Raw genomic sequence first — 40,552 nt, forward strand, 5'->3', positions numbered from 1 at the left:
CGGCGGGGCCTGTACTCAACACTCGCCACAGTTCTAAAGCGGAAAATTCACCAGTTTCTACGAGTCCGTGCCATAACAGAGGTAGCGCTAATTCCAAGCCGATCGCCCCTGGGGGACTATCCGCAAAAGCCACGGTTTTTTCTTCGTAAGTACGCGGATTGTGGTCGATCGCGATCGCATCAATCACCCCATCTTTCACAGCTTGAATTAAGGCTAATTGGTCGCTCAGATTGCCTAACGGCGGTTCGAGGTGTAAATTCGGATCGTAGGGAACCGAAGCAGTTAGAGCATTTTTGCCAGCGGAATCTTGAGAGTTTCCTGAGATTGCGCCGACATTTAACAGCAAGTGCATCCAAGTTACACTCGCAGTCACCGGTAAATCCCGCGCTTTGGCATCTCGAATCAATTCCACGCTTCGGGCGGTTGAAACGCGCATGATGTGCACTCTTGTTCCCCCAGATGCCACTAACTCCAGGATTGCCGCCAAAGCCGATGTTTCTGCACTTGCGGGAATTCCTGGTAAACCCAAGCGCACGGAGACTGCACCTTCCCGCGCGGCGCCATTTCCGGCTAAAGTGCGATCGCACGGCCACAAGGCGATCGACTTATGCAAGGGCTGGATATACTCAAGCAAACGCCTCACCAGAGCCGGATTAGACAGCGGGAAACCGTCCGCAAACCCTACTATTGGAGAGGAGGCCAGCTCCCCCAACTCGGCCATCTGCTGCCCTTTAACGCCCGCTGTCAGCGCGCCCCAAAAATACAAGCGGGGTAGGGAGGGCGATAAATTGCGGATGTGTTGTTGCAACAAGGCTAAACCGGCCAAGTTGTCCACAGGTGGGGATGTATCGGGCAAAATTGCTAGGCGGGTAAAACCGCCAGCCGCCGCCGCCTGCATTAAGGATTCTAGGGTTTCTCGTTCCTCAAAACCCGGTTCTCCGCTATGACTGTAGATATCGGCTAATCCTGGCCCTAAAATTAGGCCTCGGCAATCCCGGACTTCTGTGTCGGCGGGAATTTCGGTGATGTTTTCTTGGATTGCTGCGATCTGATTTTCGGTAATTAGAATGTCAGCGGTGCGATCGATCTTTGAAATTGGATCGATTACTCTTATGTTTTGTAGCAGTTCGCGATTCATATAGAAGGAAGAGGGAAGAAGGAAGAAGGAAGAAGGAAGAGGGAAGAGGGAAGAGGGAAGAGGGAAGAAGGAAGAGGGAAGAACGAACCGCGAAGACGCTAAGGACGCGAAGCAAGAGGGAAGAAAGGCAAGGGTTTCTGCAATTGATGTTTCGTGGTTGCTATTAAAATTCAGACTTTTGTCCGGCGAAGCGTGGGGGAGGGTATTGGTATTCGTGTTAACTTAAGCTTTAAACGTGCTATCAATCTACTGTTTGATAATTAGGCCTTCGATCCCCCCGCATTCTTGCCCCCTACTCCCTCTTAAGAAGCAGGGCGGTTTTATTGTCCGAAAAATAAATCTGAAACTACTGAAAGCATCGCTCAAACGTCGGGTGGCGTATTAGACGCAACTGTCATATTAATCAAGGTACGTAGTTGGGCTTGGGCCCTCTTTATAAATACGTCTAAAGAGGGCTGAAGCCCAACTACGTACCTATTTCTATGATGACTATAAAACCACCCTGCCTACTCCCCCTTAAGAAGGGGGGAACCGGAAGCACTCTTGCAGCCCCCGGATAGTCTGAGGACTTTGATAAGGCTCTTGTCCCCCCCCTTAAGAAGGGGGGTTAGGGGGGATCGAGACTACGCTAACAGCGAGATTTATCAAGGATTTTAGACTTAAGTTAACACCTCAAAAATTACAGTGCTCCGGCTGCTGTTTGATCGAAAACACCGCCACTTAAATGAGTTGTGATATTCATCGCCTGCAATACGGGCAAACCATCGGGGCCGTGGGGATAATCAATCACGCTAACCGCGCCGTTTCCTTGTTTGAATTTCCAGAAATGTTCGGGTTCTAAGTTGAATAGGTGGCAGAGAAGGGCTTTGTTGACGGCATCGTGGGCAACTACAATTCCTGTACCGCTAACTGATTTTACAATTTCTCGCCACGCTGCGATCGCCCTTGTCCAAACTTGCTCTAAATTTTCTCCTTCTGGCATTTGCACTTTTTCGGGAGATATTTTCCATTCTTCGAGCAAACCTGGATAGGATGCTTCTATTTCTGATTCAAATTTTCCTTCCCAAAGTCCGTGGCTAATTTCGCGCAATTCGTCGCGGAGTTCGAGTTGCAAATCGCCGTGATATTTGAGAATAATTTCGGCAGTTTCTTTCGGGCGCAGCATGGAACTGCTGATGGCAAAATCTAATTTTACATCCTTAAGAAATTCTGCGGCTTGTCGAGCTTGTTCGCGGCCGTTGTCGTTGAGTGGTACGTCTATTTGTCCTTGAAATTTACCTGCTCTATTCCAGTCTGTTTCGCCGTGACGCACTAGCAACAAGCGCGGGCCGCTGTGTCCGTCCCTCGGTTTGGGGAAGATTTCTCCGGTATGGGCGGTTAAATTCAGCGATTCTAATTGAACAGCAATTTTATTGTTGGACTCTGTTTGTTCATCGGCAGATCCCAAATTGATGACACTAATTCCGCAATTTGATTGTTGAATTGATTGATAGTAATCTGGGGCGATTTCTGAAGCTGTGGCGATTAGGGCGCGGTTGATTCCGTTGTGACCTACTACTAGAATTGTGCCAGAAGTGTGGCGTGATAAAAGTTCTTTCCAAAACTTGCGGGCGCTAGCAAAAACGGCTAGTACCGGAAAGTGTTCGATTTCTCCTTCGGGGGAGGGGATTTTCATGGAAAATTTGTCGGGATGTTGTTGCCATTGCTGATATGCTTCGGGGAATTGGTCGATCGCCTCTTGACGCAGCATTCCTTCCCACAATGGCAAATCGATTTCCATCAATTTATCAGTTGGCTGGAGTTGTGGCGGATTTGTCAAGCGCGACAGGATGATTTCGGCTGTTTCTTTGGCTCGTTGCAGGGGACTTGTATAGGCGGCATCAAAGGTGATACTGCTCAGGATGTCGCCTACTTGCTTTGCGCCGGCGCGGCCTGCTTCTGTCAAAATTGATTTATCAAGGCGGCCTTGGATGCGACGTTCTTGATTGTATGTGCTTTTGCCGTGACGGACTAAGATAATGCGGGTCATTCGATTTTAGATTTTAGATTTTAGATTTTAGATTTAGCCTGTTACTGAGTCCGTGGGTGCTGGTGCGTACCTTACCCAGTCTTCGGGTGCGAGGCGAGTCAAAAAGATTAACCAGTGAAATTTTACCAGGTGGCGGGATACTCTCGGCTGCAACGACCTATGATTAAAGATGGGAAAGAGTTAGACACAGATTTGCGCGGGACGGAAAACCAGGAATGACACTGAAGCGGATAATTTTAGGTATTTTAACGGCGATCGCGATCGCTCTGGTCGGTTTATCTTTACTTGCTAGTTGGAGTGAACCCCAAATCCAAAGCCGGCTGGAACTCTATCAGACAAATTTGCTGCTGCACGCCTCGGAGTGGCAAGGAGAAAATAATCAGGGTGCTAATTTAAGTTCGGCGCGCAACAATATTATCGGTTCCGATCCTCTAAATACGGCTTTAACGCAGTATAAAGACGCGCGAGATTCGACTCAAAAAACTCTCGAAACAACTCAAGCACAATTCAAACAAATTCCGCCGACTCTCGTCTCAAAGTCGGAAAATTCTGCTCTCAAATCGGCACAACAAAAGGCTGTGCAAGAGTTGACAAGCCAACAGTCAGCGCTGCTAAACGAACTTGACTTGCGATTGGGAGTTTTGCAGGCAAGCAGCGGCAAAACGAAGGAGGCGATCCAAACTTGGCAGGGTTTAGTTACGCGGTACAAAACTGAAATTGATGCCGATCCTTCCGTGGTAACTGCTCAGGTTTTAACGGGAATTTGGAGCAATCCGCCTCAACTTTTGCCGGATGCTGAGCCGCGCATTCAAAAGTCTTTGGATGGGTGGTTTCGCTATCGCGCTCTAGCACAACTTTACAAGCTGCAAGAACGTTCTAAAGAGCTGGTGGCGCTGCAAGCAGCAGAGCAAGTAACGGCTGAGCAAGCTATAGAAAAGTTGGCAATTGTTGTTGGCGTTCCGGCTATATCTCTTTGTATCGGCACGGTTTTGCTGGTTGGTTTGAGCGTGCAGTGGCTGTTGCAGCGCCAGCAGTTAGATAAGGCAGGTTCGGGGCCGCTGTTGGCGCGCAATGCCAGCTTGACTTGGGATGTGCCTTGGGATGGCGAGATTGTTTGGCAGGTGCTGGTGGTCGGCTTTTTCTTTGTCGGGCAAATCTTGATTCCCTATTTTTTGCTGCCAGTTTCTCTAGCTGTTCTTAAACTGAACCCTGCTACTTTTGACGGGCGCGAAAAGGCTTTTTATATCTTTGCTACTTATTTGTTGCTGTCGGCTGGCGGGCTTTCGGTACTGTATTTTTCGGTCAAGTCTTTTCTACCTTTACCTGATGGTTGGTTTCGGATAGATTGGCGGGGAAATTGGTTTTTGTGGGGGTTTGGCGGCTATTTTGTGGCTTTGCCTTTGGTGGTTGTGGTGTCGCTGATCAATCAACAATTATGGCAGGGACAAGGCGGCAGCAATCCGATTTTGCCGATCGTCCTTGAAGGTAGGGACAACGTGGCTCTGGCGGTGTTTTTCGGCACTGCTGCGATCGCCGCTCCGGTTTTTGAGGAAATCGTGTTTCGGGGCTTTCTACTGCCTTCTCTGACTCGCTATTTGCCTGTTTCTGGGGCGATCGCAGCTTCGGCTTTTTTGTTTGCGGTGGCTCACTTGAGTGTCTCTGAGATTCTGCCTTTGGCGACTTTGGGCGCGGTGTTGGGGTTTGTGTACACGCGATCGCGCAATCTCCTCGCCCCCATGCTTCTCCACAGTCTTTGGAATAGCGGAACTCTCTTGAGTCTGTTTCTTTTGGGCGGCAGCGCGGGTTAATTCGGGCGGTTGTTAATAATTGTGAATAAACCGGGCTTTTGTGACATCTATCGGCATTGTCTGCTGAGGTGGAATTTGGCGATCGCCCGGTCGCTGACTTTAACGGAAAAACTTGCTTTAACATTGAAGTAATATCTTGTAGGTCGATCGATGTCAGGTTAGCCCGGGCGATCGCACCCAACCGAGCGTGACCATTCTGCTAATTTTTATGTTAAATTTAAGTAAGGATGAGGTTTCAAACCAATGAGCAATTTCAACAGCCACAAGTTAGAGAGAACGCCAAGTTGGATGCGTTTCGCACCCTACGCAGCCCTAGGCATTTTAATATTTTCTGTCAATTCCGGTAGCGAACTCAATTATTTCTTGAGAGGCTACTCAGTCATTCTACAGGCTCAAGCCGGTATAGTTCTGCTGTATTTTGCGATGTCCAAGTTTCGCAAAAACCCAAATAAATGAGTAAAAATTAGAATTAGTAATATTGCTTGCCTCGATCGCATTCGTTGTCTATCGCGTTCGTTAAAATAAAAAACTGGGGAAAGGGAAAAATGGTAAAAGATAAAACCGTAGCAGTTGTGTTAGCTTTCTTTATCGGAGGTTTCGGAGGCCACAAATTTTATTTGGGCAACAATGTAGCAGGAGTATTCTATTTGCTCTTTTCGTGGACATTAATTCCCTCACTGATCGCATTTTTCGATTTCATTGGGCTGCTGCTGATGTCGGAACCAGCTTTTAATGCACAGTACAATGGCGGAATGTTGCCGTCTGGGTATGCCCTCAGAGGGGCAAAAGATGTCACAGGGGCGATCGCAGAATTGAAAGGACTTTACGATATGGGCGCAATTACCGCCGAAGAATATGAAGAAAAACGCCAAAAACTGCTGCGGGAATTGTAGTTAAGAAGGAAGAAGGAAGAAGGAAGAAGGAAGAAGGGAAGCCACTATCAAAAGGCTGGGATTTACACAAGAGTCAAATATAAACCAATACGCTTCAGTTAAGCCCGGAGATCCCCCCTAACCCCCCTTGCAAAGGGGGGGACAAGATATTCTCTTTCGTCCCCCTTCTTAAGGGGGATTTAGGGGGATCTCCGGGGAAGAAACATTTTTAAGTGAACCGTATTGAAATCTAAAGTCGAGCGAGGATAGAACTAAAGTGTCTCAAGATTTATACTGGCTGCGTCAAACTCCAAACTGGGTGTGGTATTCTTTTATTCCGTATTTTGGCGGATTGGCGATCGTCTATGCAGGGCAAAAAACAAATATTCGCAGTTGGATGGGATGGGGTGTTTGCTTTACTTTAGCAGCACTAGCGCTATCTTCTTCAGCTAATTTCGGCACCCTCGTTTGGATAGCTCAAATTGTCACAGCCTTTGCTTTGAAAAAGCGCTATCTGATCAAAACCGCACCCAGAGGCTTGCTGGTTCCTGCAACTGCGACAAATGCCGAAGAACTAGCCAACGTGCGCGGCAAAATAGATATTAACGAGTGTACCAAAGATGATATGGTCAGAATCTTGGGTTTGCCGATCGTCTACGCTAACGATATTGAATCTTTGCAAAACGAAGGCTACCTTTTTACCCACGCCGAAGAGTTATCGGAAATCGCCGGAGTACCCGAAAGTCACGTCAGACGCATCGCCCCGATGATTTGCTTTAGCTACAATTATCAAAAAGAATCGCAGTTTACTTGGAAGCGGTTAAACATTCTTTCGCCGTCAGAGTTGATCGAAAGCGGTTTAGATGGGGTTGTGGCTGAAAAAATAGTTAGAGAAAGGCAAAGCAAAGGCGCGTACAAATCAGTTGTTGATGTCAAGCGGCGGACGGGACTGCCTTTTGATTCCTACCGCCATATTTGTTGATTTGTTAATTGGTAGTTGTTAAGCTGTTGTGGATTTAATTTTTATTTTGAGGGCGGGCGAGAAGCCCACCCCACAAGAGTTTGATGCACGCAGACCTCAGAAACCCGGTTTCTGACTAGATTTCTTGTGACTCGACCCAAAACTCGTAGAAACCGGGTTTCTTGCTCCCCATGCGTCAGCAATGAAAGTGTCCAAATTGTTGAATTAGGAACAGCTTATGACAACAAAATTAGAAGTTGACCGACATAAATTGTATGATACCGATTACCTCAGATGGATTGAAACCACTGTGGAAAAGTTGCGGTCTCGCGACTACTCAAATATCGATTGGGAAAACTTGATTGAAGAAATAGAAGACATGGGCCGAAGTGAACGCAGGAGTTTGGAAAGTAATCTTGTGGTAATTATCCTGCACTTGCTGAAGTGGCAATTTCAACCCGATCGCAGAAGCGGTAGTTGGAAAGCTAGCATTGCTGAACACCGTAGACGTATTCGCAAAGCTGTGAAAGATTCCCCCAGTCTAAGACCATATCTGGAAGAGGTGTTAGCTGAATGTTATGCGGATGCAGTAGAACAAGCAAGTGCTGAAACTGGGTTGTCGATAGAGACGTTTCCGCAATTGTCCGTTTATACTTCTACTGAGGTTCTAGATTCCAACTTTTTGCCCGATGAAATAATCTCAAAGTAGCATCGTCTGAAAATCCGATCGCCAGATCGTAATTAATCCCATATCAAAAAATATAATACCCAGATTTCCGACAACTTCTCCCAAGTCAGGGATCTAAAAAATTGTGGACTAGACAATGCTTGGAATATTGGTGCTATTCTACAGAATTATTAAAATGCAAAACGACACAACAGCAGATTACCCCTAAAATCACACTTATGTCTGACTCTCCTCCATCCCAAACTCCCCCAGAAACCGCAGCAGACAGTCCTCAAGCAGACAGCCGCAGTGCCAAAACTCGGCAAATGTTGGGTATGAAAGGGGCTGCTAGCGGGGAAACTTCCATCTGGAAGATTCGCTTGCAACTGATGAAACCGATTACCTGGATTCCCCTGATGTGGGGCGTGGTGTGCGGGGCGGCTTCTTCGGGAAACTATGTTTGGAATTTAGAGAATTTTGCGATCGCCTCCGCTTGTATGTTGATGTCAGGGCCTTTGCTGGCTGGCTACACTCAAACTTTGAACGATTTTTACGATCGCGACATCGACGCCATTAACGAACCCTACCGCCCGATTCCCTCCGGTATCATCTCGATTCCCCAAGTAGTTACCCAAATTTTGGTATTATTAGCCGCAGGCATTGCGGTAGCCTATGCTCTAGACTTGTGGGCGGGTCATGAATTCCCCATCATGACTGTTTTGACTCTCGGCGGTGCATTTTTGGCTTACATCTACTCTGCACCACCGCTGAAACTCAAGCAGAATGGCTGGTTGGGAAATTATGCCCTAGGTGCTAGCTACATTGCTCTGCCTTGGTGGGCAGGTCAAGCTTTGTTTGGTACACTAGATCCCACCATTATGGTTTTGACGCTGTTTTACAGTTTGGCAGGACTGGGAATTGCGATCGTAAATGATTTCAAAAGTGTCGAGGGCGATCGCCAATTAGGGTTAAAATCTTTGCCAGTGATGTTTGGCATCGGCACCGCAGCCTGGATTTGCGTGTTGATGATCGACATATTTCAAGCAGGCATTGCAGGCTACCTGATCGGCATTCACCAAAACCTTTACGCTGTCATTCTCCTGCTGTTGATCGTTCCCCAAATCACTTTTCAGGATATGTACTTTTTGCGTAATCCCCTGGAAAATGATGTTAAATATCAGGCAAGTGCTCAGCCTTTCCTGGTACTGGGTATGCTGGTAGCGGGTTTGGCACTGGGCCATGCTGGTTGAGAAAAATTTTGAGTTGGCAATTTTGAGTTAAATATTTTTAACCAAAAATAAACAACTCAAGATTATGCACAGTTTTCTTGAAGAAAAAATGTCAAATTAAAAATTAAAAATTGAAGGGGGTTAGCCTTTTTAATTTTTAATTTTTAATTTAAATTGATGAGGTTTGAAGGTCTGAACGTGTCAGAATTTTTCTCAAATATCAAGGATAAATTGAGTAAAGTCACTAAGGGAGTAGGCGATAATTCCGATCTAGAATCGCCAAATGCTGCCAATAGCACCGGGCTAAACTCATCGCAATCCCCGCCTGAATTGTCGGGGCGGATAACTGGTGAGCGATCGGAGTATGTGATATCAGAAGATGCTGAACCTCCAGAAGAGTCAGAATTAGCATCAGAATATTCCTACTCAGAACAGGATGAATTTCCCATAGTCAAGCGCGATTGGGAAGGATTGAGGCGCTTAATCGTTTGGTTGGAAATTGAACCTCAAGTTAGCAGCTTGCAAGAAAAAGGCAAGAGATTGTTGGGGCCGGGCTTGAGTTTGCTGGGAAATAAATTACCAGAACAATCTCATAGTAGCGAGTTGCCGGAAAATAGCGCACCGCCAAATACCGAACTGCAAATAAATACCGAACTACAGGAAAATAGCGCACCGCCGAATACCGAACTGCAAATAAATACCGAACTACAGGAAAGTATTGCACCGCCGAACACCAAACTGCAAATAAATACCGAAGTACAGGAAAATAGCGCACCGCTAAATACCGAACTGCAAATAAATACCGAACTACAGGAAAGTATTGTACCGCCGGAAGATAGCGCACCGCAGAAAAATACTAAAAAACGGCTCTCCAGGCGCCCTAAATTTTGGATAGGTTTAGGTGTTCTCAGTATAGGAAGTGGCGCTTTAATCTACGGTTTGTGGATTTTATACACCTTAGACAAAGGTTTGCCGGATGTTAACGATTTGTCGGCTTTTAACCGCGACGGGACGCTGACAATTAAGGCGGCTGACAATACGATTTTGTTGCAGTCGGGGCCGGCAACTAGAGATAAGCTGAAACTTAAGGAAATTCCCGAACTGTTGACTAAAGCTTTTATTGCGATAGAAGACCGCCGTTTTTACGAACATCGCGGGGTGGATTATCAAGGTATTGTGCGATCGATCGCTTCTAATGTGATAGCCAGAGATTTGGTGCAGGGCGGCAGTACAATTACCCAACAATTGGCCCGCGTGGTTTTTCTCAATCAGGAAAGAAGCCTTAAGCGGAAGGTTCGGGAAGCTCTTTTAGCTCAAAAAATAGAGCGGGAGTTGACTAAAGAACAAGTCTTAGAAAGATATTTAAATCTGGTTTATTTGGGTTCAGATGCTTACGGAGTGGCGGATGCGGCTTGGGTTTTCTTTAGCAAACCCGTCGATAAATTAACTTTGGCAGAGATGGCAACTTTGGCGGGTTTGCCGCCTGCCCCGAGCGAATATTCGCCTTTAGTTAATCCGGATATTGCTAAGCAACGTCGCAATATTGTGCTGCAACAAATGCAGGAAGCGAAGGTAATTACAGAGGCTCAGGCGAAGGAAGCCCAGGCGGAACCGATAAAAGTGAAACAAAGTCAACCGAAGCGATTTAAAGTAGTCGCGCCTTATTTTGCTAGTTACATTCGCAAGGAATTGCCGCGCTATGTTTCTAAGGATGCTTTGGAATCGGGCGGCTTGACTGTCGAGACGACGGTGGATTTGAAGTGGCAGAAAATAGCGGAACAAGTTATTAAAGATGCGATCGATGTTGATGGCCGCCGTCAGGGTTTTGAACAGGCGGCTTTGGTTTCAATAGAAGCTAAAACTGGGGAAGTTAAGGCCCTGGTAGGTGGCGGAAGTTTTAAAGACAGTCAGTTTAATCGGGCTACGCAGGCTTTGCGGCAGCCCGGATCGACTTTTAAGGGGTTGGTTTATGCGGCGGCTATGGGGGCGGGTTTTTCGCCTTACGACAGCTATGAAGATGCGCCAATTATTATCGACGGCTATCAACCGAATAATTACGGGAAAAAGTTTAGCGGTTGGCGATCGATCTCTGATGCTTTGACGAGTTCGGTAAATGTCGTAGCTGTCAGAGTGTTGATGGATGTCGGGTTTGAACCGGCGATTAAATTAGCCCACGATATGGGAATTAAGTCTAAATTAAGTCCGATTTATTCCCTAGCTTTGGGCTCGTCTGAGGTTAATTTGCTGGAATTAACTAATGCTTACGGTACTTTAGCGTCGGAAGGTAATTTTATTGAAGCCCACGGAATTACTAAGGTGATCGATCAGCGGGGAGATGTGATTTATAAGGCTGATTTTAAACCGAAGCGGGTTTTGGATAAGGATAGTGCGGCAATTACTACTTGGATGTTGGAGGGTGTGGTGACTGGTGGTACGGGCGGGCCTGCTTCTTTGGGCGATCGGGCTGTGGCTGGTAAAACTGGCACTTCGGAAAAGGTGCGGGATTTGTGGTTTATCGGTTACATTCCGCAGGTAGTAACTGGGGTTTGGTTAGGGAATGATGACAATTATCCGACGGGGGGAACTAGCGGTACTGCTGCTTACAATTGGCGCGATTTTATGAGTAAAGCTGTGAAGGGAATGCCGGTGCAGGAGTTTCCCAAGTTGCCTAAGTTGGAGGGCCGCAAAGGCAGTATTAAGGCGAAACCCGTCGAACCGAAGGAGATTATTCGAGGGATGATTATGAATGACGATGGTGCGATCGTCCCTTACAATCCCAATCCCGAACCGAAGCATCGCGAACCAGCTTATCAAGAACCAGCTTACCAAGAACCAGCTTACCAAGAACCAGCTTACAAAGAGCCGGCTTATCAAGAACCAGCTTATCAAGAACCAGAGCGTTATCAAGAACCGAGATATTAAGCAATAATTACAAGCAATTGCGATGTGTAGGGGCAGGTTCACCAATAATCCTTAATGAGTACCAACAATTGAAATAAACCTGCCCCCACCCAACCAACAATTTAAATGTACATTGGATTGATTGCAAGAATTGGAATTGGGAATTTTTAACCGCAGATTATGGCAGATTAACACGGATTAACGCAGATGTATTTGCGGACTTCAATCCGATCGCAATTTAATCTCGTTTCAGCCGCACCATAAAAAAGCCATCCATTTGATGCTTGTGCGGCCAAACTTTGACCCATCCTTCTGGTGATGGCTGGACTGGTAAATCAATGGTTGGCGGTTCGATTTGCCAGTCAGGATTGCTATCTAAGAACGATCGCACAACCTGTTCATTTTCCAAAGGATGAATCGTGCAAGTTGCGTAAACTAAGACGCCGCCGGACTTGACAAATGTCGCTGCATTTGCTAGTAATTCCGATTGCAGTTGCGATTGTTGTTGAATATTTTCGGGAGTGTGTCGCCAGCGGGCGTCGGCGCGGCGGTGGAGGGTTCCGAGGCCGGAACAAGGTGCGTCTAATAATACTCTGTCTGCTAGGTTGATAAATTCTGGGAAGTGGCGGCTGTCTCCGGTATGAATTTTAATAGATTTCATCTGGAGTCGATCGGCATTTTCAGCAAGTTTTTTGAGTCGGCTAGCGGTTTTGTCGCAGGCGTAAATAGTACCTGTATCCTGCATTAATTCAGCGCTGTGGGTGGTTTTCCCTCCCGGTGCAGCGCAGGCATCGATGATGGTTTCCCCCGGTTGCGGATCGAGTAAATGGGTGACTAATTGAGCGCTACTATCTTGAATTGTCCACCAACCTTCGCTATATCCGGGGAGATTTTGAATTGCGCCGGTGCTGCCATTTAGTCTTAATGCTTGGGGTAAATGGGGGATTCTGCTGGTTGAGATGTTCTGGGCTTGGAAGGCGGTCTCGATTTGGGCGATCGAGCTTTTTAAGGGATTGATTCTCAGGTCAATTGTGGGAGATTGATTGAACCATTCGCAGAGTTGTTCTGTTTCAGTTTCGCCTATTTGTTCGTTCCACAATTCTACTAGCCAGTCGGGGAAGCTGTGGAGAATTCCGAGGCGTTGGACTGATGATTTATAGTTAGTAACTGTTAATGGGTTTAAGTCGGTTTCGGTTAAACGGATATATTGCCGCAGCAAGCCGTTGACAAAACTGCTGAGTCCTGATAATTTGTTTTCTTTTGCTAGTTGAACGGTGGTGTTGACGGCGGCGGAGGGGGGAATGTGGTTGAGATATTGGAGTTGATATAGGCCTAAATGTAGGATTGTACGTAGATCTGGCGGTTGTTGGGAGGCTTTTTTGGTGGCTAGTTTGTCGATGATGAAGTCGATCGATCGCATTCTCCTGACGCTACCATAGACTAATTCTGTGACTAAACGGCGATCGAGGTCGTTGAGTTGAGAGTTGCGGAAAGTGCGATCGAGGGCGGCGTCTGCGAATGCACCGCGACGGTGGACTTCGCGGAGTGCGAGAAAGGCTATTTGGCGAGGATTTTGCATAGTTTAAGATATGGCGGCCGAGAAATCGGGTTTTTTACGATAATACTTCGTTACAGCCCGCAAATTCGATAAAAACCCGGTTTCTTTGTCGGAGTGCATGGGGCCGAGAAACCGGGTTTTTACGATAATACTTGGTTCGTACTCGAAGATTTGATAAAAACCCGGTTTCTTTGTCGAAGTCCCTAAATCCTATGTACTCTTATTCTACCTTTCCCAACACCAATGGTTCTAATAAATTGCGTTCTTCAATGGGAAGTTCTAACAAAACTCGTCTGTCGCCCTTTGTTTCCTTATAGCGGACAGCCGCATTCAGCAGGCGCATGGTAATTTGGAATTGTTCGTAGTTGCTGGTTGGTTCTTGCCACCATTCTAACCAAGTGCGGGCGGCTTTGTCGCTGGCCATTTCTGACATTAGCGCGGGGATATTTCGCACAATTCCCTGTCCTAAGATTGAGAGAAATTTGTATTTTTTGTAAACTGCAATTAGGCTAGTGATGTGAGTTTTAGATATCGTTGGATCGTGCGTGTTTGCGAATAGGTTTCTGATAATTAACTCGGCATCTTGTGAAGCAGCTTCTTTTTGATGTTCGAGGCGTTGGAATGCGTCGTCTAAGGCAACGATGCCTTCATCCCAACGATTTAATCCGAGAATGGCAATGGCACGATTGAAGAAGACATTTGAATATTTATTACCAAGTGCGATGGATTTATCGCAAGATATTAAAGCTTCTTCATAGCGGCCGAGATTATCTAGTACCCAGCCTCGGCTAGACCAAGCCCACTGATAATTAGCATCAAGTTCGATCGCGCGATCGTAAGATACTAAAGCTTCTTCATAGCGTTTGAGGTTTTTGAGTACACTGCCTCGATTAGCCCAATCCCACTTATCATTGTCGTCAAGTTCGAGCGCGCGATCGTAAGATATTAAGGCTTCTTCATAGCGTTTGAGGTTGTTGAGTACAATGCCTCGATTAGCCCAAGCCCACTGATAATTGGCATCAAGTTCGAGCGCCCGATCGTAAGATTCTAAAGCTTTATCATAACGTTCGAGGTTGTTGAGTACATTACCTCGATTAGCCCAATCCCACTGATAATTGGCATCAAGTTCGAGCGCCCGATCGTAAGATTCTAAAGCTTCTTCATAGCGTTTGAGGTTGTTGAGTACATTGCCTCGATTAGCCCAAGCCCACTGATAATTGGGGTCAATTTTGATCGCGCGATCTAAAGATACTAAGGCTTCATCATAGCGTTTGAGATTATTGAGTACAATGCCTCGCATACGCCAAGCCCACTGATAATTGGCATCAATTGCGATCGCGCGATCGTAAGATGCTAAAGCTTCATCATCGCGTTTGAGGTTGTAGAGTGCCCAGCCTCGATTAGCCCAAGCCCACTGATAATTGGCATCAAGTTCGATCGCCCGATCGAAAGATACTAAGGCTTCATCATAGCGTTTGAGGTTGTTGAGTACATTGCCTCGATTAGACCAAGCCCAGTGATAATTGGCATCAAGTTCGATCGCCCGATGGTAAGATGCTAAAGCTTCATCATCGCGTTTGAGGTTGTAGAGTGCCCAGCCTCGATTAGCCCAAGCCCACTGATAATTGACATCAAGTGCGATCGCGCGATCAAAAGATACTAAAGCTTCATCATAGCGTTTAAGGTTGTTGAGTACATTACCTCGCATAGCCCAAGCCCAAGCCGACTTATTATTGGGATCAAGTGCGATCAGCCGATCGAAAGATACTAAGGCTTCTTCATAGCGTTTAAGATTTTTGAGTACATCACCTTTATTAGCCCAAGCCCTCGTATAATTGGAATCAATTTCAATAGCTTTTTCTAAACACTCCAAAGCTTCATCGTGGCGTTTAAGCCTATTCAAACAATGTCCATTTTCCGACCAATCCTTTGCCTCACCGCGACTTGCTACCAACTTCTCCGCATAGGCTAAAGCCGAAACATCATCTTTCTGTTCCCGACAATATTCAATTTCATCATAATAAGCCTTCAGACGCGGATCTTCCTCATCTTTTGCCTCCAGCGCTCGCATATGATATTCTCGATCCATCACAGCATCAAGTGGAATCGGTTCCAAATTTCGCCGATACATAAAATGACCTTCTTTCTCCGCAAAATCAACATCCGCCATCCTCAATCCCAATCGCTGCTGCAACTCTTCCCGCGTATACCAAACCCGAATAAAATCCACAATTAATCGAATCGGTTGATTGCGCTGCTTCTTCACCTCCAGACAAAAACGCATCAAAGGTTCCCGCAATTCATACCACGATTCCCGTCCAATCTCTTCTTTTTTGACATAACCTTTTTCCGACAAATCTTTAAGTTGACTAGACACTGTTTGGTGAGTAATAAAACAGTATTTAGCAATTTCTTTCACTGGTGCAGCACCACCTCGATCGCACAAAAAGTCAACTATCTTTCGTTGCTGATTTGAAATATACTTCATCCGATCCTGATAGTATGGCGTGAGGCTATCCAGCATTTCCATGAACGGTTCCACCAATTTATCCAGCGATTCAGGAGTCATCAGAAAAGCCGAAAAAACAATATACACGCGAGGACTGCCACCAGAAAGGTAATGCACAACTTTTATGCGATCGCGCCCGGTTGGAGTTTGAATAAAAGATGCTAAATCGGTATTCCCTTCTAACTTAGCAATGTGATTCAACAAATCTACAGCATCATCAACCTTAAACTCATTTAATATATGTGAATAGAAGAAACCATAAAAAGGATTATCATAGAGTTTGACTCCATCAAACAAACTTTGTGATGTCGCCAAAATAGTCAAAAACGAATGATTTTGAATGTACGCCCTCAACTGCTTCTGCCCAAAATCTCCCAACCCGCTAAATACGTCCTCTAAATTTTCAACAATCAACAATAGCACCCGATTCCCAACAAACTCTCTCAGCAATTCTGCCGCCTGATATTCAGCTTGTTCCAGCGACAAATCATAAAGCTTTTCAACCTCATCATGTAACTGAGCTTTATATGCTGCGGGATATTCTTGAGCAATTGCCCGGAATATTCCCCGCAATAAATCCAAAAAAGATGCAATCCCCCATTCCTCTTCGCGCAACCACGCAATCAGCAATTTATCCTGCAAATCTTCCATCTTGGCAACGCGATGATAAATCAGGGAAACCAAGTGTGTTTTGCCAATGCCGCGCGGCCCGATTAGTAGTTGAAAATACTTGTTATCTGTTGTGGCGCTATCCCGGATTTTATCGACTAAATAATTTGCTAGTGTGTGACGTTGTACTAAGATATCTTCGAGGGTTTCTGGTGCCATTAAGCTCGGAGTAAATCGAGAGATAAATGTATTTTTCATAGATTGATTCGGTTGGTTATTTAGTATTATTGGTCATTATCAGAGTATTGTCATTGTAAGTATTATTAGTCATTGTCAGAGTATTGTCATTGCGAGTATTATTGGTCATTGCCACTATTATTGTCATTGCGAGTTATGGGTCATTGCCACTATTATTGTCATTGCGAGTGAAGCGAAGCAATCGCCTAGTCTCTGCGATTGCTTTCCTTCGGATCACTTACGCTAACGCTTCGCTCGCAATGACATAGAGAAAGTAGCCGTAAGGTGCGTCGCCCTGAGATTGTTGATTGAATTTATAGATTTTTCAAGGCGACACACCCTACGAGAATATTTTAATTTGTAGGGGCGGTGCCCCCGTGCCCGCCCTCCATGCTCAACATCTCGATGATTTCCAGTATTTTTGAATCAGCGGATAACGAAATTGAAATCCCAAATCACTCTTTTGGATATAATAATCTTTCTGCAAAAGAGTTAACACTTTCCTCGCAATTTCCTTGTCTTGAGTGTCCGGCTCTTGCTTGAGACGATTAAACAATTCATCAAATAACAAAGGCTGATTTGCAACCGCCAAAATATCTAGTAAATTCCTGGCATAAGGACGCTGTTTCTCATCGTAATAACTATCGATGCGCTCTGCATAATGTTCCATTTTCCAAGGATTCATTGGGTCATCCAAAGAATCAGCAATGATTGCTTTAATCGCTGCTATGTCCCCTGAACCACCGCGCAATTTGAGTTTAACAATTAAGTGGTGGATGTAGAAAGGAATGTTACTTAATTCATCAGCTATCGCAACAGCAGTTCCTTGGATATCGGGTGTGACAATATTCTCGCCTTCCAGCAATTTGCGCGCTAAAGTAGTTGCATCTTTAGCCGATAGTGGCGGCACATCTTGGGGATACATATCATTAGTCGGGTCATTTGTATAGCCCACTTTTCTCAGATCAGCAATCACATGATGCAAACCGATCGAACCTGTATAAACCATTCTAACACGAGGATACATCTGGCGGAGCGATCGCAAAGTATCGAGCAATTCCATCGCCGCTTCATCACCGATGTTACGCAGCATATATGGGAGTTCATCCCAAAAGAAGATGAGTGTGCTGTCTTGATTTTCTACCAAATCTGCGATCGTTTCAATCAGCAATGCTTTCCAGTGAGGCGCGGCAATATCGGGTAATTTGAAACCGCTAAATTCTGCTCCTCCCAATTTGCTTAAAAATTCGTGAGTCTTCTTAGTGGTGCGATTCAAAGGTGTTAAATGTGCTTTGACATCCAGAAAGACTGTGTTGACAAACTCTATGGGCGATTTTACATCTTCCAAATCGCGATAAATCGGCAACTTATTTGCGGTAGCTTCCGATCGCATCTTCTTAATTACCGAAGTTTTCCCCATCCTTCTTTCAGCACTCAACATCACACTTTGCTGCTCTAAAATCCCCCATAAATCAGAAATTAGCTTGTCTCTACCCATGACTTCGGCTGAAGCAATTTCGCCCCCTGGATTGGCTTTCATATTCTTTCCTTAATTATATTTATGTAATTTACTTTTTATATTGTACGTCTATTTTGACGTATATCGGGAATCGACCAACAAAATCGATCGAACTCCTGTGGGATGGGCATCTTGCCCGTCCCTGATTCTCCGGCTCTGTCTGGGAACCAATATCCAGAGACTCTGCCTAGCTTGTCTCTGATTCGCGGGAGGCAGAGCCTCCGGATCTACCTCCCCAGGCAGAGCCGGAGAACTACAAAAAAGGATATAAAAATCTGCAAAATCTTCTTGACGTTTTGTTACAATACGCAAAACTTGATATTTTAAACCACACCGGATGACCTTTTTCAACCCCTGTGAACCTCTAATCCGCTCCAAACAAGAACATCTCGACGTACAAGATCTCGCAGGCCTGTTGCGCCTCCGCTGGCAAGTCGGAGATATTACTCTTTTCTCAGGATTTTATACCCGCATTGACCAAACTTTTCTGCTTTGGGCTTTGGTGACGGCGGGGATTTTTTTCACGGCTCAGTTTGTCCCGCTTAGTTGGAGCTTTCAGGCGATTTTGTGGTCAACAGTGACTCTAATTGGCACTGCGATCATGGCTGTTTTGACTTTGTTTTGGGTAAAGGTTGAGCGGGTTAGCTGGATTCTTTACTCTTGGGCGATTTTGATGATTTCTGGTTTGATTTTGACGGATTGCAGTATTTTTGCGGGTTGGGGATTTTGGTTGCTGCATCTGTGCGATTTGTGGTTGGGGTTGAGCGCGATCGGCTATTTTTGTACTGGACTCGGTTTGCGATCGCGCACTTTTATCCTCATCGGGCTAACTCATTTATTTAGCATACCTCTATTAACATTCGTTGCCCCTTGGCAATATCTAACCACAGGGATAATTATGGCGGGATGTTTGCTGTTACTCTCAGAGTTGCAGTGGGATATGCGATCGCCGATCGACAATACGTTGCTGTGCGAAGAACAAAAAGAATTCAACCGAATTCAACAGCAACGGCGGCAGTTGGGCGCGAATGCAGCCAAATAACTCAAAAATCTTAACAGTCCGCAATCTTATAATTCGCTGAAAACTCACTTAAGCTGCGATCCCCGAACCTAAGTCTGAGAGAGGATTCCAAAAGTGCGATCGATCTCTTAATCAAAACAAAAACAGCATCTTTTAGATCGAAAAAGTGTAAAGAATTCTGTACAACAGGTCACAATTTAGAGAAATCGCAGAGAATAGAAACATACAGCATAAATAAAAAATCAACCTTAACCAGAACAGGAGTTTTGTTGTTTTACCTGTGAATCGCCAACCTAAGGAGAACGGTGTCCGGGAGGCGACTGGCGAAAAATGCTGTACTTACCACGATAAAAGTTAATTCTGGTTGACAGTAGTTGTCAAAACCAAAAAGTGGTGCAGGGTTTTTACCGTTTCCCCTGCTTTGCAGTCTCTGAGGAGAGGCTAAACCCTCTACTAGAACAGCCTGAGGAGATTGGCACACAATTTGACAGGTGGTCAGGCGGATGTTTGAGTTACCTTGTTTAATAAAATTGAGGAAATGCTCGCTTAGCAGCATTGCAGGACTTAGGATTAAATAAGTCCTGCTTTATCATAGGTTCGTAGTAAGGACTTTAGTCCTCCCTCTTGAATTTAGAAAGAAAGGACTGAAGTCCTGACTACAAACTTGTAGGTTATGTTTTACTCGCTACGTGCCTTTTCGCAAAAGGGTGCATCTGGTTTTGGAAGAGGGCGAAGCATGACCGTATATAAGTTATTAGTTCTAATCTCATATTGACTGCGGTCATGCTTCGCCCCTACAGATATATTTGTCAAACCCAGATACACTATCGCAAAATTTCTCGCACTTCCATTAAAATCTGTCCCAACATATTTTTGCCACTGCCATCTTTCCCACAACCCCAATAGTAATCTCCAGGTGCGTTTTCGACTATTTCTTCATCCCCGGTAGCGAGTAAAATTTCGCGGATATCGGCATGAGTTTCAAATTTGCGTAATACGCATTTTCGCATGATATCATCTTTGACTTGTTCCCAATCTTGGCGCAGGGGACGAGAGCGTTCGCGCCCCATTGTTGCTGCATCTTTCGGCGTTTTTGCTTGGCGAATTTGCTCGCAGTGTTCCGTTTGGGGAAACTTTTGTGCTTGAAAATAATGTTCGGTAGTCGGCCAGTATTCTCCGTCTAACTTGAATCCGTGACGGGAAAAGTTAGAGAAACTACCGTATTCGCTGCGAGTGCTGTAAAAGTAGATAGTCATAATGTCTCCGATTTCAACCGCCATAATAACTTGGGTCTACGGCCAGCTTTACCTATCTTGATTCTCCACTATCTTAAACTGCAAATCAATATTTTCAAGATGGGAACCAATGTAAGACAACAAAGCGTAGATAAATACGATCGTTCCCACCATTTCCAAAATTTCCTCAACCGAAGCCAGCAAACCGTAGATCAAAGTTCGCTGACCTACCGCATCTGCATAATAACCGCAAACCATTTCCATGCCAAGCGCTCCACCTACATATATACTGCCTGCGAGTAGAAATAAATCCCTGGTTTTTCGGGGTAAGTGCCAGAGAAACTTGAGATAAGTCAGCCCAGTAACTGCAACAAAAATCGCCCCCGGAATTACCCAAATGAAGTAAAAAAATCCCCCTAAATTCAGTGACTCTCGCAAGTCGTTAATAATTAATATTTCATGCAGGCTCAAGATTTCATCTAAAGAGAATAATACAAAGATGAACCCTAGTGCCTTCCAATGCCGAAAATATCGATCGCCCTGCTTCTGCTTGGCAGCAGCAATAATACCTAGCAAAATCCCGCAAAACAGTAAAGTAAATGACGAGTACCACGAGGGATAATTTATTTCTCTGTCTAAATTAAACAAATGAATCCAGCGTTCGCGATAGTTAAAACCGTAGCGCAGAACTTGTACGGTGAAACCAGCAACAGCAAAGAAGAGCACCCAAATGCTAAGAGAGAAGGCAACTCTCTTTGGCGAAACAGAAATAATGAATTTCATCGACTTTTTGGTAAACTAGAACAAGCAAAATAAAACTATAAAGTAAAAAATAAAAAATGCAAACATCCGCGCTATCCGTCTCTGCTGATTGTTCTGTATAAAAAAATACTAATAACTGAAAATGCGCGTTCAAATTCAAACCTTCACTGTCCGCAAGCGGTTTGCACTTACCATCAGCCGCGGTACAACAGCCCAAAGTACCAATTTGTGGGTAAAATTAACACACGAAGGTATCGAAGGTTGGGGAGAAGCATCGCCCTTTTCCACAGGTTCTAAGCCCCAAACTACCGAGAGTCTGCTAGCAGCATTGCAGGAAGTTGCACCGCTACTAGAAAAGTTTACTCCGTGCGATCGCCAAAAAGTCGAACAAATTTTCACAGAAATCGAGTTACCCTCCGCCGCCCGCGCCGGCATCGACATGGCAATGCACGACTGGCTGGGCAAAAAAGCAGGCTTCCCGCTGTGGAAAATGTGGGGATTAGATCGATCGCGCATTGTCCCCACATCAGTCACCATCGGCATAAATTCGCCGAGGAGTGCGAGAGACAGAGTGCGCGATTGGTTTGGCAAAGATGGGACAAATCCCGCCAGCATCAAATACCGCGCTGTCAAAATCAAGTTGGGAAATCCCGCAGGAATTGAAGCCGACAAAGCTATGTCGATCGCAGTATTAGACGAAGCGCCGGCTAACATTCAAATCAGTGTAGATGCTAACGGCGGTTGGAGTTTAAAAGAAGCAGTAGAAATGTGTCGCTGGCTGGAAAAATATAACATAAATTATGTCGAACAACCGCTATCACCAGTCGCGGATATGGCTGAATTCTCGGAACTTTACCGTCAATCGCCCTTGCCAATTTTTGCTGATGAAAGTTGCTTTAATAGTTCTGATATACCCAAGTTAGCACAGTGCGTCCACGGCATCAATATCAAAATGATGAAATCCGGCGGATTGAGCGAAGCAATGCGGATGATTCACACCGCAAAAGCCTGCAATCTGCAAGTGATGTTCGGCTGCTATTCCGATAGTGCGATCGCAAATACCGCAGCAGCACAACTTTCTCCCCTCGCTGATTACTTGGATTTGGACAGTCACTTGAATTTACTAGACGATCCTTTCAGCGGCGCAGTCGTTGAAAATGGGTGTTTGCTGCCAAATGGGCGATCGGGATTGGGAGTGCAGCGAATTGACCTTGTAGAATAGAAATATCGTTAAACAGTTGACAGTTGACAGTTGACAGTTGACAGTTGTAGCGTGCGTCGCCACCAACCATCACAAATAAAAATCGACCATTGATGAGCGACGCACCTTACTTACAGTTGACAGTTGATAGAGGAAGCACGAGGTTTTCAGGATGGGGATTTACAGCCAACCCTAAAAATATTCCACCTAAAGACGAGCGTTTTAAAACCATGAATTTCGATCAAAACAAATCTGGAGATACTATGATGCCAGTAGAATCAATAGGACAGGGAATTGATAGAGAAGCCAAGCTTTTTTTTGAAGAACACAAGCCGCCCACTGATTTAATCTTTGATGATGGTGCAGAAATGGAAAGCAACCGCCACCGCATAGCAATGACCGTTTTAATCCGTTCGGCAGAACAAGGTTTAGCTAACCGGAACGATTTTTTTGTCGGTGGCAATATGTTTATCTACTTCAGTGCCCAACAGGTTCGCAATCGGGATTATCGAGGCCCAGATTTTTTCGCTGTGTTGGGTGTTGACGGCAATACTTCCCGACAAGGCTGGGTAGTTTGGGATGAAAACGGACGTTACCCGGATATCATTGTGGAACTGCTTTCACCATCAACGGCTAATGAGGATACAGGCAAAAAAAAGGATATTTATGAGCATGTTTTTAGAACGCCAGATTATTTTGTCTTCGATCCTTTCGATCCGAATTCTTTGCAGGGATGGCGTTTAGATAATAATCAACGCTATCAACCGTTAGTCCCCAACGAACAGGGCTGGCTGTGGAGTCAAAGTTTGGGCTTTTGGTTGGGGACTTGGGACGGAATTGTCGATCGAGAAACAGCAACTTGGGTGCGTTTTTACGACGAATCTGGCAATCTAATTCTGTTACCTGAAGAAGCTGCTCAACAGCAAGTCGAAGCTGCTCAACAGCAAGTCGAAGCTGCTCAACAGCAAGTAGAAGTTGCTCAACAGCAAGCGGAACAGGAACGCCAACGAGCCTCGCGACTAGAAGCCAGATTGCGAGAATTGGGAGAAGATCCGAATGCTTTAAACCAGTAATCGCAAATCACAGCGAACAATCAATTGTAGATTATAGATTGTAGATTGTAGATTTAATCTACAATCTACAATTTTTCAGCTTAAAAGTGAACCAATGACTAAAAACTATCCTATCAAAAATGGCAAAGTTGCTATCTTGCTGCACGAGGGAATTCTCGGTACTTCCGGCAAAACAGGCTTAGCTTTTTTGCGCTACAGCGAAGCACCAATTGTAGCAGTAATTGACCGCCAATGTCCGGGACAATCTTTATCTGAATTAACTGGTATTCCTCAACAAGTACCGATAGTTGCTTCCGTTGCAGAAGCACTGCAATTTGCGCCGGATATTCTGCTAATTGGTATTGCTCCATCCGGCGGTGTTTTGCCGCCGGAATGGCTGCCAGAAATTAATCAAGCGGTAGCAGCAGGTTTGTCGGTTGTCAACGGTTTGCACGCGAAACTTGCACCTTTGATAACGGTTCCGTTAACCGAAAATCAATGGATTTGGGACGTGCGTCAGGAACCGAAGTCTGTTGGGGCGATCGCCTCTGCCGCCGCTGCTAAATTAAGCTGTCGCCGCGTGTTAACTGTCGGTACAGATATGAGCATTGGCAAAATGTCAACCAGTTTGGAACTCAATCGCACTTGTTTGCAGCGGGGTTTGCATTCCAAATTTTTAGCAACCGGACAAACGGGTTTAATGATTGGAAATGAAGGCATTGCTTTGGATGCAGTGCGAGTGGATTTTGCCGCCGGTGCTGTCGAACAAGCGGTGATAAAATTGGGTTCGGAATGCGATATTCTGCACGTAGAAGGGCAAGGTTCGCTATTGCATCCGGGTTCGACGGCGACTCTGCCGCTGTTGCGGGGCACGCAGCCAACTCACTTAATTTTAGCGCACCGAGCCGGACAAATTCACATTCGCAATCACCCTCATGTATCGATTCCAAGTTTGTCGAAAGTGGTTGAATTGTACGAAATGGTGGCGGCTGGTGCGGGTGCTTTTGTTGGGGCAAAAGTCAGCGCGATCGCTCTCAATACTCATCACTTAACTGACGCAGAAGCGCTGTTAGCAATAGCAGGAATTGAAGCAGAAACGCGATTGCCTTGTACCGATCCGGTGCGGTTTGGCGCGGAGGTGTTGCTGGGGGCGATCGCCAATTGAGATGCTACAATAAGTTACAACTAGCTCGGAGCTACAGAAAACTATGACACAAAGCATTCAAGCAAAAACACTGACACTGCGCGATGTCAAAACAAAATTTAACTTCCAACTTGCTGAAGACGAGCAATTCTTCCGGGAGTGGATTGAAGATTTGCCAGAAATAACAGACGCAGAAAAGCGATCGCTCGACAAGGTAAAAGCAGGCTATATCAATAGTACCTCATACCCTTTCCTAGAAGATACTGTAAAAATGGTGGTACTAGCTCCTTTGCTATTTGTAGCAGATTTTTTCCTAACTCCCTTTCACATAGAATGTGAAAAATCTGTTGAACTGATTGTCGAAGATGAAGATATAATTGTTAGGGGCAGCATAGATGTCCTATTATTGCTGCAATCTTTTTGGGTTGTGGCGATCGAAGCCAAGCGATCCCAATATTCCGTTGAAGCTGGACTTCCTCAATTGCTATTTTATATGCTGAATGACCCAAATTCAGAACAACCAACGTTTGGGCTGCTGACTAATGGCAGCAGTTTCCGATTCATTAAAGTGACTAAACAAGATACACCGCAGTATGCTTTATCTAAGTTGTTTGATATTCAGAATCCCGGCAACGAACTTTACGAAGTTTTTCGCATTTTCAAACGAATCGCTGCTGTAGTTTCCAGCTATAACTCATGATTGCAAGTTCTGTTTCCTTACCATCTGGATGCACAATCCGCCAAGCGTCGGAGCGAGATATCAAATCAATTAGAATGTTAGTTTGGAGTGCGAAACTCGATCCGACTCAGTTGCGCTGGGAGCAATTCTGGGTGATCGAATGTGAGGGGAAATTGGCTGCTTGCGGACAATTGCGGAAGTTTACGGGCGCGGAAGAGTTGGGTAGTTTGGTGGTGGCGAAGGATTGGCGCGATCGCGGTTTGGGCATTTACCTGACAAAACATTTAATTCAACAGGCTACAGAACCGCTATATTTAGAATGTTTGGGAAAGCGGCTCGCATCATTTTATACCCGCTTTGGCTTCGTAGAAGTTTCCGTGCAAGATTTGCCGCAGTCCCTGAAATTCAAGTTCGGTTTGTCTCAGTTAGGTAAAACTTTATTCAGACTTCCGGTAACAATTATGCAGTATCAAGCAGGTTCTTGATAATTATGACTTTTATGAAATTGAGATTCTGAATTTATGAATTAATTTTAAGTTCGATTTGTTCAATAATTGCGATTACAGGGCTAAGGCTAAAAAATGGTTTTGTACGCTACTTAGAGGATTCGCTGTTCGTACTTATTCCGCACTCTATATATACAGATTATGCTTCTGGGGCTGACTTCAGTCCTGATGAGACAAGAAAGGACTGAAGTCCGAACCATCGAACCTCAGACAACAACGGACTGAAGTCCGAACCATCGAACCTGTAACGGGTATTTTACTAGCGATGGTGTCGGTCACGCACTAGATATGTATGGATGTTCCGGATTGCCCGATCGACTTTGCGTAAACTCAGGATTCACAGCCTGCGGTAGTCCAGTTGCCTAAATTGGCACAGCTACCAGTCAGATGAGTAGGCTGAAACTATTGATAAATCGTTGTTTGCAGGCTGACGAGTGTCCTGTGCCAGTACCAGACGATAAAAGTGTCAGGGCGATCGCACCAAACACATTCGATTCCTGGGAAATTAGTAAGTGTCAAGCAAACGAGTCACAGCCCAATCACAAAAAAGCAACCCCAAAAATAAAACATCTTCACAGCAGCAGTAATGCGGAATCAGCCAATCCCTAGTGTAGATAACCACATCTACCCTTGAGGTAAATCCCACCCACGGCTCAACCACTAAATCGTTAATTCAATACCTCGGAATTACCGAAGTTAAACTCCCGCAACCGCTTCTCAAATCCCTTCTAAATTTCAAAAATTCTTGGGCTTCGATCCGGATAAAAGAAGGAAAGACAAGAACAATGAAATATCAGGACAATCAATCAATCTCAACCGAGGAAATGCAGCCTCTCAAATAGCATAAAGCGACAATTACACATCCATATATTGTAACACAACAGGAGTAAATATTATGTTCAACGTAGTAAAAGCTTTCGGCTCTATCTTCTCCACTCAAGGATACAGCACAGCCAACAATTACGTCAACACCAACTTTAACTATTTCAATGAAGAAGCAGTCGTCGATGAATCGATTTATCCGAATCAAACAGGTCGCGTCCGCTTCCAAGGTAGCTGGTGGCCCGCACGGTGCGATCGCCAAATCACTCTCACACCCGGAGACACGGTTTATGTCATCGGCGTTGACAGCATCACTCTGTTAGTTTCGCTCACTCCCGCAGACTAAATCAGAGGATGAACAACTAGGAAATGCGACCTTTCAAATAGCAGAAACAGGCGATTAAACTTCGATATATTTTAATACAAAAGGAGTCAGGGAAATGTTTAACTTAGCAAAAGCTTTCGGTGCGATTTTTTCTGTTCACACCTACAGCACAGAAAACAATATGTTAGTGGACAACTACATCAATACCAATTTTGTCTATTTCAACGAAGAAGCAGTCGTCGATGAATCGATTTACCCGAATCAAACAGGTCGCGTCCGCTTCCAAGGTAGCTGGTGGCCCGCACGGTGCGATCGTTTTAGTTTCCCTCACTCCCGCCGACTAAAAGAGAAAGTAATCTAAACCTTTTCACGGTAAGAGCCCCGAATTCTTCAAGAAGTCGGGGCTCTTACTGTTCTGTTGTTGAGCGGCAATTAGGCTTAAGTACCCCCTTTATTTCTTAGCCCGCGCACCATCCGGGCTTTGTTTGTGTAGTAGCGGTTTCAACCGCCGGATTATAGCTACAATAAAATGGCATTTTTGAGAGCTTGTTTGTTGGGGCGATCGCCCATTTGAGATTCGCTACTTTCTGGACTGACTGCTGTTGTTTCTGATGCTTTAGCTGGCGGTAGTGGTTCGAGCAGTTTGGATTGAGCTTCCTGAATTGAAGGGTAATTTTCAGCCCAGGATGAAATCACTTCTGAAAGAACATCGCTTTTATCGGATAAGGGTTCAATTAGCTGCGCTAGTTCAGTTAATTGTGTGGCCGAAAAGAGCGATCGCTGGTGAGTTAATAGTTCGATCAACGAGTCAATCTTTTGTTCGGGGACTGACATGGATTCCCGTTGGATTTTGTGAATTGTTTGCCGCACAAATTCTACAGACAAATCTAATAATTGTGCGATCGTCTCTAAATTCATTCCAAACGCGATCATCCGACGAATGGCTTCTAACTTCGCCTGCTGCTCACCTTGTTCGAGTCCTTGTTCGAGTCCTTCTTCTAAACCTTCTTGCTTGACTTCCTGATAAAATCGAGTTTGTCTGAGTTCGCTTAAATTCAACATGGTGGCAATTTCCTCGCGGCTTTTCTGGGGGAGTTTGTAGACGATAATTGTTTCGATGAGGTTGATTAAATCGCGCAAAACGGTGGGATCGGACAACTGCTGTCGGGCCATTGCGATCGATTGGCGTGCTTGTTCTGCGGCTGTCTCTGCTGGCTCGATTACCAGTTTAACAATTTTGACTCCCAGCGAGCGATCGGCGGCTTCTGGCAATTCATCGAGGTAAATCCGTTGCACCCGCTGACTGGTTAGGAGTTCCTGAAATTGCAGCATCTGTTCGTGTTCGATGCGACGATTGGGATAGATGACAACCACGCGCCAAGGATTGACGGGTTTGTATTGTCGCAGATAGAGAAAGAGCTCGCCAAAGATGCGGTAGTACAAGTCGGGATCGGGTTGAAACTGAACTTCCGCTAAGTAAAATGGTTTTTCCGGTTCTTCGGTGGTGGGGAGAAATAAGCCATCGATGCGGAATGCCAGTTGTTTGATTTCGCGGGAGGTGAATTCATAGGCGGCGGCTTCTTCTGGAGGGCGATCGATCAGTTCAAAGAAGAAGCTGGGAAATTCCTGAAACAGGCTGTAGAAAATGGTGTCTGTTTTCATGAGTTGTCGATGGGAATCGAAGATTGGTATTATACCATGCCAAGAGAGGAACAAACATAACGCAAGAACCCACAATCGGGGAAATTGATTTTTAGGCTTGGCAACATTTTATGCTATTGTCTAACTTTGTTTTTACAGGAAATTTCGGATAAAATGGTCGATAACAAAGATACTACAGAAGTGCCTTTACGACCTCTTGTTTGGATGGGAGACTCTCGCAAAAATATCCGCGAGTTTCCTGAAGAGGTACAAAAAGCCGTAGGTTATTCCCTACAACTGGTGCAAGCTGGGGAAACACCTTTGTCAGCCAAGCCCTTTAAAGGGGTGGAAAGCGGTGTGTATGAAATCGTCAAACGTTACGATACCGATACTTACAGGGCAGTTTATGCTGTAAAGATTGGTGAAAAAATCTATGTATTGCACGCTTTTCAGAAGAAATCAAAGCAAGGGATTAAAACCCCACAGGCTGATGTTGACTTAATTAAAAAACGCTATCAAGACGCACTAGCTAGGGAGGAACAATTATGACAGAAGAAACTATTTTTGAAGAAAGCAGTGGTAATGTATTTGCTGACCTTGGATTGGCAGATGCTGATGAACTTTTTGCGCGAGGTAAAATCGGTATTCAGGTACTTCGCCTGTTAAAACAGCGCAACTTAGAACAGCGTGAAATGAGCGAATTACTTGGAATTCCACAGCCAGAAGTATCTCATTTAATGAACGGAGAGTTTCAACGGTTCAGCGAAGGAAAACTACTGATTTTCCTGAAGCGACTCGATACGGAAATCACCTTACATCTTCGCCCTCGTAATGGGGGAAATCAATCTGCTGAAACTGTGATATTGCTATAGGAATTGGGGAACCGATCGCCCTGTTGAATTTTTTCGCAAAGGCGATCGGGGCTTCTAGCTTTTATCTATTTGACTCGTCTCTCTCATCTTTCTGCAATGCTGTCAGAATTTGAAAGCACAGCTTGAGTAGAAACAGCAGAAATCCTGCGTGGGGATTGAGGCAAGTGGCAACGCCCACCACTGCAAACTCGCTTACTTTGATCCATTTCTTTTTGTTTGAAATCTTCATGTTGGTCATCTTTGTTGAAACTCTCAACAATCTGCCAAATGCAAGATAGGAGGCTGGTTTTAGATCCGATCGCCTATCGCTCAGGTTATGTACAAGTTTGTCCAAGTTACGATCGCGTCGCTATAATTGGAGAAACCTGAAACCACTACATGACGGAACCTAGCGGGCGATCTCTCAAGCTATCGCCAACTCAAGTGAAAAACGCGGACATCGCATTAGCAAAATTTGGTAGCAAATCCGATTTGGCTGCTCAATTACAAATGTCGCGTACCACCATCAACAAATTTTTCCAAGGTAAACCCGTTCAGCGCAAGCAGTTTCTTGACATCTGCAAAAAGCTCAAAATGAAATGGGAACCCGATGATGAACAGGTTCAGGAGAAAGGTAAACCACCAAATTCCCTGTCAGATCCGCCTCTGGAGAGCCCGAAAGATGATATTGATGCGTTGGTTCAGCAGGTACGATCGCGCCTCCATGATGACATCCAACGCTTACATGGCACGATGCCACTTTGGGGTGTCGATCGTTGCGTGCCGTTGGGTGAATTGTTTGTAGATGTCAATATTCTGAAGGAGCTGAGTAGTAGTCATAAGTCAGAACTCAATGACTTGTGGCAAGATTTCAGCAACAATCCCAGCCATCGCAGTTTAGATCGCATTGGCTTGGGCATGGAACGGCAACGGGTGTCAGGCTTAGAGGTGCTGGCGAAGAATACAAACCTAATGGTGGTGGGCAAACCGGGTTCGGGGAAAACTACGTATTTGCAACGAGTGGCGACGGAGTGCAACGCAGGGAATTTACAAACGTACCGGATTCCGTTTTTGATTAAACTGCGAGATTTTGTCGAGGATGGGCGTGAGGTTGCTTATTCGCTAGAGCGTTATCTAGGGCAATGCTGGCGGTTATCGGATGCAGAAACTCAATTGATATTCGATCGAGGTCGGGTGCTGGTGTTGCTGGATGGATTGGATGAGGTGACGGGAGAAGATGGGAAGAACATCGCCAAGGAAATCAAGCGGTTTGCTCGTACTTATCCGCAGGTGCAGGTAATCGTAACTTGTCGGACGCAGAGTCAGGAATCGCGGTTTGAGAAGTTTGATTATGTGGAAGTAGCTGATTTTAATGAGTCGCAGGCGCGATCGTTTTCAGAACATTGGTTTAAGACGGTGATGGGGGATGAGTCAGGAGGATTGGCGAAAGCGCGAGAGTTTTTAGAACAACTATTTTTAGAGGCAAATAAGCCGATTCGGGAGTTAGCGATTACGCCGATTTTGCTAAGTTTGACTTGTGCGGTGTTTCACCAGACGGGGAAGTTTTACTCAAAGCGTTCTAAGCTGTATGAAGAAGGGTTGGAGTTGCTGCTGGAACAGTGGGACAAGTCGCGGGAGATTGAGCGAGATGAGATTTATCGAGATTTGTCGGTGGAGCGAAAGCTAGAATTATTGAGCTTTCTGGCAGTGAAGAAGTTTGAGCAAGAGCAATATGTGTTGTTTGAGCAGGCGGAGATTGAGGGTTATATTGCTGAGTTTTTGGGGATTGGGCAGCGGGATAGTCGGACAGTATTGAGGGCAATGGAAGCACAGCATGGGTTGTTAATTGAGCGAAGTCAGAAGGTTTGGTCATTTTCACATCTGACGTTTCAAGAGTATTTGGTGGCGAAGTGGTTTTGCAGGTATACCCCTTGGGATAAATTAGTCAAATATCTTCCAGACAAACCTTGGCAGCAAGTTTTTCTGTTAATAGCAGATATAACTCAAGATGCTGACAGTTTACTGCTACAAATGAAGCAAGCTATTGACAAAAATTTAATTGATATGGAAGGTGAATTGTATGAATTATTTAAGTGGCTTAATACAATTGCTTATTCTCATAAATATTTTATTCATATGGATGATAAAATTACAAGTCCCGTTATCCCGAAAGTAAGTGCAATCCGGATATTTTACTTCGAGCTTTTCTTTTCCATACCAGGCGATAAATATCAGTTTTTACCCAGAAATTCTTATCCTATTGCGATTTGTATAGATCGACATTTGATGTCATTTTCTACATTTGCAATTAATGATTTATTAGCAACTTGTATCTATATAGCACGTGGACTCATGGAAAAATACCACAGGACAAATGCGATGGCTCTCCTTTCAAATTTATCAAGATTTAGGGGTGGCAATATTGAAAGATTAAGAGACTTAATACCTGAATCTGAAAAAGGAAGAATTCTTTGTGACCTGCCGCCCAATCCTTGGTGGAAAAAGAACGGAGATGAATGGATTAGACAGTTAAAATCTGTTATGAATATTAGTGACTTATGGGAATTCAATAAAGAACAAAAAGATTTCTTACAAAGTTACTATTACTGTAATACTGTTTTGATAAAATGTTTGATAGAAAGTGTAGTGGTCAGTAATGATGTAAAGAAAGAAATAGAAGATATACTTTTGTTACCGATCGCCGAAATCGAAAAACGCAAACGTGAAAAAGCCGAGTAGGGCGATTCTACTCAAGATATGGAGCGCTCGGATATTTTTTATTGAGTTATTCAATCCGCGACAGCCAAAGGAGTGAAATGATTCTCTAAATTTTTGTCCCTTATCAAGCTATGGCAAATTCTGTCAAATTGTGCTAAAATATAACGAGATATCAAGCTTTGATAACTAATGTCTAGACGCGATAATTTACATCTATCCCTGCGCCACACTCTCGAAAAAGATGGGTGGACAATTACGGATGACCCCTTAATCTTAGTGTTAGAACAAACGCTCTTGAAACCTGATTTAGGAGCAGAAAAGATTTTCGCAGCAGAAAAAGAAGAACGGAAAATAGCTGTGGAAATCAAAGACTTCGACTCTCCTTCCGTAATTAATGAATTGGAAAAAACGATGGGACAGCTTCAGCTTTACCAATGGGCCTTGGAGGAGCAAGAGCAGAAACGGCAGTTGTTCCTAGCTATCAGTCAAACCATCTATATTCGACATTTCCAAAAACCAATTTTTCAGCTAGCCGTTCAACGGAATAGAATTAACTTATTAGTTTACGAACCAGACCAGGAGGCTATTGTTCAATGGATCGCTCACTAAATTATGCAGATATCCTGAAACAAACGCTACAAGAAGCAACTCGATCGCAACCTCGCTTACAAGCGATTCAGCTTTATCCTGTCTGCGATACCGATTCAGGTCATTTCCTGATTCTCGCTACAGGTTGGGATAAGCAACGCTGGATGGACACGATTCTGTTTCACGCTCGCTTGGTCGATCGCCATGTCATCATTGAAGAAGATAACTTTGAGGAAGGGTTAACCCCTGCACTGATTGTCGCAGGTATCCAACCAGAGCATATTATGACTGGTCTTGATTATCAAAATAGTGCTAGCCCAGTGGTGTTTCAGGCGGTTTAGCGATCGCCTCCCAGAAGCCATCGATCGCAATAACTCGATCGATACAATATACCTGAAAAAGAACTTAAATAGCCAGCGATACAGGGTTTATTTCAATAAACCCTGCCTTGAGTATGCTTAAATAAGTTTAGACACTCCCTAACCCTATTTAAACCAGTGAACTTTCAATCAGTCATTGCCACCTTAAACAAATTCTGGAGCGATCGAGGCTGCCTGATCGCCCAATCCTACGACACAGAAAAAGGTGCAGGAACCATGAATCCCCACACCTTTCTCAGAGCGATCGGCCCCGAACCTTGGTCTGTCGCCTACGTCGAACCCTGTCGCCGCCCCACCGACGGACGCTACGGCGAAAATCCCAATCGCTTCCAACATTACTATCAATATCAAGTTTTAATTAAGCCATCTCCTCCTAATATCCAAGAAATCTATTTAGACTCACTGAGAGCATTAGGAATTAAACCAGAAGACCACGATATTCGCTTCGTAGAAGATAACTGGGAATCTCCGACTTTGGGAGCTTGGGGTGTTGGTTGGGAAGTCTGGCTTGATGGGATGGAAATTACCCAATTTACCTATTTTCAACAGTGCGGCAGCATTGATTGTCGCCCGGTTTCGATTGAGATTACCTACGGGCTAGAACGCCTCGCGATGTATCTCCAAGAAGTTGATGCGATGACTAAAATTCAGTGGAAAGATGGCATTACTTACGGCGATGTTCACTTGCAAGGGGAAATAGAACAGTGTACTTATAATTTTGAAGCTTCTAATCCTGAATTGCTGTTTACTTTGTTTGGGCTGTACGAACAAGAAGCAGAACAATTGACTAAGAAGGGATTGGTTTTGCCTAGTCTTGATTATGTGTTAAAATGTTCGCATACTTTCAATTTGCTCGATGCTAGAGGTGTGATTTCGGTAACGGAGAGAACTCGGTACATTACCAAAATTCGCAACTTGGCGCGGCGGGTGGCTCAGCTTTATTTGGAACAGCGGGAACAGTTGGGTTTCCCATTGGAGAAAGCTGTGAAGGTTTGAGAAGTAAGTAATGTGAAATTCGGGTGCATCTGGGTTTTGAAGAGGGCGAAGCATTACCGCATATAAGTTATTAGTTATAATCTTATGCTGATTGCGGTAATGCTTCGCCCCTACACACATATTTGCTTGCAGAAATATCATATTTTAAATTAATTTAATGCCTAATTATTCTGAAAATTATCCAGAAACTACTCCTCAATTGCGGGTTGATGGTGTAAGTTTGAAAACACCGATCGCCTCTAGCTACTTATTGGACAATATCTCGTTTCAGGTACAAAAGGGCGATCGCGTCGCAATTGTCGGCCCTTCGGGGGCTGGGAAAACTACGCTGTTGCGGTTGTTAAACCGACTCAGCAGCCCCACGACTGGCTCGATTTATCTTGAAAATACGGAATACCGGCAAATTCCGGCGATCGAACTTCGGCGCCAAATTACCCTGATTCTACAGGAATCGAAGCTGTTGGGGATGTCGGTGCGGGAAGCTTTGGCTTATCCTTTGAAGCTGCGGGGCGTGAATTCATCAAACATTGCTGAGAGAATTAGCGGGGCGATCGCACAACTGCGGATACCCCAAGAATTACTCGATCGCACGGAATTGCAGCTTTCCACGGGCCAAAAGCAGTTAGTGGCGATCGCCCGCGGCATCATTCTACAACCAAAAATCTTGCTTTTAGACGAACCAACATCCGCCCTCGATGCAGGAAAAGCCGCCAACCTTTTGGAAGTATTGACACAGCTAACTAACAATCAAACCACAATTTTAATGGTCAATCACCAATTAGAATTATCCGAGCAATTTAGCACCAGAATTCTGCATTTACAGCGCGGAAAACTCATCGAAGATTTGCCATCTAATCAAATAGATTGGGTGCAACTACGACAAAATTTAATCCAAGCAGAAGCAGAAGCCCAACAAGAATGGTGAATAAACTAAAAAACATTTCTTGAGGTACGTTGTTGCGCTTCAGCGCTTTTTTATATAGAAGAAAGCGCTGAATCTCAATGAGCACCCCCACCACCAGCACCCGGTTTCACCTTTTGAAAACCCAAAATAGCAATCCCGCTTAACAACAAAGCAATTCCCACAAAGTAAAAACAATCATTAAAAGCCATCACATAAGCTTCCCGACGAACCAAACCATCAATCGCCTTAATTGCCTGTTCTTTCGCCACACTCAAATCAGCACCGCGACTCACAAAATACTGAGTCATTTGATTAAGTCTTTCCTGCGTCGCCGGATTGTACAAAGAAACAGATTCCCCCAATCGATTCGAGTGAAATTGCTCGCGCTGCGTCACCAAAGTTGCTAAGGCCGCAATCCCCATCGAACCTCCCATATTTCGCATCATATTAAACAAACCCGAAGCCGAACCAGCCTCGTGTCTCTCCATACCAGCAGTTGCGATCGTTGACAGCGGCACCATAATTAAAGGCTGCCCGACAGCGCGAACTAATTGCGACCAACGCAACTGATCGATACCCGTTTCGTGAGTCATGCTGGCATTCATAAAACAACTCACCGCAAACAAACTCACACCTATACCGATTAGCAACCGCATATCGATGCGCTGCATCAATTTCGGCACCACCGGCACGATGAATAACTGCGGTACGCCAGCCCACATAATTACCTCGCCAATTTGCATGGCATTGTACTGCTGGATCTGACCTAAATACAGTGGTAAAATGAACACCGAACCGTACAATCCTACACCTAACGAAACATTGACAATAGTTGCTAAGCCGAAATTGCGGCGAGTTAGCAGTCGTAGATTAATAAACGGTTTTTTTCGAGTTAGTTCAATCCAGAAAAAAGCGCCGAGAAATATAGCAGCAACTATGCTTAAACGCACAATAAAATCAGAACTAAACCAGTCTTTGCGGCTGCCTTCTTCTAACACAACTTGGAGGGAACCCAAGCCGATCGCCATTGAGGCAATTCCCCACCAGTCGCCACCTTTGAGCAGTTCTAGCCGCAACGGTGCAGGGGCGACGGCATACCACACAGCAGCTAGCAGCATCAGCCCCGGCACCAAGTTTAAATAAAAGACATATTGCCAGCCGTAATTCTCCGTCAGCCAACCTCCCAATGTCGGGCCAATCGATGGTGCAAAAGTCGCTGTCAGTGCAAACATCGCCATGCCAATCGGCTGCTTTTTGGGCGGCAAATTGGTCAGCAAAAACGTAAAAGCCATCGGAATTAAAATTCCGCCACTCAATCCTTGTAAAGCCCTAAATACAATCATTGAAGTCAAATTCCACGCCCAAGCGCAGCACATGGAAAAGAAGACAAAGAAAGCGGCATTTACCAAGATGTAGCGGCGCACTGAGAACACCTGCGACAGCCAACCCGTAATCGGAATGACGACTATTTCTGCGACTAGATAGGCGGTGGAAATCCAAGAACCTTCTTCTAATGTTGCGCCTAAAGCTGCTTGAATATCTCGGAGAGAAGCGTTGGTGATTTGGATGTCCAAAACTGCCATGAATGCGCCGAGAATTGTTCCCATGACGCCGATCCAGGTTTTTAGGGGAACGCGATCGTCGCTCTGCTTCTGGGGAATTGCACTGGTATTTGCCATTGGTTTTACCTCTGGTGTAATGAATTTGGATTTTTTAACCGCAGAGGGCGCAGAGGGCGCAGAGTAAGAGAGGGGAATCAAGAAGGAGAGAAGTTTACCAATTTTTTAGGAAATTAAACCCATTTTTTGATAAAGTGGTCTGACTAAGTTTTTTAAAGCTGGCAACTGTCTGGTAAAAATTATTGAACCTAAAATACAAATTATACCACCAAGTATGACTGTATTGGGAGAGCCGATATAATTTGCCATTCCACCTGCTACTAAATTACCAAACGGTGTCACTCCAAAAAATGCCATCGTGTAGATGCTCATTACTCTGCCACGTTTGTCGTCTTCTACTATTGTTTGCAAAAATGTGTTTCCTCCGGCAAATTGGATGATGAAACCAAATCCTACAAACAACATCATGATTAATGACAGCCACAAAATGCGGGACAAGCCAAAACCAATCAATCCAAATCCCATGATTGCTGGCGAAATTGCAATCAGTTTGCCGATGCCTACGATACTTTTTCGTCCGATTAAATAAATCGCGCCTGCAAATGCTCCGACTCCGGAAGCTGCCATCAAAAATCCGAGGGTTTGCGGGCCGCCGTTGAGAATTTTGGTGGCAAAAATTGGGACTAATACTGTGTGGGACATTCCGGCGAAGCTGACTAATGCTAATAGCAGTAAGATGGCTCGAATCGGGGGAAATCCGAAGGCGTAATCGAATCCTTCTTTTAATCTTTGTAAGGGTTTGGTATTGCTTGCTGCTATTTTACGGGGTTTGATCTTCATTGCTAATAAGCCTGCAATGACGGCGATGTAGCTGATTCCGTCCAGCAGAAAACAATAACTCGGGCCGACTGTACCTATCACTAATCCGGCAATTGCTGGGCCGATGAGTCGCGCTCCGTTGAACATGGAAGCGTTGAGGGCGATCGCATTTGCTAAGTCTTCTTTTTTTTCTACGAGCTCGGACACAAAAGCTTGCCGTGCGGGCGCGTCAAAGGCGTTGATTGCTCCTTGACAGAAACTCAGTATCAGGATTTGCCAAATGTTGATGACTCCTGTTAGCGCTAAAAATGCTAGGGCTAAGGATTGAACCATCGCTAAGATTTGAGTGGCAATTATCACTCGGTGCCGATTCGTGCGATCGATTAAAACTCCGGCAAAAGGCAGTAAGATTAATGTGGGAATTTGACTGGTAAATCCGACTACGCCCAGCATCCAAGGTGAATCGCTTAAATTGTAGACCAGCCACACTGTAGCAACTTGGGTCATCCAACTGCCAATCAGCGAGATGCCTTGTCCTGCAAAAAATAGGCGGTAGTTTTGCGATCGCAGTGCTGGCGGAAGTTTGATTTTTTTGATTTTTGCTAGAAGATTCATGTATCAGTTTCGTCAATATTTTGTATGGTAGCGCCCCGGAGCATACGTCTAATTAGTTAGGGCAACCATCGGGGAATTACCATAGACTTATTTTACGAATCAAATACAATTGCGGTATGAGCCTCTGGTTCTATTTTAGGATTTCGGAAAATTAGGATTTGAGTATTCAGGGTTTATGCACTCCTTGCAAAGAAACCGGGTTTTTTGCGTATCTGCGGGCTGCAATCTAGTATTTTTGAGAAAAAACCCGGTTTCTGGCCATCGGTGCGATCGCGAATTATCTTGTTAATTTCTTCCCTACAGCAAAACGATCGCCACAGTTGAGTTTTTCTGTCGCGATCGCCTGTTTAGCTAAAATTTGCTTCCGGGAACCTCAATCAATGCTCAACAGCCAAGTCCCTAAATAACGCATCAATGGAACGTCCCCAGGAGTGCGAATGCGGACGTTGAAATGGTACATTCCGCCCGGACTTGGGTTTCTGACGTTGGAGAGGACAACTTCAACGTTGTTACCGGCAGGAATTGGCTCTGCGGGATAAATTTCTATGAATCGATTTTCTTTGTCCCAGATTACTTCTTGCAATGCTATTGTTTTGTCTTTGACGCGCACTTTAATGTCTTTTTGGTCGAATTCGCCTTTGTAATAGTCTGGATAAGTAATGTTGAGTTGGGCGATCGCCAAACTTACTTTTTTGGAAGGAATTCGCAGCCGGTATCTGTCGCCAACCATTCCGGCTTTGCCGTAATCCAAGCGATAGTTTAACTGGTTGGCGCGTTCTGGGCCGCCGAAAATCGTGAATCCGGGCATCGACTGGGCTAAACTGATGGCCGGTAAGCCTGTCAGCAAGCAACCTGTAACTGCTAGTGCTGAAAATAATCGTTTCATAATCACTCCTCTAATCAAACTGCTGGTGAAGCTTAAATATCGATCGCCCGAAATTTGCGATCGAGCCTACAATATACCGAATTTCTCAATAATTCTCTCAGCCGAAACGCCCGCGCTCGCTCAATTTTTTTTTGCGTAATAATACTGACAACAGACATTCAAACTACCGAATTAGGCAGCATTGTATCATATCACCCTGGGCTGCAAGGTTAACAGTTTAGTGAATTTGAATCTATAAGACAAGTTAAAGAAGCGAGTGTAATTTTGGGGATCGGCTTTAGTATCAACGTGAGAAGCCAGCGATTGAAGTCGCACGCCAAACAAACGAAGACAGCCAGCGATTGAAATCGCGCCTACACAAACGATGTCCGCCGGACGCCGACTGGGAAATTTGAATTTCAACCTGCTCCCGTCAGGTTTTGTCTGTGTAGACGCGGTTTCAACCGCCCTGTCTATGTCTGTGTCTAGAGTATAAGGAGAGTCCATGAAATTAGCGATCGCCAAAGAAGTCGAAGCAGAGGAACGCCGGGTAGCCTTAGTACCCGACGTTGTAGCCCGATTAGTCAAACAAGGCGTCGAAGTTTGGGTTGAGGCGGGTGCGGGTGCAAAATCCTTTTTCTCGGATCTTGCTTACGAAGAAGCCGGAGCTCGTGTTGTCGCCGATACCGCTACGCTGTGGGGCGAAGCCGATGTCGTCGTCAAAATCGGGGAGCTCAAAGAATCAGAAGTTCACCAACTTCGCGAAGGAGGAGTTTTCATCGGATTTTTGAATCCCTTGGGAAATCCGGCGTTAGTACAGCGGTTGGCCGATCGCAAAATAACTGCATTCAGCATGGAAATGATTCCGCGCACCAGCCGCGCCCAAAGCATGGATGCACTATCATCCCAGGCCAACGTCGCCGGCTACAAAGCCGTACTGATTGCAGCCTGTGCATTACCGAAATATTTCCCGATGTTGACAACAGCGGCGGGTACAATTCGCCCCGCGAAAATATTGGTGATGGGTGTGGGCGTTGCGGGCTTACAGGCGATCGCCACAGCACGTCGTTTGGGCGCAGTCGTCGAAGCATTTGACATCCGCCCGGAAACAAAAGAACAAGTGCAAAGTTTGGGCGCTAAATTTATTGATGTCGAACTCAAAGAAGAAACTGTAGCAGCAGGCGGCTATGCTAAAGAATTATCAGAAGCAGCTAAAGAACACACCCGCCAAGTGCTCACCCAGCACGTCGGCGCTTCTGATGCAGTAATTACAACCGCTCAAGTTCCTGGTAGAAAAGCCCCGATTTTAGTTACCAGAGAAATGGTTTCTCAAATGAAACCGGGAGCAATAATTGTTGACTTGGCAGCGGAACAAGGTGGCAATTGTGAGTGTACGGAAGCAGGCAAAGATGTTGAATGGAACGGAGTTAATGTCATCGGTCCGATTAATTTACCGTCGTCGATGCCAGTACACGCTAGTGAAACTTACTCGAAGAATGTCTCGGCTTTGCTTCAGTTGATGCTGAAAGATAAGGAACTCAATTTAAATTTTGAAGATGATATCATTGCTGGTTCCTGTGTGGCTCGTGATGGCGAAATTAGCAACCAGCGAGTGCGGGATGCTTTGGCGGCTCAGGCTTCAGTCGTTAGTTAGATGATTGTTTGCAAGAATACCCGGCGATTGAAATCGCGGCTACACAAACAATGTCCGCCTCCGCGGACTAATGAAGCCCCGGCGATTGAAATCGCGGCTACACAAACAATGTCCGCCT

36 protein-coding genes (1 of these 36 running past the window's edge) are annotated in these 40,552 nt (G+C 45.1%); 24 read left to right on the plus strand and 12 right to left on the minus strand.

Annotated elements, in window-relative coordinates; all coding sequences use genetic code 11:
* Both JGK36_RS08220 and JGK36_RS08225 read right to left on the minus strand, forming a co-directional pair.
* Positions 1 to 1,138: the 5' portion of a dihydroorotase gene (locus JGK36_RS08220; protein ID WP_293196683.1), read on the minus strand. It extends 173 nt beyond the left edge of the window; 1,138 of the gene's 1,311 nt are visible here — the first part of the coding sequence; it begins with the start codon at positions 1,136 to 1,138; the stop codon falls past the left edge of the window.
* 679 nt (positions 1,139 to 1,817) lie between these two features.
* On the minus strand, positions 1,818 to 3,167 hold the full coding sequence (locus JGK36_RS08225) for a histidine phosphatase family protein (protein ID WP_293178066.1): 1,350 nt from the start codon (positions 3,165 to 3,167) through the stop codon (positions 1,818 to 1,820).
* A gap of 215 nt (positions 3,168 to 3,382) precedes the next feature.
* Here JGK36_RS08225 and JGK36_RS08230 point away from each other — a divergent pair, with 215 nt between their 5' ends.
* The 7 genes from JGK36_RS08230 to JGK36_RS08260 all read left to right on the plus strand — a co-directional run bounded on the left by JGK36_RS08230 (position 3,383) and on the right by JGK36_RS08260 (position 11,626).
* The gene (locus tag JGK36_RS08230) at positions 3,383 to 4,975 is read left to right on the plus strand and encodes a type II CAAX endopeptidase family protein (RefSeq protein WP_293178069.1); all 1,593 of its coding nucleotides are present in this window, start codon (positions 3,383 to 3,385) and stop codon (positions 4,973 to 4,975) included.
* A 243-nt stretch (positions 4,976 to 5,218) separates the two neighbouring features.
* A complete protein-coding gene (locus JGK36_RS08235; protein ID WP_293178072.1) occupies positions 5,219 to 5,431 on the plus strand; it encodes a hypothetical protein in 213 nt (70 codons plus the stop codon).
* Positions 5,432 to 5,520: 89 nt separating this feature from the next.
* Positions 5,521 to 5,868, plus strand: a complete 348-nt coding sequence (locus JGK36_RS08240) for an NINE protein (protein WP_293178075.1) — start codon at positions 5,521 to 5,523, stop codon at positions 5,866 to 5,868.
* A gap of 256 nt (positions 5,869 to 6,124) precedes the next feature.
* Positions 6,125 to 6,829 carry a helix-hairpin-helix domain-containing protein gene (locus JGK36_RS08245; protein ID WP_293178078.1) on the plus strand — a complete coding sequence of 235 codons (705 nt, stop codon included), beginning with the start codon at positions 6,125 to 6,127 and terminating at the stop codon, positions 6,827 to 6,829.
* A 217-nt stretch (positions 6,830 to 7,046) separates the two neighbouring features.
* Complete coding sequence (locus tag JGK36_RS08250) at positions 7,047 to 7,517, plus strand: DUF29 domain-containing protein (RefSeq protein WP_293178081.1); 471 nt, start codon at positions 7,047 to 7,049, stop codon at positions 7,515 to 7,517.
* 197 nt (positions 7,518 to 7,714) lie between these two features.
* A complete protein-coding gene (chlG, locus tag JGK36_RS08255; RefSeq protein WP_293146994.1) occupies positions 7,715 to 8,725 on the plus strand; it encodes a chlorophyll synthase ChlG in 1,011 nt (336 codons plus the stop codon).
* A 156-nt stretch (positions 8,726 to 8,881) separates the two neighbouring features.
* Positions 8,882 to 11,626, plus strand: a complete 2,745-nt coding sequence (locus JGK36_RS08260) for a transglycosylase domain-containing protein (protein WP_293196684.1) — start codon at positions 8,882 to 8,884, stop codon at positions 11,624 to 11,626.
* Between the two features lie 217 nt (positions 11,627 to 11,843).
* Here JGK36_RS08260 and JGK36_RS08265 read toward each other — a convergent pair whose 3' ends face one another.
* From JGK36_RS08265 to JGK36_RS08275, 3 genes are all read right to left on the minus strand, one after another.
* Positions 11,844 to 13,184, minus strand: a complete 1,341-nt coding sequence (locus JGK36_RS08265) for a 16S rRNA (cytosine(967)-C(5))-methyltransferase (protein ID WP_293190997.1) — start codon at positions 13,182 to 13,184, stop codon at positions 11,844 to 11,846.
* A gap of 199 nt (positions 13,185 to 13,383) precedes the next feature.
* Positions 13,384 to 16,539 carry a tetratricopeptide repeat protein gene (locus JGK36_RS08270; RefSeq protein WP_293196685.1) on the minus strand — a complete coding sequence of 1,052 codons (3,156 nt, stop codon included), beginning with the start codon at positions 16,537 to 16,539 and terminating at the stop codon, positions 13,384 to 13,386.
* Positions 16,540 to 16,912: 373 nt separating this feature from the next.
* Positions 16,913 to 18,058, minus strand: coding sequence for a hypothetical protein (locus JGK36_RS08275; RefSeq protein WP_293196686.1), 1,146 nt, complete (start codon positions 18,056 to 18,058; stop codon positions 16,913 to 16,915).
* 316 nt (positions 18,059 to 18,374) lie between these two features.
* On the opposite strand from JGK36_RS08275, the gene JGK36_RS08280 reads away from it, so the two are divergent.
* Positions 18,375 to 19,079 carry a hypothetical protein gene (locus tag JGK36_RS08280; protein ID WP_293192977.1) on the plus strand — a complete coding sequence of 235 codons (705 nt, stop codon included), beginning with the start codon at positions 18,375 to 18,377 and terminating at the stop codon, positions 19,077 to 19,079.
* Positions 19,080 to 19,882: 803 nt separating this feature from the next.
* Here JGK36_RS08280 and JGK36_RS08285 read toward each other — a convergent pair.
* Positions 19,883 to 20,314: an NADAR family protein gene (locus JGK36_RS08285; protein WP_293178233.1), complete on the minus strand. Its 432-nt coding sequence runs from the start codon at positions 20,312 to 20,314 to the stop codon at positions 19,883 to 19,885.
* Between the two features lie 48 nt (positions 20,315 to 20,362).
* A complete protein-coding gene (locus JGK36_RS08290; RefSeq protein WP_293178099.1) occupies positions 20,363 to 21,076 on the minus strand; it encodes a hypothetical protein in 714 nt (237 codons plus the stop codon).
* A gap of 121 nt (positions 21,077 to 21,197) precedes the next feature.
* On the opposite strand from JGK36_RS08290, the gene JGK36_RS08295 reads away from it, so the two are divergent.
* The 8 genes from JGK36_RS08295 (at position 21,198) to JGK36_RS08330 (ending at position 27,145) form a co-directional block, all read left to right on the plus strand.
* Positions 21,198 to 22,277 carry a dipeptide epimerase gene (locus JGK36_RS08295; protein WP_293196687.1) on the plus strand — a complete coding sequence of 360 codons (1,080 nt, stop codon included), beginning with the start codon at positions 21,198 to 21,200 and terminating at the stop codon, positions 22,275 to 22,277.
* Between the two features lie 245 nt (positions 22,278 to 22,522).
* The gene (locus JGK36_RS08300) at positions 22,523 to 23,329 is read left to right on the plus strand and encodes a Uma2 family endonuclease (protein ID WP_293178236.1); all 807 of its coding nucleotides are present in this window, start codon (positions 22,523 to 22,525) and stop codon (positions 23,327 to 23,329) included.
* A 94-nt stretch (positions 23,330 to 23,423) separates the two neighbouring features.
* Entirely contained in the window at positions 23,424 to 24,473 is a 1,050-nt protein-coding gene (locus tag JGK36_RS08305) for a DUF1611 domain-containing protein (RefSeq protein WP_293196688.1), read from the plus strand.
* A 43-nt stretch (positions 24,474 to 24,516) separates the two neighbouring features.
* A complete protein-coding gene (locus tag JGK36_RS08310; protein ID WP_293196689.1) occupies positions 24,517 to 25,152 on the plus strand; it encodes a type I restriction endonuclease in 636 nt (211 codons plus the stop codon).
* Positions 25,149 to 25,616 carry a GNAT family N-acetyltransferase gene (locus tag JGK36_RS08315; RefSeq protein WP_293192968.1) on the plus strand — a complete coding sequence of 156 codons (468 nt, stop codon included), beginning with the start codon at positions 25,149 to 25,151 and terminating at the stop codon, positions 25,614 to 25,616. Before JGK36_RS08310 ends, JGK36_RS08315 begins: the two co-directional genes overlap by 4 nt.
* Before the next feature lie 408 nt (positions 25,617 to 26,024).
* Positions 26,025 to 26,246 carry a hypothetical protein gene (locus JGK36_RS08320; RefSeq protein WP_293178115.1) on the plus strand — a complete coding sequence of 74 codons (222 nt, stop codon included), beginning with the start codon at positions 26,025 to 26,027 and terminating at the stop codon, positions 26,244 to 26,246.
* 286 nt (positions 26,247 to 26,532) lie between these two features.
* A complete protein-coding gene (locus JGK36_RS08325) occupies positions 26,533 to 26,805 on the plus strand; it encodes an NfeD family protein (protein WP_293200876.1) in 273 nt (90 codons plus the stop codon).
* A gap of 94 nt (positions 26,806 to 26,899) precedes the next feature.
* A complete protein-coding gene (locus JGK36_RS08330; protein WP_293200878.1) occupies positions 26,900 to 27,145 on the plus strand; it encodes an NfeD family protein in 246 nt (81 codons plus the stop codon).
* 158 nt (positions 27,146 to 27,303) lie between these two features.
* Here JGK36_RS08330 and JGK36_RS08335 read toward each other — a convergent pair whose 3' ends face one another.
* On the minus strand, positions 27,304 to 28,446 hold the full coding sequence (locus tag JGK36_RS08335; RefSeq protein ID WP_293178121.1) for an Rpn family recombination-promoting nuclease/putative transposase: 1,143 nt from the start codon (positions 28,444 to 28,446) through the stop codon (positions 27,304 to 27,306).
* 153 nt (positions 28,447 to 28,599) lie between these two features.
* Here JGK36_RS08335 and JGK36_RS08340 point away from each other — a divergent pair, with 153 nt between their 5' ends.
* Both JGK36_RS08340 and JGK36_RS08345 read left to right on the plus strand, forming a co-directional pair.
* A complete protein-coding gene (locus JGK36_RS08340) occupies positions 28,600 to 28,974 on the plus strand; it encodes a type II toxin-antitoxin system RelE/ParE family toxin (protein ID WP_293178124.1) in 375 nt (124 codons plus the stop codon).
* Entirely contained in the window at positions 28,971 to 29,297 is a 327-nt protein-coding gene (locus tag JGK36_RS08345) for an XRE family transcriptional regulator (RefSeq protein ID WP_293178127.1), read from the plus strand. Before JGK36_RS08340 ends, JGK36_RS08345 begins: the two co-directional genes overlap by 4 nt.
* A 61-nt stretch (positions 29,298 to 29,358) precedes the next feature.
* Here JGK36_RS08345 and JGK36_RS08350 read toward each other — a convergent pair whose 3' ends face one another.
* Entirely contained in the window at positions 29,359 to 29,526 is a 168-nt protein-coding gene (locus JGK36_RS08350) for a hypothetical protein (RefSeq protein ID WP_293196691.1), read from the minus strand.
* Between the two features lie 149 nt (positions 29,527 to 29,675).
* On the opposite strand from JGK36_RS08350, the gene JGK36_RS08355 reads away from it, so the two are divergent.
* The 5 genes from JGK36_RS08355 to JGK36_RS08375 all read left to right on the plus strand — a co-directional run bounded on the left by JGK36_RS08355 (position 29,676) and on the right by JGK36_RS08375 (position 34,883).
* Positions 29,676 to 32,015 carry an NACHT domain-containing NTPase gene (locus tag JGK36_RS08355; RefSeq protein ID WP_293178133.1) on the plus strand — a complete coding sequence of 780 codons (2,340 nt, stop codon included), beginning with the start codon at positions 29,676 to 29,678 and terminating at the stop codon, positions 32,013 to 32,015.
* A gap of 168 nt (positions 32,016 to 32,183) precedes the next feature.
* The gene (locus tag JGK36_RS08360; RefSeq protein WP_293178136.1) at positions 32,184 to 32,603 is read left to right on the plus strand and encodes a XisH family protein; all 420 of its coding nucleotides are present in this window, start codon (positions 32,184 to 32,186) and stop codon (positions 32,601 to 32,603) included.
* On the plus strand, positions 32,588 to 32,923 hold the full coding sequence (locus JGK36_RS08365) for an element excision factor XisI family protein (protein ID WP_293178139.1): 336 nt from the start codon (positions 32,588 to 32,590) through the stop codon (positions 32,921 to 32,923). The genes JGK36_RS08360 and JGK36_RS08365 overlap by 16 nt, the downstream gene beginning before the upstream one ends.
* 156 nt (positions 32,924 to 33,079) lie before the next feature.
* Complete coding sequence (glyQ, locus tag JGK36_RS08370; protein ID WP_293196692.1) at positions 33,080 to 33,958, plus strand: glycine--tRNA ligase subunit alpha; 879 nt, start codon at positions 33,080 to 33,082, stop codon at positions 33,956 to 33,958.
* A gap of 157 nt (positions 33,959 to 34,115) precedes the next feature.
* The gene (locus JGK36_RS08375) at positions 34,116 to 34,883 is read left to right on the plus strand and encodes an ATP-binding cassette domain-containing protein (RefSeq protein WP_293196693.1); all 768 of its coding nucleotides are present in this window, start codon (positions 34,116 to 34,118) and stop codon (positions 34,881 to 34,883) included.
* A gap of 74 nt (positions 34,884 to 34,957) precedes the next feature.
* Here JGK36_RS08375 and JGK36_RS08380 read toward each other — a convergent pair whose 3' ends face one another.
* The 3 genes from JGK36_RS08380 to JGK36_RS08390 all read right to left on the minus strand — a co-directional run bounded on the left by JGK36_RS08380 (position 34,958) and on the right by JGK36_RS08390 (position 38,801).
* Positions 34,958 to 36,541, minus strand: a complete 1,584-nt coding sequence (locus JGK36_RS08380) for an MDR family MFS transporter (RefSeq protein WP_293196694.1) — start codon at positions 36,539 to 36,541, stop codon at positions 34,958 to 34,960.
* A 105-nt stretch (positions 36,542 to 36,646) separates the two neighbouring features.
* On the minus strand, positions 36,647 to 37,915 hold the full coding sequence (locus JGK36_RS08385) for an MFS transporter (RefSeq protein ID WP_293178151.1): 1,269 nt from the start codon (positions 37,913 to 37,915) through the stop codon (positions 36,647 to 36,649).
* Positions 37,916 to 38,288: 373 nt separating this feature from the next.
* Complete coding sequence (locus JGK36_RS08390; RefSeq protein WP_293178156.1) at positions 38,289 to 38,801, minus strand: DUF2808 domain-containing protein; 513 nt, start codon at positions 38,799 to 38,801, stop codon at positions 38,289 to 38,291.
* 484 nt (positions 38,802 to 39,285) lie between these two features.
* On the opposite strand from JGK36_RS08390, the gene JGK36_RS08395 reads away from it, so the two are divergent.
* On the plus strand, positions 39,286 to 40,434 hold the full coding sequence (locus JGK36_RS08395) for a Re/Si-specific NAD(P)(+) transhydrogenase subunit alpha (protein WP_293196695.1): 1,149 nt from the start codon (positions 39,286 to 39,288) through the stop codon (positions 40,432 to 40,434).
* Positions 40,435 to 40,552 lie beyond the last annotated feature (118 nt).

The sequence above is a fragment of the Microcoleus sp. PH2017_35_SFW_U_B genome (genome assembly GCF_020737865.1).
In the GTDB taxonomy this organism is placed as follows: Bacteria; Cyanobacteriota; Cyanobacteriia; order Cyanobacteriales; family Microcoleaceae; genus Microcoleus.

What these genes read in the sequence shown, in the direction of transcription:
- JGK36_RS08250 (WP_293178081.1), top strand. Translation starts at nt 7,047, where the DNA reads ATGACAACAAAATTAGAAGTTGACCGACATAAATTGTATGATACCGAT.
- JGK36_RS08240 (WP_293178075.1), top strand. Translation starts at nt 5,521, where the DNA reads ATGGTAAAAGATAAAACCGTAGCAGTTGTGTTAGCTTTCTTTATCGGA.
- chlG (WP_293146994.1), top strand. Translation starts at nt 7,715, where the DNA reads ATGTCTGACTCTCCTCCATCCCAAACTCCCCCAGAAACCGCAGCAGAC.
- JGK36_RS08320 (WP_293178115.1), top strand. Translation starts at nt 26,025, where the DNA reads ATGAGTAGGCTGAAACTATTGATAAATCGTTGTTTGCAGGCTGACGAG.
- JGK36_RS08395 (WP_293196695.1), top strand. Translation starts at nt 39,286, where the DNA reads ATGAAATTAGCGATCGCCAAAGAAGTCGAAGCAGAGGAACGCCGGGTA.
- JGK36_RS08345 (WP_293178127.1), top strand. Translation starts at nt 28,971, where the DNA reads ATGACAGAAGAAACTATTTTTGAAGAAAGCAGTGGTAATGTATTTGCT.
- JGK36_RS08340 (WP_293178124.1), top strand. Translation starts at nt 28,600, where the DNA reads ATGGTCGATAACAAAGATACTACAGAAGTGCCTTTACGACCTCTTGTT.
- JGK36_RS08325 (WP_293200876.1), top strand. Translation starts at nt 26,533, where the DNA reads ATGTTCAACGTAGTAAAAGCTTTCGGCTCTATCTTCTCCACTCAAGGA.
- JGK36_RS08390 (WP_293178156.1), bottom strand. Translation starts at nt 38,801, where the DNA reads ATGAAACGATTATTTTCAGCACTAGCAGTTACAGGTTGCTTGCTGACA.
- JGK36_RS08300 (WP_293178236.1), top strand. Translation starts at nt 22,523, where the DNA reads ATGCCAGTAGAATCAATAGGACAGGGAATTGATAGAGAAGCCAAGCTT.
- JGK36_RS08290 (WP_293178099.1), bottom strand. Translation starts at nt 21,076, where the DNA reads ATGAAATTCATTATTTCTGTTTCGCCAAAGAGAGTTGCCTTCTCTCTT.
- JGK36_RS08285 (WP_293178233.1), bottom strand. Translation starts at nt 20,314, where the DNA reads ATGACTATCTACTTTTACAGCACTCGCAGCGAATACGGTAGTTTCTCT.
- JGK36_RS08335 (WP_293178121.1), bottom strand. Translation starts at nt 28,446, where the DNA reads ATGAAAACAGACACCATTTTCTACAGCCTGTTTCAGGAATTTCCCAGC.
- JGK36_RS08295 (WP_293196687.1), top strand. Translation starts at nt 21,198, where the DNA reads ATGCGCGTTCAAATTCAAACCTTCACTGTCCGCAAGCGGTTTGCACTT.
- JGK36_RS08235 (WP_293178072.1), top strand. Translation starts at nt 5,219, where the DNA reads ATGAGCAATTTCAACAGCCACAAGTTAGAGAGAACGCCAAGTTGGATG.
- JGK36_RS08265 (WP_293190997.1), bottom strand. Translation starts at nt 13,184, where the DNA reads ATGCAAAATCCTCGCCAAATAGCCTTTCTCGCACTCCGCGAAGTCCAC.
- JGK36_RS08380 (WP_293196694.1), bottom strand. Translation starts at nt 36,541, where the DNA reads ATGGCAAATACCAGTGCAATTCCCCAGAAGCAGAGCGACGATCGCGTT.
- JGK36_RS08270 (WP_293196685.1), bottom strand. Translation starts at nt 16,539, where the DNA reads ATGAAAAATACATTTATCTCTCGATTTACTCCGAGCTTAATGGCACCA.
- JGK36_RS08225 (WP_293178066.1), bottom strand. Translation starts at nt 3,167, where the DNA reads ATGACCCGCATTATCTTAGTCCGTCACGGCAAAAGCACATACAATCAA.
- JGK36_RS08360 (WP_293178136.1), top strand. Translation starts at nt 32,184, where the DNA reads ATGTCTAGACGCGATAATTTACATCTATCCCTGCGCCACACTCTCGAA.
- JGK36_RS08310 (WP_293196689.1), top strand. Translation starts at nt 24,517, where the DNA reads ATGACACAAAGCATTCAAGCAAAAACACTGACACTGCGCGATGTCAAA.
- JGK36_RS08305 (WP_293196688.1), top strand. Translation starts at nt 23,424, where the DNA reads ATGACTAAAAACTATCCTATCAAAAATGGCAAAGTTGCTATCTTGCTG.
- JGK36_RS08385 (WP_293178151.1), bottom strand. Translation starts at nt 37,915, where the DNA reads ATGAATCTTCTAGCAAAAATCAAAAAAATCAAACTTCCGCCAGCACTG.
- JGK36_RS08275 (WP_293196686.1), bottom strand. Translation starts at nt 18,058, where the DNA reads ATGAAAGCCAATCCAGGGGGCGAAATTGCTTCAGCCGAAGTCATGGGT.
- JGK36_RS08375 (WP_293196693.1), top strand. Translation starts at nt 34,116, where the DNA reads ATGCCTAATTATTCTGAAAATTATCCAGAAACTACTCCTCAATTGCGG.
- JGK36_RS08330 (WP_293200878.1), top strand. Translation starts at nt 26,900, where the DNA reads ATGTTTAACTTAGCAAAAGCTTTCGGTGCGATTTTTTCTGTTCACACC.
- JGK36_RS08230 (WP_293178069.1), top strand. Translation starts at nt 3,383, where the DNA reads ATGACACTGAAGCGGATAATTTTAGGTATTTTAACGGCGATCGCGATC.
- JGK36_RS08260 (WP_293196684.1), top strand. Translation starts at nt 8,882, where the DNA reads ATGAGGTTTGAAGGTCTGAACGTGTCAGAATTTTTCTCAAATATCAAG.
- JGK36_RS08350 (WP_293196691.1), bottom strand. Translation starts at nt 29,526, where the DNA reads ATGAAGATTTCAAACAAAAAGAAATGGATCAAAGTAAGCGAGTTTGCA.
- JGK36_RS08365 (WP_293178139.1), top strand. Translation starts at nt 32,588, where the DNA reads ATGGATCGCTCACTAAATTATGCAGATATCCTGAAACAAACGCTACAA.
- JGK36_RS08315 (WP_293192968.1), top strand. Translation starts at nt 25,149, where the DNA reads ATGATTGCAAGTTCTGTTTCCTTACCATCTGGATGCACAATCCGCCAA.
- JGK36_RS08280 (WP_293192977.1), top strand. Translation starts at nt 18,375, where the DNA reads ATGACCTTTTTCAACCCCTGTGAACCTCTAATCCGCTCCAAACAAGAA.
- JGK36_RS08355 (WP_293178133.1), top strand. Translation starts at nt 29,676, where the DNA reads ATGACGGAACCTAGCGGGCGATCTCTCAAGCTATCGCCAACTCAAGTG.